Consider the following 57,671-nt stretch of genomic DNA (forward strand, 5'->3'; position numbering starts at 1 on the left):
GACATGCTGTTCCTCGGCTCGCAGGTCCAGGTGACCTACGACCTGCCGATGAACGAAGTGGTGCTGGACTTCTTCGATCGCCTGAAATCCACCAGCCGCGGCTATGCTTCGCTGGACTATCATTTCGATCGTTACCAATCGGCTAATCTGGTGAAACTGGATGTGCTGATCAACGGCGAAAAAGTCGATGCCCTGGCATTGATCGTGCACCGCGACAACGCGCACTACAAAGGTCGTGCGTTGACCGAGAAGATGAAGGAACTGATTCCGCGGCAGATGTTCGATGTGGCAATCCAGGCCGCCATTGGCGGGCAGATTGTGGCGCGTACAACCGTCAAGGCACTCAGAAAGAACGTATTGGCCAAATGCTACGGCGGCGACGTCAGCCGTAAGCGCAAGCTGTTGGAAAAGCAGAAGGCCGGTAAAAAACGCATGAAGCAGGTCGGCAACGTGGAAATTCCACAGGAAGCCTTCCTCGCGGTGCTCAGGTTGGATAGTTAGGTCCTATGTCGCTAAATTTCCCGCTGTTGCTGGTTATCGCCGTGTTTGTCTGCGGCCTGTTGGCGTTGCTTGATCTGTTGTTCCTGGCGCCTCGGCGCCGGGCCGCCATTGCCTCTTATCAGGGCAGTGTCAGCCAGCCTGACGGCGTGGTCATTGAAAAGCTCAACAAGGAACCGCTGCTTGTCGAGTACGGCAAGTCGTTCTTCCCGGTGCTGTTCATCGTGCTGGTGCTGCGCTCGTTCCTGGTGGAGCCGTTCCAGATTCCGTCCGGTTCGATGAAGCCCACCCTGGATGTGGGCGACTTCATCCTGGTGAACAAGTTTTCCTATGGGATCCGGCTGCCAGTGATCGACAAGAAGGTCATCGAGATCGGCGACCCGCAACGCGGCGACGTGATGGTGTTCCGCTTCCCAAGCGACCCGAACGTCAACTACATCAAGCGTGTGGTGGGTCTGCCGGGCGACAAGATCCGCTATACGGCGGACAAACGCTTGTTCGTCAATGGCGAACTGGTGGCCGAGCAGTTGATCGGTTCCGAACCGGGCACGCTGGGCAGTGCCGAGCTCTACAAGGAAAAACTTGGCGAGGCAGAACACCAGATCCGCAAGGAAATGAGCCGCTACCGCGCCACGCCGGACCATTCATGGACCGTGCCGGCCGGGCACTATTTCATGATGGGCGACAACCGCGACAACTCCAACGACAGTCGTTACTGGGATGATCCGAACATACCCAAGGACATGTTGGGCATGGTCCCCGACCGCAATATCGTCGGCAAGGCCTTTGCGGTCTGGATGAGCTGGCCGGAACCCAAACTCAGCCACCTGCCGAACTTCTCGCGGGTAGGGTTGATCAAGTAATCACACACGGCGCTGTTGAACACAGCGCCGAATGCATTTCTGGAGCCTGCACAAGGCTGCCCGAAGGCATGAAGCCAACGATAGTCAGGACGTCATTTTTGAACACAGCGTTAATTGTCCCAAGCCAACGGCGCCTTGCCGCCGTGGCGGTGGAATCCAGCCACGAACTCAGCGTGGGTAAACCGTGAGCGTTTCTCTAAGCCGCCTCGAGCGTCAGCTCGGCTACACCTTCAAGGATCAGGAGCTGATGCTCCTGGCCCTCACTCACCGCAGTTTTGCCGGGCGCAACAACGAGCGCCTGGAATTCCTCGGCGATGCCATCCTCAATTTCGTCGCCGGCGAGGCGTTGTTCGAACGCTTTCCCCTGGCTCGCGAAGGCCAGTTGTCGCGTTTGCGCGCAAGGCTCGTGAAAGGTGAGACCCTGGCCGTATTGGCGCGGGGTTTCGACTTGGGCGAGTACCTGCGCCTGGGTTCCGGCGAACTGAAAAGCGGTGGTTTCCGCCGCGAATCGATCCTCGCCGACGCCCTGGAGGCATTGATTGGCGCGATCTACCTGGACTCGGGCATGGAAATGGCGCGCGAGCGCGTGCTGGCCTGGCTGACTTCCGAGATCGACAGCCTGACGCTGGTGGACACCAACAAGGACCCCAAGACCCGCTTGCAGGAATTTTTGCAATCGCGCAGTTGCGAACTGCCACGCTACGAAGTGGTGGATATCCAGGGGGAACCGCATTGCCGAACCTTTTTCGTCGAATGCGAAGTGGTCTTATTGAATGAAAAAAGCCGTGGCCAGGGCGTGAGCCGTCGTATCGCCGAACAGGTAGCGGCCGCCGCAGCACTGATCGCCTTGGGCGTGGAGAATGGCAATGACTGATACAACCGTCACCCGATGCGGCTATGTCGCCATTGTCGGTCGGCCGAACGTGGGCAAGTCCACGTTGCTGAACCACATCCTGGGCCAGAAGCTGGCGATCACCTCGCGCAAGCCTCAGACCACGCGCCACAACATGCTGGGCATCAAGACCGAAGGCGATGTGCAGGCCATCTACGTCGATACTCCGGGAATGCACAAGGGCGGTGAGAAGGCCCTGAACCGCTACATGAACAAGACTGCCTCGGCAGCGTTGAAAGACGTTGACGTGGTGATCTTCGTGGTAGACCGCACCAAGTGGACCGAAGAAGACCAGATGGTCCTCGAGCGCGTCCAATACGTGACCGGTCCCTTGATCGTGGCGCTGAACAAGACCGACCGCATCGAAGACAAGGCAGAGCTGATGCCGCACCTGACCTGGTTGCAGGAACAGTTGCCGAACGCGCAAATCATCCCGATTTCCGCCCAACACGGTCACAACCTCGACGCGCTGGAACGGGTGATCGCCGAGCACCTGCCGGAAAACGATCATTTCTTTCCTGAAGACCAGATCACCGACCGCAGCAGCCGTTTCCTCGCCGCCGAGCTGGTGCGCGAGAAAATCATGCGCCAGATGGGCGCCGAGCTGCCGTACCAGATCACGGTGGAGATCGAGGAATTCAAGCAACAGGGCAAGACCCTGCACATCCATGCCTTGATCCTCGTCGAACGTGATGGCCAGAAGAAGATCATCATTGGCGACAAGGGCGAGCGCATCAAGCGCATCGGCACCGAGGCGCGCAAGGACATGGAGCTGCTGTTCGACTCCAAGATCATGCTCAACCTGTGGGTCAAGGTGAAAGGCGGCTGGTCCGATGACGAGCGCGCGTTGCGTTCGCTGGGTTACGGCGACCTGTAATCGTTAATGTGAGTACATGAATGCCACTGTGGGAGCGAGCTTCTGTGGCGAGGGAGCTTGCTCCCGCTGGGCTGCGAAGCAGCCCCCGGATCTGCGATCTCATCTAGCCAAACCCATCGTATGGCCTGGTTTCACGGCTGCTTCGCAGCCGAGCGGGAGCAAGCTCCCTCGCCACAGGATTTCTTCAACCATTGATGTCTTGTTGATATTCAGGCCCCCGATGTCCCCCAACCCACCCACCGCCCAACCCGCCTATGTCCTGCACAGCCGCGCCTACCGCGAAAGCAGCGCCCTGGTGGACTTCCTCACGCCCCAAGGGCGGCTGAGAGCGGTGTTGCGTGGGGCTCGGGGCAAGGCCGGGACGCTGGCGCGGCCGTTCGTCCCATTGGACGTCGAGTTTCGCGGCAGGGGCGAATTGAAGAATGTCGGGCGCATGGAAAGCAACGGCGTCGCGGCCTGGCTCAACGGCGAAGCGCTGTTCAGTGGTTTGTACCTCAATGAACTGCTGATCCGCCTGCTCCCCGCCGAGGATCCTCATCCTGAGGTCTTCGACCACTATGCCGCCACGCTGCTGGCCCTGGCCGAAGGTCGCCCTCTGGAGCCATTGCTGCGCTCTTTCGAATGGCGCCTGCTGGACGATCTGGGCTACGGTTTTTCCCTCGACACCGACCTGCACGGACAACCCATCGCGGCGGACGGCCTCTACCGCTTACAGGTGGACGCGGGCCTGGAGCAGGTCTACCAGTTGCAACCCGGGTTGTTCAATGGCGTTGAGCTTCTTGCCATGGCCGAGGCCGACTGGACCGCGCCCGGTGCATTGGCGGCGGCCAAGCGTTTGATGCGCCAAGCCCTGGCGGTTCATTTGGGCGGCCGGCCGCTGGTCAGTCGCGAGCTGTTTCGCAAGCCCTGATCTACCCGTATGCTGTGGGCCGAATCTCTGTCCATTCAGGAGCGCTTTTCGTGAGCACCAGCAATCGCATTCTTCTCGGCGTGAACATCGACCATGTCGCCACCCTGCGCCAGGCCCGAGGTACTCGCTACCCGGATCCGGTCAAGGCCGCACTGGATGCCGAAGAGGCGGGCGCCGATGGCATTACCGTGCACCTGCGCGAGGACCGTCGCCACATCCAGGAGCGCGATGTGCTGCTGCTCAAGGATGTGCTGCAAACCCGCATGAACTTCGAAATGGGCGTGACCGAAGAAATGATGGCCTTTGCCGAGCGCATCCGCCCTGCGCACATCTGCCTGGTCCCGGAAACCCGTCAGGAGCTGACCACCGAAGGCGGCCTGGACGTGGCGGGGCAGGAGGCGCGGATCAAGGCTGCGGTGGAGCGGCTGTCGAAGATGGGCGCCGAGGTGTCGCTGTTCATCGACGCCGACGAGCGGCAGATCGAAGCCTCCAAGCGGGTCGGCGCGCCGGCCATCGAGCTGCACACCGGGCGCTACGCCGATGCCCAGACCCCCACGGATGTGGCCGATGAGCTGCAACGGGTGGCAGACGGCGTCACCTTTGGCCTGGCCCAGGGCCTGATCGTCAACGCCGGCCACGGCCTGCATTATCACAACGTCGAAGCTGTCGCCGCCATCAAGGGCATCAACGAGCTGAACATCGGCCATGCGCTGGTGGCCCATGCGTTGTTTGTCGGGTTCAAGTCAGCTGTGTCGGAAATGAAGGCGCTGATCCTGGCGGCCGCCAGATCCTGACCCATCACCACACCCTGTGGGAGCGAGCCTGCTCGCGAAAGCGGAGTGTCAGTTAACAATCATGTCGACTGATGCACTGCTTTCGCGAGCAGGCTCGCTCCCACATTTAGAGTGTATGGCTGTCAGAGTTGCGGGGATTCCTGGCTCGGCTTGCTCTTGTCGACACCCGGCACGTGCAGGTTGCCCTCGGCCACCTGGTTGCCTTCGAGCTGTGGCTGCGTCACCCAGGTCAAGATGTCGTAGTAGCGACGGATGTTCGCCACGAAATGCACCGGCTCCCCGCCCCGGGCGTAGCCGTAGCGGGTCTTGCTGTACCACTGCTTCTGGGACAGGCGCGGCAGGATTTTTTTCACATCCAGCCACTTGTTCGGATTCAGCCCTTCCTTGGCGGCGAGCTTGCGCGCGTCGTCCAGATGACCACTGCCCACGTTATAGGCGGCGAGGGCGAACCAGGTGCGGTCCGGTTCCTCGATGCTTTCATCCAGTTGTTCCTTCATATAGGCCAGGTACTTGGCGCCGCCCATGATGCTCTGCTTCGGATCGAGGCGGTTGGATACACCCATGGCCTGGGCGGTGTTCTGGGTCAGCATCATCAGGCCGCGCACACCGGTCTTGGAGGTCACCGTCGGTTGCCAGAGCGATTCCTGATAGCCGATGGCAGCCAGCAACCGCCAATCGACTTTTTCCTTCTTGGCGTAGGTCTTGAAATGCTGTTCGTATTTGGGCAGCCGCTGCTGCAGGTGCTGGGCAAACGTCGTTGCGCCCATATAGCCGAGGACGTCAACGTGGCCGTAGTAGCGATCCTTCAATCGCTGCAACGTGCCATTCTTCTGCACCTTGTTCAGGTAGGCGTTGATTTCATTGAGCAGGCTGTTGTCTTCGCCGGGGCCCACTGCCCAGCTCTGGCTGCGGGTGTCGCCCAGGTCGAACGCCACGCGCACGTTGGGGAAGTAGACCTGGTTCATCGCCACTTCGTTGGAGTCCACCAGCGTCAGGTCGATCTGGCCCTCGTCGACCATGCGCAGCAGGTCGACGACTTCAACGGCGTCGGATTCTTCGTATTCGATCCCAGGATATTGCTGCTTCAGCTGTGCCAATTGTTCGGCATGGGAGCTGCCCTTGAGCACCATGATCTTCTTGCCGGCCAGGGCCGCCGCGTCGGTGGGGCGCGACTGACCGTTGCGATAGATGATCTGCGGGGTGACTTCCAGGTAAGGGCTGGAAAAGCGAACCTGTTTTTTGCGCTGTTCGCTGCTGACCAGGCCTGCCGCGGCCAGCACCGGGCCGTTGGGCTTGCCGATCTGGCTGAACAGGTCGTCGAGGTTGTCGGCGGTCTCGATTTTCAGCTCGACCCCCAAATCCTCGGCGAAACGCTTCACCAGCTCGTATTCGAAGCCGGTTTCACCACTGCGATCCTGAAAGTAGGTGGCGGGGCTGTTCCGGGTAACGACCCGCAGCACGCCATCCTCCTTTACGCGCTCCAGTGTGTTGGGTTTCTCAACACAGCCACTGAGCACCAGGAAGAGTCCGGTTGCGATCAGCCATCTGGCGTACCGCGGACGCAAAGCCGTTGGGGAAAACATCTGCGCAGTATACGCAAACGGCCTCGACCGCCATATATCGACAGCAAAAGGCCAGTCTGATAGAGGTTGCAAAACGTGTCCGCAAGCCAAGCGGGCCGGCGCGCGGCAGGGCCCCGCAGGGATAAAAAATATCTCTGTGGCGCGGGCCGGATGGCCGGGTAATCAAGCTATCCGCGCCACGACCGACGTTCGGCTCGCACCTGACGTAGCGTTTCGGGTGCCGTTGGCAGCGGTTTAGGCTAGAATGCACGGCCTCAAAGCACACCCCTTCCCGAGGCTGTCCCGAAGATGTTGATCCTGCGCGGCGCTCCTGCCCTTTCTGCCTTTCGCCACAGCAAACTTCTTGAGCAACTGAGCCAGAAAGTACCGGCTGTCAGTGGCTTGTATGCTGAATTCGCTCACTTCGCCGAAGTTACCGGCGGTTTGACTGGCGACGAACAGCAGGTGCTCGCGCGCCTCCTGAAGTACGGCCCAAGTGTTCCAGTCCAGGAGCCAACCGGCCGCCTGTTCCTGGTGTTGCCGCGTTTCGGCACCATTTCGCCGTGGTCGAGCAAGGCCAGTGACATTGCCCGCAACTGCGGCCTGTCGAAGATCCAGCGCCTGGAGCGCGGCATTGCCTTTTATGTCGCCGGTGAGTTCAGCGAGGCCGAGGCCCAACTGATCGCCGAAGGCCTGCATGACCGCATGACCCAGGTCGTACTGGGCAACCTGGAGCAGGCCGCCGGCCTGTTCAGCCACGCCGAACCCAAGCCGCTGACCGCCATCGACGTATTGGGCGGTGGCCGCGCCGCGCTGGAAAAAGCCAACGCCGAGCTGGGCCTGGCCCTGGCCGAAGACGAGATCGATTACCTGGTCAACGCCTTCCAGGGCTTGAAGCGCAACCCCCACGACATCGAACTGATGATGTTCGCCCAGGCCAACTCCGAGCATTGCCGCCACAAGATCTTCAACGCCAGTTGGGACATTGACGGCCAGAGCCAGGAAAAGAGCCTGTTCGGCATGATCAAGAACACCTACCAGATGCACAACGAAGGTGTGCTGTCGGCCTACAAGGACAACGCCGCGGTGATCGTCGGCAATGTTGCCGGTCGCTTCTACCCGAACCCCGAGACCCGCCAGTACGGTGCGGTCCAGGAGCCGGTGCACATCCTGATGAAAGTCGAGACCCACAACCACCCGACCGCCATTGCCCCGTTCCCGGGCGCGTCCACCGGTTCCGGTGGCGAGATCCGCGACGAAGGCGCCACCGGTCGTGGTGCCAAGCCCAAGGCCGGCCTGACCGGCTTCACCGTGTCGAACCTGCAGATTCCTGGCTTCGAACAGCCGTGGGAAAAGCCGTACGGCAAGCCTGAGCGCATCGTCAACGCCCTCGACATCATGATCGAAGGCCCACTGGGCGGCGCGGCGTTCAACAACGAATTCGGCCGTCCGGCCCTGACCGGTTATTTCCGTACCTTCGAACAGTCCATCACCACCCCTCGCGGTGAAGAGGTTCGCGGTTATCACAAGCCGATCATGCTCGCAGGCGGCATGGGCAACATCCGCGCCGAACACGTGCAGAAAGGCGAGATCGTGGTCGGCTCCAAGCTGATCGTCCTCGGTGGCCCGGCCATGCTGATCGGCCTGGGCGGCGGCGCGGCTTCGTCCATGGCCACCGGCACCAGCTCCGCCGACCTGGATTTCGCGTCGGTCCAGCGGGAAAACCCGGAGATGGAACGCCGTTGCCAGGAAGTCATCGACCGTTGCTGGCAGTTGGGTGAGAACAACCCCATCAGCTTCATCCACGACGTCGGCGCGGGCGGCCTGTCCAACGCCTTCCCGGAACTGGTCAACGACGGTGGCCGTGGTGGCCGCTTCGAATTGCGCAACATTCCGAACGACGAGCCGGGCATGGCCCCGCACGAAATCTGGAGCAACGAATCCCAGGAGCGTTACGTCCTGGCGGTCGGCCCGGCTGACTTCGAGCGCTTCCAGGCCATTTGCGAACGCGAGCGTTGCCCGTTTGCCGTGGTGGGTGAAGCCACCGCCGAGCCGCAACTGACCGTGACCGACAGCCACTTTGGCAACAGCCCGGTGGACATGCCGCTGGAAGTGCTGCTGGGCAAAGCCCCGCGCATGCACCGTTCGGCGGTTCGCGAAACCGAGCTGGGCGACGATTTCGATCCGTCCACCCTCGACATCGCCGATTCCATCGAGCGCGTGCTGCATCACCCGGCCGTGGCGAGCAAGAGCTTCCTGATCACCATCGGCGACCGCACCATCACCGGCCTCGTGGCACGTGATCAGATGGTCGGCCCATGGCAGGTGCCGGTGGCCGACGTGGCCGTGACCGCCACCAGCTTCGACGTCTACACTGGCGAAGCGATGGCCATGGGCGAGCGCACGCCGCTGGCGCTGCTGGACGCCCCGGCGTCGGGCCGCATGGCGATCGGTGAGACCCTGACCAACATCGCGGCCTCGCGCATCGGCAAGATTTCCGACATCAAGCTGTCGGCCAACTGGATGTCCGCCGCCGGTCACCCCGGTGAAGACGCGCGCTTGTTCGACACCGTCAAGGCCGTCGGCATGGAACTGTGCCCTGAACTGGGCATCACCATTCCGGTGGGCAAGGACTCCATGTCCATGGCCACGCGCTGGAACGACGAAGGCGTGGACAAGAGCGTGACCTCGCCACTGTCGCTGATCGTGACCGGTTTCGCCCCGGTCACCGACATCCGCCAGACCCTGACCCCGCAACTGCGCATGGACAAGGGCACCACCGATCTGATCCTGATCGACCTGGGCCGTGGCCAGAACCGCATGGGCGCCTCGATCCTGGCCCAGGTGCACGGCAAGCTCGGCTCGCAAGCACCGGACGTCGACGATGCCGAAGACCTGAAGGCGTTCTTCGCCGTGATCCAGGGCCTGAACGCCGACGGTCACCTGTTGGCCTACCACGACCGTTCCGATGGCGGCTTGCTGACCACCGTGATGGAAATGGCTTTCGCCGGTCACTGCGGCTTGAACCTGACCCTGGACAGCGTGGCCGAGTCGGCCAGTGAGATCCCGGCGATCCTGTTCAACGAAGAGTTGGGTGCGGTGATCCAGGTTCGCCAGGACGCCACCCCGGACATCCTCGCCCAGTTCAGCGCCGCCGGCCTGGCCGAGTGCGTCTCGGTCATCGGCCAGCCGATCAACAACGCCCACATCAATATCACCTTCAACGGCGACACCGTCTTCGAAGGCCAGCGTCGCTTGTTGCAGCGCCAGTGGGCCGAGACCAGCTACCAGATCCAGCGCCTGCGCGACAACGCCGAATGCGCCGAGCAGGAATTCGACGCGCTGCTGGAAGAAGACAACCCGGGCCTCAGCGCCAAGCTCAGCTTCGACGTCAACGAAAACGTGGCCGCGCCTTACATCAAGAAAGGCATTCGCCCGCAAGTGGCGGTCCTGCGCGAGCAGGGCGTCAACGGCCAGGTGGAGATGGCGGCGGCGTTCGACCGCGCCGGTTTCAGCGCGATCGACGTGCACATGAGTGACATCCTCGCCGGACGTGTCGACCTGAACGATTTCAAAGGCATGGTTGCCTGCGGCGGCTTCTCCTACGGCGACGTGCTGGGCGCCGGTGAAGGCTGGGCCAAGTCGGCGCTGTTCAACAGCCGCGCCCGCGATGCGTTCCAGGGCTTCTTCGAGCGCAACGACAGCTTCACCCTCGGTGTGTGCAACGGTTGCCAGATGATGTCCAACCTGCACGAGCTGATCCCGGGCAGCGAGTTCTGGCCGCACTTCGTGCGTAACCGTTCCGAGCAGTTCGAAGCCCGCGTCGCGATGGTCCAGGTGCAGGAGTCGAACTCGATCTTCCTGCAGGGCATGGCCGGTTCGCGCATGCCGATCGCCATCGCCCACGGTGAAGGCCATGCGGAGTTCCAGAGCGAGGAAGCGTTGCTTGAAGCCGACCTGTCCGGTTGTGTGTCGCTGCGTTTTGTCGACAACCACGGCAAGGTCACCGAAACCTACCCGGCCAACCCGAACGGCTCGCCGCGCGGGATCACCGGCCTGACCAGCCGCGACGGCCGCGTCACGATCATGATGCCGCACCCGGAGCGGGTGTTCCGCGCGGTGCAGAACTCGTGGCGTTCGGACGACTGGAACGAAGACGCGCCATGGATGCGCATGTTCCGCAACGCGCGCGTCTGGGTGAACTGAGGCGGTGTACAAGCTCTGCTTCTTCGTCCCGGCCAGCCACGTGGACGAGGTCAAAAGCGCCGTATTCGCTGCCGGTGGTGGGCGAATCGGCGACTATGACCACTGCGCCTGGCAAGTGCTGGGCCTGGGCCAGTTTCGCCCGTTGGACGGCAGCCAGCCGTTCATTGGCGAGGCGGGGCAGGTCGAGCAGGTCGAGGAATGGAAGGTTGAGCTTGTTGTCGCTGACGATCTGATTCGCCCCGTGGTGGAGGCATTGAGACAGAGCCATCCCTACGAGACACCGGCGTATGAGGTGTGGCGGTTGGAGGATTTCTGATCCTCCCCGTTTAAATGAAAAACCCGCTGATTGGATCAGCGGGTTTTTTATTGTGGCGAGGGGATTTATCCCCGCTGGGCTGCGCAGCAGCCCCAAATACTGATTCCCCGGTGTGTCAGGCAGATGGGGTTGCTGCTTAGGGGACTGCTGCGCAGCCCAGCGGGGATAAATCCCCTCGCCACAGGGGCCAGACAGTCGGCGAAGGCCTAGGCTTTGACACCCGCCTGACGACTCGGCACCACCGCCTCCAACGCCCGCCACAACCCCGGCGCTTTCTCCCCCAGCAGCAAATGCCACACGCCATCCTCCAGCGAACTCACCCCCTGGCAACCCAGCGTCTTGAGCTGGCTTTCCGACAACCCCTTGCCATCGGCCAACCGCACGCGCAAACGGCTCATCGCCACGCAATCGAGCTGCAACACATTCCTGCCACCGCCCAGGGCATCGAGCCATTGCTGTGCTTCGGCCTCCGGGACAATTGTCGTTAAGGCCGGCTCGACCACCGCGTTCGCGGGCGTACTGACGGCCTGATCGGAAGAGGGCAACGCCAAGCGAATCTCATCGGCAATGCTATCGGCCATCGGCCCCACCACCACCTGCAAGCTGCCGCCATTGCCGGGGCGGACCACCGCCATGGCGCCAAGGGCCTTGAGCTGGGCGTCGCAGGCCTTGTTGCGATCCACCATGTCCAGGCGCAAGCGCGTGGTGCAGGCGCCGACGGTAATCAAGTTGTCGGCGCCACCCAGGGCCTGAATGTAGGCGGCGGCACGTTGGTTTTCGGCGATGATCGGCTTTTCGCCCATCGCCACGTCTTCACGTCCCGGCGTCTTCAGGTCGAAGCGGCGGATGCAGAAGTCGAACACCAGGAAATAGATCGCCCCATAGACCAGGCCCACCGGTACGACCAGCCACCCGTTGGTGGATTTGCCCCAGCCCAGGACCATGTCGATGAAACCGCCCGAGAAGGTAAAGCCCAGGTGAATATCCAACAGATTGGTCACCGCCATCGACAGGCCGGTGAGCAACGCATGGACCAGATACAGCAGCGGCGCGAGGAACATGAAGGCGAATTCGATCGGCTCGGTGACGCCGGTCAGGAACGAGGTCAACGCCATGGACAACAGAATCCCGCCCATGACCTTGCGCCGCTGGGGCAGGGCATTGCGGTACATCGCCAGGCACGCAGCGGGTAGGCCGAAAAGCATCACCGGGAACATGCCGGTCATGAACTGGCCGCCCTTGGGGTCGCCGGCGAAATAACGGGTCAGGTCACCGGTAACCACGGCGCCGGTGGCGGGGTCAGTGAAGCTGCCGAAAATGAACCACGCCATGTTGTTGAGGATGTGGTGCAGGCCAGTGACGATCAGCAGTCGATTGAACACACCGAAGACGAACGCGCCGAAGCTGCCGCTGGCCATCAACAGCTCGCCGAAGCTGTTGATGCCGTGCTGGATCGGCGGCCAGATCAGGCCGAACATCACGCCAAGGCCCACCGCGCTGAAACCGGTGACAATCGGCACGAAGCGCCGGCCCCCAAAAAACGCCAGGTACTCCGGCAGCTTGATGTCCTTGAAGCGGTTGTACAGCCCGCCGGCCAACAACCCACTGACGATCCCGGCGAGCATGCCCATGTTGATCGTCGCGTCGAGCACCTTCAATGTCGCGACCATTACCAGGTAGCCGATGGCCCCGGCCAGTCCGGCCGTACCGTTATTGTCCCGGGCGAAGCCCACGGCGATGCCGATGGCGAAGATCAGCGCCAGGTTGGCGAAGATCGCCTGGCCGGCATCGTGGATGATCGCGATGTTCAACAGATCCGTGTCACCCAGGCGCAGCAGCAGGCCGGCAATCGGCAAAATCGCGATCGGCAGCATCAGCGCCCTGCCGAGGCGCTGCAGCCCTTCGATGAAATGCTGGTACATGGCGTCTCTCCTTTTATTGTTCTGCGACGGTCTCAGCCCAGGGGCCAATGTTGATGACAGGCCTGGCGCACGGCGGCGGCGCTGGGCAGGTTCAGCAAATCGGTACTGACGCGGCGGCACTGCGCTGTGTCGAGGCGGCGCACGCGGTCCTTGATTTCGCCTACCTGCGGCGGGCTGACCGACAGCTCCCGTACACCCAGCCCGATCAGCACCGGCGTCGCCAGGGGATCGGAGGCCAGGGCCCCGCACACGCCAGCCCAACGCCCATGGCGGGCGGCGCCGGCACAGGTCTGGGCGATCAGCCGCAACAGCGCGGGGTGCAAGGCGTCGACGCGGGCGGCGAGACCGGCGTGGTCGCGGTCCATGGCGAGGGTGTACTGGGAAAGGTCGTTGGTGCCGATGGACAGGAAGTCCGCATGCTCGGCCAGTTGCTCGGCGAGCAATGCGGCGGCTGGCACTTCGATCATCACGCCCACCTGCGGACGCTGCTCCAGGCCCATTTGCGCACCCAGGACGTCAATGCGCTGGCGAATGTGCAGCAGCTCGGCGACCTCGGTGACCATCGGCAACAGGATCCGGCAGCGATGCAACGGACGGATTTGCAACAGCGCGCGCAATTGTTGATCCAGCAGTTCCGGGCGCACCTGGCCCAGGCGAATGCCTCGCAGGCCGAGCACCGGATTGGCTTCGGCCGGAAGCGGCAGGTAGTCCAATTGCTTGTCGCCGCCGACGTCGATGGTGCGGATGATCACCGGCCTGTCGCCCATGGCATCGAGCACGGCTTGATAGGCCTGGCGCTGCTCTTGTTCGTTGGGGGCGGTGTGACGGTCGACGAAAAGGAATTCAGTGCGCAGCAGGCCAACGCCATCGGCGCCGTTGGCAAAGGCCTGGCCGGCTTCGGCGCTGGAGGCCACGTTGGCAGCGACTTCGACATCTACGCCATCGAGGGTTCGCGCCGGGGCGTGGGCGAGGGTTTGCTGCTGGGCCCGCAGCGCTGCGCGTTGGCTTTGTGCTTGCCGCACCTGGGCCAGGCGCTCGGCGCTTGGTGTGAGTTCGAGGCGGCCACCGTCGGCGTCCAGCACCACCGATTGACCGGGCAACTGCTCAAGCAGGGCATCGCCCAACGCAACCAGGCAGGGCAGGCCTTTGCCGCGAGCCAGGATCGCCACGTGGGACGTCGCGCCGCCCTCGGCCATGCATACGCCTGCCACGCCCTGGGCGCAGAGTTGCAACAGGTCCGACGGGGTCAGTTCCTGCGCGACGACAATGGCGCCCGCCGGCACCTCGAATTGCCAGGCTTCGCCCAGCAGTGCCCGCAGGACCCGCTGGCGCAGGTCATGCAAATCATTGGCGCGCTCGGCCAGCAGCATGCTTTGCAATTGCCGCAGCACTTGGCACTGTACGTCGATCGACCGGCTCCAGGCGTGGGCCGCCGCGCTCCCTTGCTCGATAGACAGGTACGCGGCATCCAACAGGGCCGGATCTTCCAGCAACGCCAAATGAGCGCTGAAGATCGCTTGCTCATCGACGTGGCGCCGGGCCTTGGCGTTTTCGAGTGTCAGCTGGATATCCTGACTGACTTGAGCCAGGGCATCGAGCAGTCGTTGGCGTTGTTCTTCGACATTGTGGCCGCCGGGATCTTTGGGTAATTGAATGCCATCCAATCGAACCAGCGGTCCGCTCGCCAGGCCGGGCGCGGCGCAGACGCCATGCAATACGCCTTCTTCGGCGGCGTGCCGGGTTGTCAGGACCTGCGGCGCCCTGCTGTGAGCCTCTTCGGCCAGAGCGGTGGACAAGCTCGCCAGCAGCGCTTGCAGCGCCGCTTCGGCATCGCTGCCGCGACAGCTGACATGCACTTCGGCCTGTTCGGTGATCGCCAGGCCCATCATGCCCATGACGCTGTCACAGGACGCCGACCGCCCCCCAAAGTGTAACTGCGAGCGGCTTTTGAATCCCCGTGCGGTCTGGCGAACCAAGGCCGCCGGCCGCGCATGCAAGCCGCCTCGATGGGCGATGCGAATCTGGCCGGACACTTCGATGCCGACTTCCAGGTCGTCAAGCTGTCCTGCACCGGGCGCCCTGGGGACGACGTGCAACAGAGGTTCGCCGACCTTGACTCCTTTAAGAGTGATGGGCCGTGCCTGGAAATGTTCGCCATTGGTGATGACCAACAGGCTGACCAGGCTTTTGCAGCGCTGGGCCACTTTGTCCAGGTCGTAGCGCAGCAGCGCTTGCCCGTTGCTGACGCGCGTGCCTTCCTTGACCAGCATGAAAAAGCCGTCGCCCTGCAACTCGACGGTGTCCAGCCCCAGGTGCAGCAGCAATTCGGCGCCGTTGTCGGCCCGCAGGGTCACGGCGTGGCCGGTGCGAGCGACGTGGATCACCTCGCCGTCGCAGGGGGCGTAGAGGGTGTCGTTCAGCGGGTCGATGGCGATCCCGTCGCCCATGGCGCCGCTGGCGAATACGGCGTCCGGAACGTTGGTGAGGGTGAGCACCGGGCCGCTGAGCGGGGCGCTGAGGGTCAGCTCTTTATTGTTGTTGGGCATGGGCTCGCTCTCTGTGTAATTTCATGGGCCTTGCATGGAAGAACGCCGTCGGGTCAGTGGGTCCGGGTGACCTTGCTCAAATGCCGTGGTTTGTCCGGATCCAGGCCCCGGGCAAGGGCCAGCCGGGCAGCCATGCCATAAAAGCTCTGGATCGCCAGGATCGGGTCCAGGGCCGGGTGATCGGCGCGGGACAAGGTCAAGTCGCGCTCGACGATGTCATCGGGAGCCGCCAGCAGCACCCGGGCGCCGCGCTGGCGCATATCGGCGGCCAGACCCAACACGCCGGCCTGCTCGGCACCGCGCGGGGCGAACACCAACAGCGGGTAGTTTTCATCGATCAGCGCCATCGGGCCGTGGCGGACCTCGGCGCTGCTGAAGGCCTCGGCCTGGATCGCCGAGGTTTCCTTGAATTTGAGCGCCGCTTCCTGGGCGATGGCGAACCCGGCGCCACGGCCGATCACCATGAGCCGCTGGCAATCACGGAGCGTTTCGACGGCGGCGCCCCAGTCCTGGCCTGCGGCCTCGCGCAAACCTTCTGGCAGCGCAGCGCCGGCGTCGAGCAACTCGGCGTCATCCTTCCAGTGCGCCACCAAACGCGCGCTGGCGCTGAGGGTCGCGATGAAACTCTTGGTGGCGGCAACGCTGCTTTCGACGCCGGCGCACAACGGCACGCTGAATTCACAGGCCGCCTCCAGCGGAGAATCCTCTGCGTTGACCATCGCAACGCTCAACGCGCCGCGTTTGCGCAACAGGCGCAGGCTGTTGACCAGGTCCGGGCTCTGCCCCGACTGGGAGAACGCGAAGGCCACCTGGCCACTGACCTTCAAAGGCGCCTGTTGCAGGGTCACCACCGACATCGGCAGCGACGCCACCGGCAAGCCCAATTGCTGCATGGTCAGGTAGGCGAAATAACTGGCGGCGTGGTCGGAACTGCCCCGAGCGATGGTCATCGCCACTTGCGGCGGTTGACGACGCAGGCGTCCGGCGATTTCCTCCAGCGTTGGGTCCAGCCGCTGCAGTTGGCGCTCGACGGCTTCGGCTGAGGCCTGGGCCTCTTCAAGCATTTTGCAAGTCAATGGCTTCTCCTTCGACCATCACGTCGATCAGGTTCAAGTTACGGTCGAGGCGCACACAGTCGGCCCAGGCGTCGGGTTGCAGGCGTCCGCGCTCGGGCAGGCCGAGGTAGTCGGCGGGAAATTGCGACAGGCGTCGGGAAGCTTCGTCGATGGGCAGGCCGATTTTCACCAGGTTGCGCAGGGCCTGGTCCATGGTCAGGGTGCTGCCGGCCAGGGTGCCATCGGCCAGGCGCACGCCGCCCAGGCATTTGGTCACGGTGTGGCTGCCCAGCTTGTATTCGCCGTCGGGCATGCCAGCGGCGGCGGTGGAATCGGTGACGCAATACAGGCACGGGATCGAACGCAACGCCACGCGCATCGCACCGGGGTGCACGTGAAGCAAATCCGGGATCAGTTCGGCGTATTGCGCATGGGCCAGCGCCGCACCGACGATGCCGGGCTCGCGGTGATGCAGTGGGCTCATGGCGTTATACAAATGGGTAAAACTGCTGGCCCCGGCCGCGAGTGCCGCGACGCCTTCTTCATAGCTGCCGAGGGTATGGCCGATCTGCATGCGCACGCCGCGAGCGCTGACGGCGCCAATCAAGGCATCGTGACCGGCGATTTCCGGCGCAATGGTGATCACGCGGATCGGCGCCAGGGCCAGGTACGTTTCCACCTCGGCCATCAAGGCGGTGTGGGCGAAATTCGGTTGAGCGCCGAGTTTGCCGGGGTTGATGTAAGGGCCTTCCAGGTGAACACCGAGCACCCGTGCGCTGCAGCTGGGCCGCTGTTCGCAGAATTCACCGAGGGCCTTGAGTACGCGGATGATTTCTTCGCTCGGCGCCGTCATCGTCGTGGCGAGCAACGCCGTTGTGCCGAATCGCACATGGGTGCGGGCAATGGTTTCGAACGCCGCCGCGCCTTCCATGATGTCCTTGCCACCACCGCCGTGCACATGCAGGTCGATGAAGCCGGGCAGCAGGTAGGGCAGGTCGTTGCTCGTCGGGTCGCAGGGCTGGCCTTCGATGGACACGACCCTGCCGCGTTCATGGATCAGGCGGCCGCGTATCCAGCCGTTGGCGGTGAGGATGTTGTTTTCGGACATGGGATTCTCGGGTCGTCTAGCGCCGCAACTCTGCGACGAAGTCGTAATAGTCGTTGCGGCAATAGGTGTCGGTGACTTCGATGGGCGTGTTGTCTTCCAGGTAGCCGACCCGCGTCATCAACAGCATCGCGGTGCCGGGGGCGATGCCCACCAGGGCGGCGAATTCGTCCGAGGCGTTGATGGCCTGGATGTGTTGCAGGGCGCGCACTACCGGTTTGCCGATGCTGTCGAGGAATTCATAAAGCGAATCGCCCACCGCCTGCGGCTTGGCAATGATCGATGCGGGCAGGGTGCTCATCTCGATGGCCATGACCGTGTCGTCGGCCTTGCGCAGCCGTTTGAGCCGGGCGACTTTGTCGGTGGGCGAGAGGCCCAGGCGTATCAATTCCTCATGGGTTGGCGGGGTGATCTCCCGCTCCAGCCATTGGGAGCCGGGCACAAAGCCTTTGAGCCGGAGCATCTCGCTGAAACCGCTAAGGCGTGAGAGCGGTTGTTCCAGGCGTGGGGTGATGAACGTACCCGAGCCTTGGTTGCGGCGGATCAGGCCTTGTTCGAACAGCACTTCCAGCGCCTTGCGCGCGGTGACCCGGGATATCCCCAATTGCTCGCTCAAGCTGCGCTCGGACGGCATCGCTTGTTCGGCTTTCCACTGGCCAGCGTGGATGGCGGCTTCCAGATTGCGGGCCAGTTGCAGGTAGAGCGGGGTAGGTTGGGTGTCGTCGGGGCGCAGGGTCTGGATATTCATTTGGGTGTCCGATGCGGTTTTTTGTGGGCGTTGTCGCTCGGTGGGTGGGGTGGAAGCTAATACCACTTGAATACCATGTCAACGCTGCTTTTCTAGGGCTGGCCTGTGTTTTCTGGGTATTCATTCGGGTGTTATTTAAGTGGTATTAGGGTGGTTTTTGTGGGGCGTGGAATTACAGCGTTGGGATGGGTTTTTTGTAGGTCAGTGGTATGCACGGAGGGCGGGTTGTGAAGTTTGATATTTATTTTTATGGCGACCGGTGGTAGTGCGTTTTGTGTGTATATCCGCCGGCACATCCAACATTCTCATTGACTGAGCCACCGCTATCGCGAGCAGGCTCGCTCCCACAGGGGAAACGCGAACACCCAGAACCAGGCCGCCTCGGGACGAGCCTTGATCTTCATCGCGAGCAAGCTCCCACAGTGGTTTCGTGTCGTTGACAAATATGCCAATCGACATCGAACCCTGTGGCGAGGGAGCTTGCTCCCGCTGGGCTGCGAAGCGGCCCTGAAACCTGACAGCGCGGTGTGTCAGGCAGATCGAGTTGACTACTTTGGGGTTGCTGCGCCCGAGGCGTCGGACCGTCCCAGCGGGAGCAAGCTCCCTCGCCACAAGAGCTCTTATCCACAGGAACTTCTTGCCGCAAGAAAATGGGCTACGGCCGAATCTCGATCATCGTCCCATCCGGCACAAGGTTCCACACCTCACGCATGTCCACATTGCGCATGGCGATGCAGCCGTCGGTCCAGTCCAGGGTGTGGAACAACTGCTCAGGGTTCTCCTCCGAGTCCGGCGTGCCATGAATCATGATCATGCCTCCCGGTTCCACGCCTTCGCGGCGGGCGCGGGCGGCGTCGCTGATGTTGGGGTAGGAGATGTGCATCGACAGGTAGAACCGGTCGCTGACCTTGCGCCAGTCGATCCAGTAAAAACCTTCGGGGGTGCGCTTGTCGCCCTCGATCAACTTGGGGCCTTTCTTGGCGCCCTTGCCCAAGGAGATGCGATAGGTCTTGAGGGGCTTGCCGTCGTTGATCAATTGCAATTGATGGGCGGACTTGAGCACCAGGACTTTTTCGATGACTTTGCCGTTGTAGGTTCCCACGGCGGCGGCCTGGGACAGGGCGGTGAACGACAAGCAGAACAGCACAAGCAACCAGCGCATTGAAACGATATCCCTAGAGGTGTCGCGGCTATATTGGATTTTCTAGGCTCTGTACGAAATGTATCCGCACTCGCCCATACTGCGTTGAAACGAGGCTCGGAATGCTCATGTACTCCAGTACACTGCGCTTCCTCGCCCCGTTTCGCCTTGTCTGGCCTTCGCGCGAACACATTTCGTACAGAGCCTACGTATTGGCAGGCTGAGTCAGCGGCGGAATCGACTCGGATCGCACCGGGTATTGCTCGGCCCGCCGGTCAGCGTAGAAGTATTCTAGGGTACGGCCCACGGTGCGGAAAGCCAGCTCGTTCCACGGGATGTCAGCTTCTTCGAACAGCTTCACTTCCAGGCTTTCGGGGCCCGCGGCGAAATCCTCGTCCACCAGCTCGGCGCGGAAGAACACATGCACCTGGCTGATGTGCGGAACGTCGATCAGCGTATAGATGCTAAGGTTTCGCACCCGGGCGCAGGCTTCCTCGGCGGTTTCGCGCACGGCGGCTTGCTCGACGGTTTCGCCGTTTTCCATGAAGCCCGCCGGCAAGGTCCAGTAACCACGCCGTGGCTCGATGGCGCGCCGGCACAACAGGACTTTACTGCCCCAGGTCGGTACACATCCGGCAACGATATTGGGGTTTTGGTAATGAATGGTGTGGCAGGTGTCGCAGACAAAACGCAGGCGCGAGTCGCCCTCGGGTATGCGCTGGGTCACCGGGTTACCGCACTGGCTGCAGAATTTCATGCTTGGATTCCTGAAGGCTGCGCCTATCTTGGCGTGTGCGGGCCGGTATCGGCAAGTTGTCGTTTCGCGACATGACGCGGTCCGGGGCTTGGGCCGCTTGCCTGATTGGTGCATGATGCTAGGCAGCGAATAAATCGAGAAGTCTCATGCTGGACGAGCTACTGCATCGAGTAAGCAACCATACGCCGCGCGATCTGGAGACCGATCGGCGTTTTCCTGAAGCGGCGGTGCTGGTGCCGATCACGCGCAGTGATGAACCGGAGCTGGTGCTGACCCTGCGCGCCAGCGGTCTCTCGACCCACGGCGGCGAAGTGGCGTTCCCCGGTGGACGTCGAGACCCGGAAGACCCCGACCTGATCTTCACCGCCCTGCGCGAAGCCGAAGAGGAAATTGGCCTGCCCCCCGGCCTGGTGGAGGTGATTGGTCCCCTCAGTCCACTGATCTCGTTGCACGGTATCAAGGTCACGCCTTACGTCGGCGTGATTCCGGATTACGTCGAATACCAGGCCAACGACGCCGAGATCGCCGCCGTGTTCAGCGTGCCGTTGGAATTTTTCCGCAAGGACCCGCGCGAGCACACCCACCGCATCGACTACCAGGGCCGCAGTTGGTACGTGCCCAGCTACCGTTTCGAGGGGTACAAGATCTGGGGGCTGACGGCGATCATGATCGTGGAGTTGGTCAACCTGCTGTACGACGCCGGCATCGACCTGCACACGCCGCCCAAGACTTTCATCAACACCTGATGCCCCGAGGATTCCCATGAAATACCGCTTGGGCGATGCCCGTGTCGAAACCCACCCACAGAGCTGGGTCGCGCCCAACGCCACGCTGGTGGGCAAGGTCCGCCTCGAAGAGGGCGCCAACGTCTGGTTCAACGCGGTGTTGCGTGGCGACAACGAATTGATCCTGATTGGCAAGGACAGCAACGTGCAGGACGGCACGGTGATGCACACCGACATGGGTTATCCGCTGACCATCGGCACTGGCGTGACCATCGGCCACAACGCCATGCTTCACGGCTGCACAGTCGGGGACTACAGCCTGATCGGCATCAACGCGGTAATCCTCAACGGCGCGAAAATAGGCAAGAACTGCATCATCGGCGCCAACTCGCTGATCGGCGAAGGCAAGGAAATACCCGATGGTTCGCTGGTCATGGGCTCGCCGGGCAAGGTCGTGCGAGAACTGACCGAGGCCCAGAAAAAAATGCTTGAAGCCAGTGCGGCGCACTACGTTCACAACTCGCAGCGCTACGCACGCGACCTGATCGAGCAGGAACAATGAACACACCTGAACGCCCGGTTCCGTCGCCCTGCGTAAACATCTGCTCGCTGGACGATGACGACGTCTGCACCGGTTGCCAGCGCACCGTCTCCGAGATCACTCAATGGCGCAAGATGAGCAACGATGAACGGCGCAGCGTCCTGGCGTTGTGTCATGAACGGGCCAAGGCCAATGGATTGGTGTGGATGCTGCCGGCGAGGCGTTGATGTCCACTTGAGAATACAAAATCCCTGTGGTGAGGGAGCAAGCTCCCTTTCCACAAGGGCGTCTCACAAGGCTTTAATCGATCGTCGTCCCAACCACCGATCCAACCCCACCACCCCCAGCGCAATCCCGACAAACCCGGCCAACACGCCCCCGGCATTGATGAACACCCGTGGATAACCCAGGCTCGTCACGTCGATGAAAGGGTAGGGATAGGCCGCCAGCAGATCACCCCGTAGCAGGATGTAGGCGAAGTACACCAGCGGGTAAATCATCCACAGCCCGACGTGGCCCAGGCGCAACGTGCCTTTGGGCACCCAGAGCCCCCAATAGATGATGAACAGCACCGGCATGATGTCGTGCAGCAGTTCGTCGGCGATAAATTGCCAGCCTTCCGGTTGCCAGAGATGGCGCAGCAATACGTTATAGGCCAGGCCGACCAAGGCGATGCTCACCGCGATGCCGCTGCGTACCGCTGGACGCAGGAACCAACGCCTCACCGCTGATTCACGGCGGGTCACTTCCCAGGTCAATACCACGGCGGCCAAGGTATTGGTCAATACGGTGAAGAAACTGAAGAAGTTGACCAGGCCGCCCAACAGGCTCGCGCCCAGTTCCCATCGGCCCAGCAGGATCAGGTAGAGCTGAATGCTCAATCCCACCCAGCCGAGCAATGCCAGCATCGACACGAAACCGGTTCGCACGTTCATGGTTCAGATAGGCCGCTTGGTGCGCATCAACTTGACGTACAAGCGCTCGACTTTCTCCCGTGCCCATGGCGTCTTGCGCAGGAAGGTCAGGCTCGACTTGATGCTCGGGTCGCTCTTGAAGCAACGGATGTCGATGCGTTCCGCCAGGCCTGACCATTCGTAGTGCTGCACCAGGGCATTGAGGATCTGCTCCAGGGTCACGCCGTGCAGTGGGTTGTTGTTCGGTTCGGTCATGGCAAGCCTTGCATGATGAGCTGTGAAGCCGCGCACCTTAGCCGAGGCGCTCTGCGGGGGGAAGTGCCGCCGTTATCAGGGCTTGTATCCCCGGCACACTGTTACCGAATTCGAGATGATCCATGTCAACAAAAGCGCTTTCGCTATTTGTAACAGGACATTATCCTTGCGCCGCTTGCTGAAACGCTTCTTCTGGCGTACCAGAGCCTCTGCGTCCAGCTACTCCTGTTGAAAGGTCTAAAGAATGCCGAATGTCGCGATCCTGAGAGACAGCGCTGTCTTGGTAAATTCCTGCGGGAACGAGCTTACTCACCATAGCGATTGCACATTCAACATCCGAGTCGACTGACACGCCTTGATCGCGAGCAAGTCCGTTCCTACAGCGACCGCGTCATCGAATTTGCCTTTTTCCAACTGAACCATGCCCCCTCAAGATCGTCATCTAAAGTGACTACTTGCGCGGGACTCTTTAAAACGTCACGGAGATACACACTATGAGCGCTGAGGGTGCTTTGAGTCGAAGCCGTCTGCTACCGAGCTTGCTCGGCATTCTGCTTCTATTGATGGGGCTGGCCTTGTTGGCTGGTGGGATCAAACTGAGCACGCTCGGCGGCTCGCTGTATTATCTGCTGGCGGGCATCGGCCTGGCGATTACTGGTGTACTGCTGATTCTGGCGCGCCGTGCAGCGCTGGGGATGTACGCGCTGGTTTTATTCGCCAGTACGGTGTGGGCGTTATGGGAAGTGGGCCTGGATTGGTGGCAATTGGTGCCGCGCCTGGCCATGCTGTTCGCCTTGGGCATCGTCATGCTGCTGCCGTGGTTCCGGCGCCCGTTGCTGACCGCCGATGCATCGCCGATGGGCACCCGAGCGCTGGGTGCGGCCGTTGTCATCGCGGGTATCGCCGCCCTCGCCAGCCAATTCACCAACCCTGGTGAGATCAAGGGCCAACTGGACCGCGACAGCGTACCGGGCGTGACCAACACCGCACCGGCCATGCCGGACGGGGATTGGAACTCCTACGGCCGCAGCGCCCATGGCGACCGTTATTCGCCACTGGCGCAGATCACCCCTGAAAACGTCAGCAAGCTGAAGGAAGCCTGGACGTTCCGCACCGGTGACCTGCCAGGGCCGAACGACCCAGGCGAGACCACCGCGGAAAATACCCCGCTGAAGGTCAACGGCATGCTTTATGTGTGCACGCCCCACAGCCAGGTCATCGCTCTGGAGCCAGAAACCGGCAAGGAAATCTGGCGCTTCGATCCGAAGCTTTCTACGCAGAACGCGGAAAACTTCAAGGGCTGGGCCCACATGACCTGCCGTGGCGTGAGCTATCACGATGACGCCGTCTACGCCTCGGCCGAGCAGAGCCCGACCGGCGCCGCGAGCACTACGCCGGCCAGCACCGTTTGCCCACGGCGGATCTTCCTGCCGACGGCCGACACCCGCCTGATCGCCCTCAACGCCGACACCGGCAAGATGTGCGAAGACTTCGGCGATAAAGGCCAGGTCGACTTGAGCGCCAACATCGGTGGTTTCACGGCCGGAGGTTACTACTCCACTTCGCCACCGGCGGTCACCCAGAATCTGGTCGTTATCGGCGGCCATGTCACCGATAACGTCTCCACCGACGAGCCAAGCGGCGTGATCCGCGCCTATGACGTGCACACCGGCAAGCTGGTGTGGAACTGGGACAGCGGCAACCCGGACGACACCACGCCGATTGCCGAAGGCCAGACCTACACCCGCAACTCGCCGAACATGTGGTCCATGTTCAGCGTCGATGAAAAACTCGGCATGCTTTACCTGCCGATGGGCAACCAGACCCCCGACCAGTTTGGTGGTTTCCGTACCCCTGAATCGGAAAAATACGCCGCTGGCCTGACCGCCCTGGACATCGCCACCGGCAAGGTGCGCTGGTACTTCCAGTTCACTCACCACGATCTGTGGGACATGGACGTTGGCGGTCAACCGACCCTGATGGACATGAAAACCGCCGATGGCGTGAAGCCGGCTGTGCTGGCATCGACCAAGCAGGGCAGCATCTACGTGCTGGACCGCAGTAACGGCCAGCCGATCGTGCCGATCAAGGAGGTCCCGGTGCCCCAAGGCGCGGTGGAAGGCGACTTCACCTCGCCGACCCAGCCGATGTCCGACCTGAACTTCGTGCCGCCGGTCCTCAAGGAGCGGGACATGTGGGGCGTCACGCCGTTCGACCAGATGCTGTGCCGGATCGACTTCAAGTCGCTGCGCTATGACGGTATGTTCACACCGCCTTCGTTGCAGGGCTCGATTGTTTATCCTGGCAACTTCGGTGTGTTCGACTGGGGCGGCATTTCTGTCGATCCGGTGCGCCAGATCGCCTTCGTCAACCCGAGCTACATGGCGTTCAAATCGAAGTTGGTACCGGCGGCGGAAGTGGCCGGTGGCCCGGGTCGCAAGAGCGAGACCGAAGGCGTGCAGCCAAACAAAGGCGCGCCATATGGCGTGATCCTCGAAGCGCTGCTCTCGCCCATGGGGCTGCCGTGCCAGGCGCCTGCGTGGGGTTATGTCGCGGCCGTGGACCTGACCAACAACAAGACCCTGTGGATGCACAAGAACGGCACGGTGCGCGACAGCTCGCCGGTTCCGATCCCGCTGAGCATGGGTGTTCCAAGCCTGGGCGGCACATTCACCACCGCCAGTGGCCTGGCATTCCTCAGCGGCACGCTTGACCAGTACCTGCGCGCTTATGACGTGAAGAACGGCAAGCAATTGTGGGAAGGCCGCCTGCCTGCTGGCGCTCAGACCACGCCGATGACCTACACCGGCAAGGACGGTAAGCAATACGTGCTGGTCGTTGCAGGGGGGCACGGTTCCCTGGGCACCAAGCAGGGTGACTATGTGATTGCCTACAAACTGCCGGATTAAGCCCTACCGGCGCTCATGAAAAAGGCGACACCCTTGCGGGTGTCGCCTTTTTTAATCCCTCGATTTCACGCTGGCTTTTGTGAACACGCCAAGCCTTGGCCTTTGTGAACACAACACGCTTTTGTGGCGAGGGGATTTATCCCCGCTGGGCTGCGCAGCAGCCCCAAAGCAGCAAACCCAATCTGCCTGACACCCCGAGTTGTTGGGTTTAGGGCTGCTGCGCAACCCAGCGGGGATAAATCCCCTCGCCACAGATAAATCCCTTCACCACAAGGACTGTGTTCAGCCCTGGGCTTTACAACTCGATCTTGACGGCCTGGGAAGCCCGGGTCGCCTTGGCGCGGGCGGCTTCGATGGATTCGTCGCGGGCCAGGGCCACGCCCAGGCGGCGCTGACCGTTGACTTCCGGCTTGCCGAATAGACGCAGCGCCGTGTCCGGCTCGCTCAGGGCGGCGCCGAGGTTGGCAAACGCGGTCTGGGTCGATTGGCCTTCCACGAGGATTACCGCCGAAGCCGATGGGCCGAACTGGCGGATCAACGGAATCGGCAGGCCGAGGATGGCCCGGGCGTGCAGGGCGAACTGAGACAGGTCCTGGGAGATCAGCGTGACCAGGCCGGTATCGTGGGGGCGCGGGGAGACTTCGCTGAACCACACTTGGTCGCCCTTGATGAACAGCTCGACGCCAAACAGGCCGCGGCCACCCAGGGCCTCGGTCACTGCCTTGGCTACGCGCTCGGATTCGGCCAGCGCCGCCGGGCTCATGGCCTGTGGTTGCCAGGATTCCTGGTAGTCGCCCTTTTCCTGACGGTGGCCGACCGGTGCGCAGAACGTGGTGCCGCCGACATGGCGCACGGTGAGTAGGGTGATTTCGTAATCGAAATCGATGAAGCCTTCGATGATCACCCGGCCCTTGCCAGCGCGGCCGCCTTCCTGAGCGTAGTCCCAGGCTTTCTGCACGTCTTCAACGCCGCGCAGCAGGCTCTGGCCCTTGCCCGAGGAACTCATCACCGGCTTGACCACGCAGGGGAAACCCAGGGTCTCGACGGCCTTGCGGTAGTCTTCCACGGTGTCGGCGAAGAAATACGGGGAAGTCGGAAGGCCCAGCTCTTCGGCGGCCAGGCGACGGATGCCTTCACGGTTCATGGTCAGTTGCGCGGCGCGGGCCGTAGGAATCACCGTGAAACCTTCGGCTTCCAGCTCCACCAGGGTGGCGGTGGCGATGGCTTCGATCTCCGGCACGATGTAGTGCGGCTTCTCGGCCTCGATCACCGCACGCAGGGCGGCGCCATCGAGCATGTTGATCACGTGGCTGCGATGGGCCACTTGCATCGCCGGCGCGTTGGCGTAGCGATCCACGGCAATCACTTCAACGCCCAGTCGCTGCAGTTCGATTACCACTTCCTTGCCCAGCTCACCGCTGCCACACAACAAAACGCGGGTCGCGGTGGGCGACAATGGAGTTCCGATACGGGTCATCTGAAGGTCCTCAAAACAGGAGCGGATCATCGGGGGCGCGCGCCGGGCGAGCTTCCCATGGGGAGAAAACGCGGCATTTTACATGAACCGCGTCAGCCGGCGACGGCCTGTTTGCGCAAACGCCAGGCCATGATCAGCCAGACGGCCGTGACCCCGGCGAATTTCGAGAGCAGCGCGGTGATTATCACGGCGGGCGTCAGGGCGTCGATCAGGCCGAAGAAAATGAATGTATCGAGAGGGATGCTCAGTGCCGAACTGATCCACAACCGGTCATGCAGCGGACGCTTGGTGACCGTGAACACCAGCCAGTCGATGCACTCGGAGACGGCAAACGCCGTGGCGCTGGCCAGGGCGATGGTTGGGTCGGAGGTGACGTAGGACAGCACCAGCGCCACCAGCATCGCCACGATGGCGCCATGGCCGAAGCGGGTCTGCACCATGTCCCGCAAGATAAACACCAGGCCCCCCCAGGCCGACCAGATGATGTCCAGGTGCGGCGCGGCTGAAAATGCGAAGTTGATCAGCACGACGCTGCCGATGTAGGCGATCAGGTAAAGCATGGGACCGGGTACCTGGTGGGGATGGAATGTCGGGTGAACCCTCAAGGACAACGAAGCCCCCTGTGGCGAGGGAGCTTGCTCCCGCTGGGCTGCGAAGCAGACCCAAAACCTGACAACTCGGTGGATCAGATAGATCGAGGTGACTGTTTTTTGGGGGGCTGCTGCGCAGCCAGCGGGAGCAAGCTCCCTCGCCACAAGGGCCATTAGTGTCAGAAGGTTACTTCAGCAGCAAGCCATCCCTCAATCTTCCTCACTGTCATCCAGCTTCCAATACCCCACGGCCTTCACAAAATCCTGGTCCAGGCCTTTCTCTTCCAGCAATACCTTACGGATCTGCCGGGACACCTTGCTCTCGGTCGCGACCCAGGCGTACAGCTTGCCGCCGGGCATTTCCAACTGCTGCACGGTGCGTAGCAGGCTGTCCTGGCGCCCCTCACGCAATACCCAGATCACATGCACCTGCGCGGGGCTGTGGAGCACCTGCTGTTCGGCGCCATTTTCCACTTCCACCACCACCAAGGCCTTCCGATTGGGGGCAAGGCCTTCGAGACGGCGAGCGATGGCGGGCAAGGCGGTTTCGTCGCCGATCAACAGGTAGCTGTCGAAGACGTCCGGCACAATCATCGACCCCCGTGGCCCGGCGATGTTGAGGTATTGGCCGGGCGCGGCCTGGGCCGCCCAGGTCGAAGCGGGGCCGTCGCCATGGAGCACGAAATCGATGTCCAGCTCCAGGGCGTCCAGGTCATAGCGGCGCGGGGTGTAGTCGCGCATTTCTGGCATCGGACCCTGCGCCTTGCCCGCACCGGGCGCGAAGTTTTCCAGGGCGGCGTGTTCCTCGGCGTTCTGGGGGAACAACAGTTTTATGTGATCGTCGGTGCCCAGGCTGACGAATCCGGCCAGTTCCGGCCCGCCGACGGTAATGCGGCGCATGCGCGGTGTCAGGTCGACCACGCGCAGCACTTGCAGGCGGCGGCGTTTGATCTCGTGGCTGACGCGGTGGATGGTGTTTGGATCAACTCCAGTCATGCTTTTACTCCGAAACGGTTGGACTGCCAGGGCCGTCGACAATGGCTTTGACGGTGTCGTTGAGCAGGTCGCGTACCCGCAGGATTTCATCAGGGCTCCAACGGCCATGGTGCGTTTGCAGGGCATGCCGCAGGTTATACACCGCTTCGCGGATTTCCGGGGGGCGGTCATGGCCGCGCAATGTGCGCTTGCTGATTTCGATGCGCGAGCGCACTTCATCCAGCGCTTGGGCCTGGTTCTCCAGTGATAGACGTCCGGCATCGGTCACGCTGTAGCTTTTTTTCCCATTTTCGACGCTGCAGCTGACCAAAGCGTTCATTTCCAGAAAGGTGAGGGTCGGGTAGACCACGCCCGGGCTGGGGCTGTAGGCGCCCTCGAACAGGTGCTCGATCCGGCGGATCAGGTCATAGCCGTGGCAAGGCTGTTCGGCAATCAGCGCCAGCAGCAACACTTTTAAATCACCCGAGGCGAAGACCCGTGGGGCCCGGTTGCCTCGCGAGGCGGTCGGGCGCGGTTCGAAACGGTCGTATTCTAGTTCGAAGGCGGGAGTGGGGTGAGAATAGAGGTTCTTCATATGCTGTCTCCGTTCTGCATATAAATAAAAAAGATATATCTCGGACAAAGATATATCTTTCGTCTTGTTAAGTTTCTGGAACTAAGATATATCTTGTCGGCGAGAAGGATAAGTTGTTCTCAGGAGCGGACCTTACAGCAATGCTCAATGCGCACGGGAGCGCTAATAGGCTTTTGCCATGACAAAAAGGGTGTAGGTCCGGATTGTGGTCTGTTTCTGACAGATGAACTTGTTTTTTATAGATTTTTGCGTTTTTTTCCCTGTTGCGTTTGCCGGATTTATTACAAGTTTGTGGGAAATGCCCTGCTTTTTTTTAGTTGAAGAGAGGCCATCATGCTCGGCGTTGGACAGGCAGGCAAAGTTGCTCTTTGTCTGCCGTTGCAACCATTCTCTTTATGCTAAGAACAGGTGTTAACAACATGCTTAAGCAATTCGTAACCGCTGCCTCCCTGACTGCCGCCGCGCTGAGTTCGTCGTTGGCATTCGCTGCTGATGATGCGCGCTCGGCCATCCATATCACTGCGGACATCCCGACCAATTCGTTCCACGTCCTGCCGCGCAACCCAAACTTCGGTAAGGACGAATACATGGGCTACAACCCGGCGAGCAGCACCTTGAATCCATTGCGACAGGTTTTCGACGTGAAGAACACCGATGGTTCGGTCCATGCCTACATCGACGGCGGTCCGCAGTCGCTCTCCAATGGCAGCAACGACATCGCCCTGACCACCACATTCAACGGTGTCACTTTGACCGCCACGCCTCAAGAAGTGGTGGACGACGCATCGTCGAACGGGGGTACCGCAGCTGACATGCTTATCTCCGCGGCCAAGCCCTTGGCCAACCAGACTGGCCGGTACGTCGCTGACATGACGGTCATCTTCGATGCGGTACCTCGCGCTCCGCGTTGATGCCACTCAGTGCCTGATGGAACTCATCCATTCCATGGCATGACCGCAGGCCGGCCGGTCCTCCCCAACCGACCGGCCTGTACCTGAAACGCCCTGATCACTCGTTGATTATGAGAGTCCGTTGATGTTTTCGATGACACCCATCGCGGGTGCGCTCGCGCTATTGTTGTGCGCGACCGCATTGGCCGCGCCGACTGCCCCCGGTACGACGCCGACAAGTCTGTTATCCCAGGCCAAGGGACTGCCGGCGGAGTTCGAATCGCATTTCTTTGACGTGCCCTTGGCGGTTCGTGTTGAACTCAATCAACACTATCTCGGTGAAGCCATGGTGGTCTTGACTCGGGATGATCGGGTCACCCTGCTCGAATTCACCGACACCCAGGACAGCCTGATAAAACCGGTCGAGCGTGATCAATGGGAGCAATTACTCAAGCAAGGGCAGCCGCTGGGCGCATGCGAAGCCAACTGCGCATCTGGGTTGCTCGCCGTGCATTACAGTCTTGAAAACTCCTTGGTCTCGATCCTCACCCGAGACGTGGAGCGAACCAGCGAAACCAAGCGTTATTACGATCAACCGCAAGACGGTAGCTTCGGGCTGATCTTAAATAACCAACTCAATATCAATGGCGGCCAGGAACAGGACACCGGTGGGCGTTATGGCCTCAACGCCAGTTCCAGTATCGGTAACTGGAGCCAATCGCTCGACCTCCAGCTGTCTCGTCTTGGTGGCCCGGACGACAAGCTGTACCACGCCGTCCACGAGCTTTATACCCAGCGAGAGCTGGAAGGCAGTTTTTTTCGCCTGGGTTATTTCACCCCCGGCTCCGATGGCTTAAATCGCCAGATTCGCGCGTTCGGCGCCAACCCCGACACCGCGCTGGGCGTGATGTATGGCAGCTCCGACAGCCTGGCCATCGACAATCCCAAGCCCAGTGTCTACCCCATTTACGTCACCGCCAGTCGTCAGGCATCGGTGGAGATCTATCGCAACGGCCTGTTGATCAACACCCAAGCGGTCGGCGCTGGCTTGCAGAGCCTCGACACCCGGTCCTTGCCCGGCGGGATTTATGAAGTGGAAGTCCGTCTGGTCGAGGACGGGCAAACCACCGCCACCAGCCAGGAGCTGGTCTACAAGCCCAACAACTGGACCAATGTCGAGGACCGCTGGCGCTACAACCTGTTCGCCGGACGCGAGACCCGGCTGTGGAGCAACTGGGAAGACCAGCCCTCGGGTTTCAACACCGCGGGGCTAGGGCTCAATTACTTGCTCCATCCCCGGGTGATCCTGGGCGCCTCCACGCGCCAGGTGCAGGATAAATTGCAAGTCGGCACGTCGGTGGACTGGACCCTGGGCAGTAGCACCAGCCTGTACGCCAATGTCTATCAGACCCAGCAGTACGGCACCGGAATGGATGTGCAGGGCTTGTACAGTTACGGCAATGGCAGCGTGGTCGCCAGCCACAACCGCAGTTGGCTGGATACCCGCAAAACCTACGAGACCTTGCCCGACGGCACCCGTATCCGCCAGCGCAATGTGTTCATCGGCCAGACCAGCAACTCTTCGTTGTCGGTCAATCATCGGCTGAGCAACAAGAGCTCGTTAAATGGCCGGATCGCTTACAGCGAAGGCAATGTCCAGGGTACGGGCCTTGACTTGGGCTGGACCCAGCGCGGCAAGCTGCGTGGCAGCGACGCCAACTGGCGTTTTTCGGTGTTTGACCGCCCCGGGACGTCGAGCACTGGCGACAAACGTAATCGTGGCATCGACCTAAGTGTCAGCGTTGCGCTGGGCGGGCGGGGCGAGTACTGGTCGGGCAGCGTGGGCACCCGCACTTCGCGCGACGGCGAGCGGGACAACAATGCCTCGCTGTCCTATCGGCGCAGCCTGGAGGACCACGTCTTGCAAAGTGTCTCCGGCACGGTGCTGGCTGACACCTATGGCGTGGGCCTGTCCGGTCTCGCCAGTTTCCAGACCGACTCTCTTTACGGCGACGGGTTCGTCCAGCGCTCGTCCTATAACGACAACCTGGCCGGTGGCTTGAACCTGAGCAGCACCGTGGCCGTCGGCGGCAGCAAGGCCGCATTCACCGGCGAGCCCCAGGGGCGCGGCGCGGGGATGATCGTCGACGTGGAAACCGACCTGGACCACGTTGTCCTGCGCGCCGATGACTTGACCGGTGGCAGCACCGTGTTGCATCCAGGCCGAAATTTTGTGCCGATCACCGCCTATCAGAACAGCATGGTGACCTTCGACTTCGACGGCGTGCATCCCCCGGCGGCGAACATCGCGCCGTCGCGCACCCGTTATCACCTGAACAAGGGCGGTGTGGATTATCGCCGGATCAGCGTGATGAGAACCGTGACCGTGCTCGGTCGCTTGCTCGACGAACAGGGGCAACCGCTCAAGGGCCACCACGTCATCAACCATGCCAGCCGCGGGGTGAGCGAGGTGGACGGGTTCTTCTCCATGGAAATGAATGCCGGCTCGCCGACGCTGGAAGTGCGCCACGGCAACCAGTTGCTCTGCCAGTTCCGTTTCGATCCGAACAACGCCAGCGACGAGGGGGATGTGCTGATGATCGGTGACTTGCGTTGTACGCCGGACACCTTGGCCGATACCACGATTACCGATGCCGGCGCGGCCAAACGGCCTTCATGAGCCGCTTGAATGCTGGGATTGCGCTGCTTTCCCGCGATGGCTCGCAACGATTCGCTTTGATGCATGAGGTTGTATAGATGAAGTTTTTAAGGAGACTGGCAAGCGGCGCGGTTGCGGTGGCCTGGTTGGCCGGCCTGCCGCTTGTTCATGCCGCCACGCTGGACATCACCGCGCAATTCAGGGCGGATAGCGGGAAGCCCAACGAGAATACATTCGTCAACACCACGCGAAACAGCGGGTATTGCGCGCAACTTCCCGCTTACTGCGAGTCGGCGGGTATCTTCAGCCTGGGGTGGGCCGGTGTGGCTTCAGGCGGGCCTATTCAAGCCAACCATCAAAATCCCCGGCAAGGTCCGATGGTTAAAGCACCGGCCATCTGGCGTACGGTGCAGGTCACCCACGCCGGTACAGGCCATACAGAGAACCTTCAATTCCGCGTGGTCGGATTAGGCGCAGGCGTTGGGCTCACTCCCCGGGCGAGCGAGATAGTGGGTGGCGGCGTTGACGAGTCTACCGCCGTCCAGATGATTTTTGGCTCTACTTGGCGGGACGCACCTTCGCCCTGCATCACGCCGAACGGGAGCGGGTTCCATCCGTCCCCCTTGTGGTTCTTCTGGAAAACCCCGACAGAAGCCACATGTGCCAAACCGGCCCGATATTCGATTAATCGGTTCGAGTTCGCGGCTTTAAGTCTTGCCTATGAGCTGCGTACCCCCAACCCCATCGGAATGGCCGGCGGCCGTTACCAGGGCTCGCTTACGTTAACCCTGGGGCCGGGGCAGGATTTCGATTTCGGTGATGTGGTGATCCCCAATGATCCGGTGCTGACCGTCAATTTCACACTGGATGTCGAGCATGTTCTCAAGATTGAAGTGCCACCGGGCGGAAACCGGGTTGTGCTGGAACCACGGCAGGGCTGGCAAGCCTGGCTGGACAGCGGAGTCAAGCCGACCGAATTGTTTCGAGACCAGACATTCCTTATCTCGGCGTCTTCACCTTTCACGGTGAATCTTGAGTGCCAGTACAACATGAACGGTGATTGCGGGATAGACCGCCCAGGCATTTCTACTGTCCCGGTGTATATCTATATGACGCTACCTGACGGTTTTACCAATAGCACCGGCCAACCGATCAACCGTATACGTCTGTTTTCGGGGACGAATAATCAAAAAATTTCCGTGGATAGGTTTGTCGATCGTAAACCCGGAACTCTGCACTTTGTTATCAACAGCGCCAACTTCGCGAACATGATCGATCGGGGCCCTGGTACGTATGCCGGCACCGTCACGGTGATATGGAATTCAGAAATTTAAATAGCCCGACTACCGGCAGTATTCGGTGAGTTGCGTTTAATACATGAGGTTAAGAAGTAATGAAGCATTTATTGGCATGGGTCGGGCTCTCGATGTTTTGCAGCGTGGCCGTGGCTGGGCCGCAGATCAGTGTCGGCGTGGTCTATGACTATCTTCAGGGCGACAAGAGCACCTACATGAAACGGGTGTTCAACGGCGGGACGTCTACTGCATTCGTCAAGGTCAGTGTCCTGGAAATTATTTACAACGACGACGGCAGCTATCAAGAAGTGCCCGTTGAGAACCAGGCCGGTGTCATCGCCCGTGATGGCCTGATGGCGAGCCCGGCGCGCCTGATCGTGCCGGCCAATGGCGTGCAGGGCACCCGCTTGTTGTTCATGGGCGATCGGAGCGAGGAACGCTACTTCCGGCTGCGTTTCGTGCCGGTGGTGCCCGAGGCCGAGGATGAGTTCGCCATCAGCGCCGAGGAGCGCGAGGAATATAAACAAGAACGCATGGCGGCCGGCGTCAAGGTCCTGGCCGGCTACGGCACGGTGTTTTTCGTTCGCCCCAAGGACACCCTTTTCGAGACCGTCATCGATCACACCGGCAGTCGCTATTCGTTGCGCAATAACGGCAACAGCGTGGTGGTGATCGACGAGTTCAAGGACTGTTCGGTCCAAAAAACGAACGACTGCGAGCCGACCCTCAAGCATCACGTCATGGCCGGGAAGACATTCTCCATCGACAAGCAGCCAGGGCGTGAATACCGCTTCACCCTGATCGAGGGTGATCAACAGAAAGAAATCGAGATCAAGGGCTGATGGCTCGCCGCCGTTCGCCACAGGTAATCATTATGTCCGAGACATTGGCACGTACGCTCCTTTCCATTTTTTTGATGGTCTCAAGTTTTACGGCTTGGGGAGCGGTTGAACGGGAAACCTTTGAGGTTTCCGTCGTCATCCCGACGCGTAGCTTCTATGTGCATCCGGTTCAGACGGGCTGGATCCACTTGGAACAGAGGCTGCCCTACAATTCCATCACCGGAGAGCTAGGAGCGCTGTCGAAGCATTATCGAGTAAAGAACACTAACGGCGCCGTTGGCGCCCGCCTTGCGGAGCCGGCATACCTGTCCAACGGTCACGAGCGCATTGACCTGCGTGTGATGTTCCATAACGTGCAGTTGAATCTTCAGACCCAACAGGTGGCGACAGCCTCCGAAGCGGGCGGTTGGTTGCAAGTGGACCTGGACATCACCGCCATCAAGCCGGACGGTGGTTATAGGCCTGGCCAGTACCACGGCACTGTCAATATTGTGTTCGAGGCCCTTGCGCCGTAGCGCAGCTCAATGACGGGGACACCGTGTGGTATGGCGTCCTGGCCTAACGGCTCGTCACCAACGGCTGGCACTGGGTATGCGTGCCCGGTTGCAAGTACGGCGAGAGAAACGGCGCCATGCCTTTGAGCACCTGGACCGGCAAGGCGGAGGTGAACTTGAAGTTCTGCGCCGACACGCCGGGTACGTAAGCGGTGAGCGTGCCGAAATGGCTGTCACCGATGTAGAACACGAACGTCGCGGTGCGGTTGATGGATTTGGAGCTGATGACCCGTCCACCGGAGCCGACGGCTTCGATACGGTTGTCGCCGGTGCCCGTCTTGCCGCCCATGGCCAGTGGCGTGCCATCGGCCAGTTTGAAGCTTCCAGCCACCCGTTTCGCGGTGCCGGCATCCACCACTTGGGATAATGCACCGCGCAACGCACGGGCCACTTCGACCGGCATCACGCGCTTGCCGTTGTCCGGGTCGCTGACCACTCGCGTTTCATAGGGCGTGTCGACGGCGAACTGCAGGCTGTCGACCCGCAGCGCAGGCTGGCGGACGCCGTCGTTGAGAATCGTCCCCACCAGCTCCGCAAGCGCGGCGGGGCGATCCCCAGAGCTGCCGATCGCGGTGGCAAGGGACGGCACGAGATGGTCGAACGGGTAGCCGACCTTCTGCCAGCGTTGGTGAATATCCAGGAACGCTTCGATTTCGAGCATGGTGCGGATACGGCTGTCCCGGGCGCTCTTGTGCCGGCTTTTGAATAACCAGCTATAGACTTCCTGGCGCTCGAACCGGCTGGCCTTGACGATCTGGCTGAACTTAGCGTCGGGGTTGTTCAACAGATAGCCCATCAGCCACAGGTCCAGCGGATGGACCTTGGCGATGAAGCCTTGGTCCGGCAAGTCATAGGCGCCGGGGCCGTAGCTCTGGTAGAGCCGTTCCAGGCGTTCATCGGTGAGTTTTTCAGCACTCTTGGCCGACTTCAAATGAGCGCGCACGAAGCGGTTGAAGCTTTCCTGGCTGTCGCTGGGAAAGAAATAGCGGTGTACGGCGGCCAGGCGGATGGCGGTGGGGCGCATGCCGTCGAGGAAGGTCTCGAGGCGCTGGCCGGTGTCCTTTTTCTGGTACTTCTTCCAGAACCTGAGCAGGAACGAAGTGCCTTCACGATCAGCAAACTGGGCCAGGTATTCCTGGCGACGCGGGTCTTTGTCGTCCTTGAGCAGTTCGGAACTGTTATTCGGGCCGGCGTAGGTGGCGTAGCGCACCAGGTCGCGCATCAGGCGAATGAAAGGCAGGTTGATGGATTCGCGCAAGGCGTCGCGCAGCGTGGGGTTGCGACCGTCGTCCTCCTTGCGAAAGTTATGAAAAGTGTGCAGCCCGCCGCCGGTGAAAAACGCCTCGCCGGGGCTGGCTGAATACGTGCGGTCCAGCGCCGCTTCGAGCATTTTCGGCAGGCTGCGGTCGGTGTTTTCGATCAGGTAGTCCACGGCCCAGCGGGACAGGCGGTCCTGGTCGGTGATCTCGGTTTTCTTCAGGATAGCCGGGGCCTGTTGCGCATAACGCTCGTGGAGTTCGGCGATGATCTGCAAGTACGTGGTCAGCACCCGCAACTTGGCGGTGGAGCCCAGTTCCAGTTTGCTGCCCTCATTGATGTCGAAGGGTTGGTCGGTGCTGTCGGTCTGGATCCGCACTCGCGAGCCGTCCGGGGTCAGTTCCAGCAAGGTGAAGCTGTAGCGCACCTGCGTGGTGCTGGTGGGGGTCAACAGGCGTTCTCCCATCAGGCCGATCTCGGCGGCGAATGCCGGGTCGGCCAATCGCTTGAGGTACTCGGTGGCCTGGGCCTGCAAATCGCTTTGCAACGTGCTGGTGGCGGAGAGGTCGAGGCGATCGAGGTCGTACAGCGGACGATTGAGCAGCGCGGCGATGCGACTGCGGGCGGCACTGATGCCCTTGTTGGTTTCGATAGGCTGGACGGTCGGGTCCTGGACCCAATCGCGGTAGCTGACCTTACTGGCCAGTGCGGCATCTGCCAGCGCGGCATCGATCACGCCGTTCTGGGCCAGCAGCCGGATGTGGCTGTCGGTGAGATGGGCGAGCTCGTCGTGCCCCTTCGAGAGATAGTGCGACGGGCGCCGCTGGGCAATCATCAACGACAACATTTCCCGCAGGGCCAGGCCTTTTTCCGCAAGGCTCTTGGGGTCGGTGGCGGTGCTGGACAATCGTTCGTTGGCCCGTCTGAAATCCGCGCCATACCAGACCCTCAGCCCTTCCGCCATGCCGTGGACCTCGCCATGCCCCGGCACGGCGGAAAGCGGCACGCTGTTGAGGTAGTCACGAATGACCCGTTGGCGGGCCTCGAGGGTTTGCGGGCCGGCCTGATAGGCGCGCACGCTGGCGGAAATCATCTGACGGATCTTCTCCGCGCCCGACACGGTCAGGCCCTCGGGGGAATGCCGGTATTTCTCCAACTGCGTCGCGAGCGTGCTGCCGCCGGCGGATTGCCCTGGCAGGCTCAACAATTTGGCGACCTGGGACCACGCCGCCATGCCGAAGCGTGGCCAGTCCACCGCGGGGTTGGCCAATGGTTGCTTGGGGTCGAGCAGGAAGCGGTTCTCGATGAACAAAAGGCTTTGCACCACGACCGGAGGAATGTCATCGAAACTGGCGTAAAGCTGTTGCGGATACTTGAACTGATAGACCGGCGCGGCGCGGCAATCGGTAATGGTCAAGCCAGCCTGGATCTTTTCCGCGTAGGGCACGAACAGGCCTTTGTCGACATAGTCCATCAAGGCCGGAGAAAAACGCGCCTGGGCCTCGATCACGTAGTCACGCTTGAGCAAACGAGGCAGGAATTCCCCCAGAGAGCTGTAGCCCAATCGCTGATCGAACGGGCCCGCACCGGGGTAGACGATGGCGTCGCTGGGGCCGGGTTGCACCGCATAGGTCAGGGACGCCGCGTATTTGCTGAGCTCCTGGGCCTGGAACCGGGACGTGCGCATCTCCTTGGCCACGGCCAGGCCGACCACCACCACGATAATCAGCAACAACAACCAGAACGCCCGCCAGCCATGCCGGGCGCGGCGAGTTTTTTTGGGTAAAGGCGCTTCTTCCATACGTTCAGTCGGGACCACAGGTTTATTCGAATCGGTTTGCCACAAAGCGCCCATAGTCGACTGATCCATTCACGCAGATTGATCGGACTTGCTTGAAGCTTAGACGGTGGTTGGCGTGGGGGGAGGGGAAATTGTGGACACCGAAATCATGAGCGCTGAGGTTCCTGTGGCGAGGGAGCTTGCTCCCTCGCCACAAAAGCACTCAGAGCCAAATGACATCCCAGAGCGGGTAATCGCCAATGCGATCTACCAGGCCAGCGCGAAGGGGGTTGGCGATAATGTAGCGAGCGCAGGGCTGCAAATCCTGATTGTCGCGGATTGCCCTGTCGTGGAACCCGTTTTGCCAGATGGCGCCCGTCCGGCCCATGGCTCGATTGATCGCAAGGGTGCTGCGAGACTTGACCCCTTGCATCACTTCAGACAGTCGAGGTTGTTCCAGCTGCACCAACCAATGAAGGTGGTCCGGCATCACAACCCAGGCAAGCGAATTGACCTGATATCGCTCATGAGCCAGACGCATTTCTGCAACCAGCAAACGGCCTAGCTGAAAATCTTTGAAGATAGGTACGCGTCGGTGGATTACCGTGGTGACAAGATAACCTCGCCCCGGTTCTGATGAACGTCCATGACGTAGCCGGTGAGAGTTTGGACGTAGAGGATGCATTCCGTGCTTCCTTTGGCTGAGTTAACCGTAACGGTAGCCGTGCTTGTTCCGACCCGGCGCGTTGATGGTTGAACGACTTTTCCGAAAACAACGTAGTCATCGTGGCGAGGGAGCTTGCTCCCGCTCGGTCGCGCAGCGGCCGCCTGCAGTTGAAAGCTGAAAAGCGAGGGCGGCTTCGCCCTCCAGCGGGAGCAAGCTCCCTCGCCACGGGCTGGTTGGGTCTGAAAGCCTTGAACCAGAGCCATCGACCCATGCCAGCGCATGACGCTGTACCATCACTGTGCAATACTCGGCGCAGCTTCTCAAAGATCGTCAGCTCAGATAATGCCTCTCCAGAAAGTCATTTTCGGCTGAGGAACTACCTGAATTAACCTGCTTTTATAGTGAAACTTTCTGATCCGAGCTTTTTATACTGCACGACCCGCTGATCTTGAGGAATTTTCCTACAGGACGGTCTGCCCATAAGGCAGGCCCGGTTTCGGCAATGCCCGCAGGCCCATCCGCCCGCGGCTTTGGAGACTCGGTGGTCAATCCAATAACAAGACGAGGTTGTATCCCTATGCCAGTCGGCAATCCTCTGCCCCATGGCGAGACCGCGCAGGGTGGTCCGCTCAAACGTGAGCTCGGCGAGCGGCATATCCGCTTGATGGCGCTTGGCGCCTGCATCGGTGTCGGGCTGTTCCTAGGTTCGGCCAAGGCGATCGAGATGGCCGGGCCGGCGATCATGCTGTCCTACATCATCGGTGGCCTGGCGATTCTGGTGATCATGCGCGCCCTCGGCGAAATGGCCGTGCACAACCCGGTGGCCGGTTCGTTCAGCCGCTACGCCCAGGATTACCTCGGCCCGCTCGCCGGTTTCCTGACCGGTTGGAACTACTGGTTCCTGTGGCTGGTGACCTGCGTGGCCGAGATCACCGCGGTGGCGGTGTACATGGGCATCTGGTTCCCCGACGTGCCCCGCTGGATCTGGGCCCTGGCCGCATTGGTCAGCATGGGCTCGATCAACCTGATCGCGGTCAAGGCCTTCGGTGAATTCGAATTCTGGTTCGCCCTGATCAAGATCGTGACCATCATCGCCATGGTCATCGGCGGCGTCGGCATCATCGCCTTCGGTTTCGGCAACGACGGCGTGGCACTGGGTATTTCCAATCTGTGGACCCACGGCGGTTTCATGCCCAACGGCGTGTCCGGCGTGTTGATGTCCCTGCAAATGGTCATGTTCGCCTACCTGGGCGTGGAAATGATCGGCCTGACCGCCGGTGAAGCACGCAACCCACAGAAAACCATCCCCAACGCCATCGGCTCGGTGTTCTGGCGGATCCTGCTGTTCTACGTCGGCGCGTTGTTCGTGATCCTGTCGATCTATCCGTGGAACGAAATCGGCACCCAGGGCAGCCCGTTCGTGATGACCTTCGAGCGCCTGGGCATCAAGACCGCCGCCGGCATCATCAACTTCGTGGTGATCACCGCCGCGCTGTCGTCCTGCAATGGTGGAATCTTCAGCACGGGTCGCATGCTCTACAGCCTGGCGCAAAATGGCCAGGCCCCGGCCGGCTTCGCCAAGACCTCAAGCAACGGCGTACCACGCCGCGCACTGCTGCTGTCCATCGCCGCCTTGCTGCTGGGGGTGCTGCTCAACTACCTGGTGCCGGAAAAAGTCTTCGTCTGGGTGACCTCCATCGCCACTTTCGGCGCGATCTGGACCTGGGTCATGATCCTGCTGGCCCAGCTCAAGTTCCGCAAAGGCCTGAGCGCTTCCGAGCGTGCCACGCTGAAATATCGCATGTGGCTGTACCCGGTCAGCTCCTATCTTGCGCTGGCATTCCTGGTGCTGGTGGTGGGCCTGATGGCGTACTTCCCCGATACGCGCGTGGCGTTGTATATCGGCCCGGCGTTCCTGGTGTTGCTGACGGTGCTGTTCTACACCTTCAAGTTGCAGCCGACCGGGGATGTGCGGGGTTCGGTGCGTTCGGTTTCGTAAGATAAATCGCGATGTGAAATAAAGCCCCGGTCAGATGACTGCAATGCTGTTTACTTAAGGCAATCGGCAAACCCGTGGCGAGGGAGCTTGCTCCCGCTGGGCCGCGAAGCGGCCCCAAAACCTGCCAAGTGCGGCGTATCAGACACACCGCACCCGCCGGTTTACGACTGCTTCGCAGCCGAGCGGGAGCAAGCTCCCTCGCCACAGGGTCATCATTTTTCTTAAGTGAATGGCATTGCGGTCAGATGGCTGGGGCTTTTTCGTAGATATGGGGCGTGACCGTCCGTCGGATTCGGTGCCCGACCTGTAAGATCTGACAGTAGACCGCCGTAGGCCCGTCGCCTAGCGTGGAAGCCCGCCAACTGGCAAATGGCAAGGCTGCACAATGAACGGTTTTTCTGCGTTGATGGTTATCGCACTGGTCAATGGACTGATCCATGGCCAGGTTTTTTTTCTTTTGTATGGCGCCGTCGGACTGGCACAGGCGACCAGTAACTTCGCAGCGTTTTGCTTCGCTGCGGCGTTTTCGTTTTATGTGAATGCGCTATACATCTTCAAGCCCGGAGAGTCATGGCGCGGCTATCTGCTGTGCAATGGTCTGATGGGGATTTTGAGTTACGCGGTCGGCTCGATGGGCGACGCGCTGGATTCGCCTGGATGGGTAACGGTGGTTTTGTATTGCCTGTTGAACCTGGCGATGGGGTACAGCTTGTTCCGGTTCAAATCGCTTCATGACTTTCAGCAGCCATGAACGAATCCCGAAACGCGAGGTGGAGCACTTTCTTTACGTACTCGCTGGTCGGCCTCGCCAATACGCTGCTCCATTGGCAGGTATTTTTTGTGCTGTGCGTAGCGGTCGGTCTCGATCAGTCGATCAGTAATCTGGCTGCGTTTTGCGTGGCCGCTTCGTTCTCCTATTACCTCAATGCGCTCTATACCTTCGAGGCCAAACTCTCGGTAACGGGGTATGTGATTTTCCTGTGTGTCATGGGAGCGCTCAGTTATGCCGTGGGTTATCTGGGAGACCGCTGGCGGCTCCATGGGTTGTTGACGGTGGGGGTATTTTCGCTGCTGAGTCTGGTGTTCGGATTTCTGCTCTCCCGGTTCGTGGTGTTTCGTGGGCAACGTCCATGAAGATCTCGCTGATTGTTCCGGTGTTCAATGAAGAGCAGACCCTGGGACTGTTCTACAAAAGTGTCCGTCAGCACCCGGCGTTGGCCGGTTACAGCGTAGAGATCATCTTCATCAACGATGGCAGCGCTGACCAGACGGATGCGCTTGCACGTGACATCGCGCTGGTCGATAACCTGGTCGTGTTGATTAATTTTTCCCGAAACTTCGGCAAGGAGCCCGCCTTGTTTGCCGGAATCGAACACGCCGACGGGGACGTGGTCATTCCCATGGACGTAGACCTGCAAGACCCCATCGAGGTGATTCCCAAGCTTGTTGCCGAATGGGAAAAGGGCGCCGAAGTGGTGCTGGCCAAGCGTCGTGATCGTTCATCCGACAGTTACCTGAAGCGCGGATGCGCTGCGCTGTTCTATCGCTTGCTCGATCAAATCGCCTATCCCCATATCGAGCGAAACGTCGGCGATTTTCGGCTGATGGACCGCAAGGTCGTGGACGTCATCAAGACCCTTCCCGAATACCAACTGTTCATGAAAGGCGTGTTGTCGTGGGCGGGGTTTACCACCGTTATCGTCGAATACGACCGCGCCGGTCGCGCCGCTGGCAGCAGCAAATTCAATGGATGGAAGTTATGGAATCTGGCGCTCGAAGGCATCACGTCGTTCAGCACTGTGCCGTTGCGGTTGTGGACTTACCTCGGCGGTTTCATTTCATTGGTTTCGCTGGCGTATGCCGGGTACATGGTGCTGGACAAGTTGATCTTTGGAAACGATCTGCCCGGCTATCCATCGCTGATGACTGCAATCCTATTCTTGGGCGGGGTGCAACTGATCGGCATCGGTGTGTTGGGCGAGTACATCGGGCGGATCTACTTAGAGACAAAGCACCGGCCTCGGTATGTCATCAAGGAGATGGTCTGCGGCGGGCAACCCAACGTGCGGAATGAATCATGATGCGGAGAATGAACAGTCTTTGGGAGCGTGAGCTCGATTGTCATCAGGTTGTGATTTTTTTCTTACTGGCAACTTCGGCTTATGTGCTGCCGTTAATTCTCGCTGACTTTCGCTATATCGACGATAACTGGCGGACGCTGGGGGCTGGAACTGCTTGGGCTGGACAAGGTCGTTGGTTTCTTGAGTTGTTCTATCAAGCGCTGTCGTTTACCAGTGCTGCGCCTAATATATTTCCGCTGCCTTTGTTGTTCGCCGTATTGGCTATGACTTCAGCTTTGACCCGTCTAACGTATCACTACTTTTCTGAGCCGACGCTAGCTTGCTGCTTGGTGCCGTTACCTCTTTGGTATAACCCTTTTTTATTGCAGGGATTGTCGTATCAATATGATGGGGTTGGTATTGCTTTAAGCCTGGTGCCAGTTATTTATGCTGTGGTTTTCAAGAGTGCGTCGAGAGTGCGTCAATTGTTGGTGCCTGCGGCGTTGTTGGTGCTTGCGTTCGGGCTCTATCAAGTTAGTGTGAATGTGTTTTTGGGGTTGTGTTGCGTGGAGCTGCTTAGATCTGCATACACGTGCGAGCCATATCCACAGTGGCTAAAAATGCTGGGTTGGAAGCTTGCTCAGCTTGGATTGGCCATGCTGATTTATCTCACAATGACCGGTTTGTTCATGGGCGCGGAGAGAACCGCATTATTGAACTGGGAAGCCAATCCGTTTTTACAGGTCAGCATCAATGTTGGCAGGGTGCTGGAGAAAACCGCGCTTTTGTTTCATGGCGGATACACGTGGACAATAACCGTGCTCACCCTGTTTGCGTTGGTCGGCTTAGCTCAACTGGGTCGTCGGGTGTTGGCACGTGAAGAGCAGCGTTGGAAAACGGGCCTGATGACCCTGGGATGTTTTCTGACGCTGCCCTTACTAGCTCTGCTGGTGCCCGGTATTACTCTGTTTTTTCGGGATTTTAATGGAGGTGCCCGGACACTGATGGGCTTTGGTGTGCTGTTAACGGTTGTGTTCTATCTTGCGTTTTTGGCCCTCTCACCGATTCATCGCCGATTGCCCTTGCTGCTAGCTATTCCGCTTCTGGCAACACTTTCACTGTCCTTTGCTTATGGCAGGGTGCTAACGCTTCAAAAGGACTTTGGCAACGGTGCGCTTTATAGCTTGGGACATGACATCACTTCCCGTCGGGAGCTGTACGAAGCCAAGCGGATCTACATGTCGGTTAATTATTCTGGGGCATGGCTGATAAGTGCTTGCGGCTCGTTCAAACACCTGCCGGTTCTGCATTACCTGCTTAATGTTGACTACTATATGCTTTCGGAAAACTTGCAGTTCATGGGGATCACTAATGTGACGACCGAGAGTGAGCGGCGCAATGCTACCCATGTCGGTTATCAAAGATACATCCCAATCGTGGAAAGTCAGTATTACCGAATTTTTCTGCTCGGCGATTATGGCTTTATCGTTATGAAGGAGCCGGTCCGAGATGATCGCAAGACAAATATTTGCCGAGACTTTGGGTCAGTCGGGGTTTGGTAGTTGATCTGCTGGATTCAAGTTACGAGCAAACCGGGCGCTGGACCGGGTGGATCCGCGTTAGCAGACGCACCGTAAAGCCCCGTGGCGAGGGAGCTTGCTCCCGTTCGGCTGCGTAGCAGTCGCAAACGGGTCGGCGTGGTTTGGCTGACACTCCGTGTTCGGCAATTGGGGCTGCTTCGCAACCCAGCGGGAGCAAGCTCCCTCGCCACAAAAGCTGGTGCGTATCAGTAACTATGCGGCGCTTAAGCCGCCGCAATTTCCCGCGGCTCAAAACTGTCCGCCCGCGCCATCTGCCACATCCGTGAATAAAACGCTCCATTAACCTCGCCCGTGAGCAATTCCCCCGGCTTCAAAAACACATGCAACTGAGAAAACAACTTCACCTCGGTCGCCGACATGCGCCGCACCAGATGCTTGGGCTGCAATTGCGAAGGATGCTCAAGCCCCGCGGCGGCAAGCATTTCGGCGAGGGCCTTGAGGGTGTTGCGGTGGAAGTTGTAGACCCGCTGGGCCTTGTCCGGGACGACCAGGGCGCGTTGGCGCAGGGTGTCCTGGGTGGCGACGCCGGTGGGGCATTTGTTGGTGTGGCAGCTTTGGGACTGAATGCAACCGATGGCGAACATGAAGCCGCGCGCGGCGTTGGCCCAGTCGGCGCCGATGGCCAGGACGCTGGCGATGTCGAAGGCGCTGACGATCTTGCCGCTGGCGCCGAGCTTGATCTTGTCCCGCAGGTTCAGCCCCACCAGGGTGTTGTGCACGAACAACAGGCCTTCGCGCAGCGGCACGCCGATGTGATCGGTGAACTCAACCGGTGCCGCGCCGGTGCCGCCTTCCTTGCCGTCCACTACGATGAAGTCGGGCAGGATGCCGGTTTCCAGCATGGCCTTGGCGATGCCCATGAATTCCCACGGATGCCCCAGGCAGAACTTGAAGCCCACCGGCTTGCCGCCGGACAGTTCGCGCAATTGCTGGACGAACTGCATCAGCTCGATTGGCGTGGAGAACGCGCTGTGGCGGGACGGCGAAACACAGTCCTCGCCCATGAGGATGCCACGGGTCTCGGCGATTTCCCGGGTGACCTTGTGCTTGGGCAGGATCCCGCCGTGCCCGGGCTTGGCGCCTTGGCTCATTTTGATTTCGATCATCCGCACCTGCGGGTTCCGGGCCTGGGTGGCGAAGCGCTCGGGGTCGAAGCGCCCGTCACTGCTGCGGCAACCGAAATAGCCGCTGCCCAATTCCCAGGTCAGGTCTCCGCCGTGTTCGCGGTGGTAGGGGCTGATGCTGCCTTCGCCGGTGTCATGGGCGAAGTTGCCGAGCTTGGCGCCCTGGTTCAAGGCCCGGATGGCGTTCGCACTCAGGGAGCCGAAGCTCATGGCCGAGATGTTGAACACCGAGGCCGAATAGGGCTGGGTGCATTGCGGGCCGCCGACCGTGACGCGAAAGCCGCTGGGGTCGCTCAACGGCGCCGGGCGCATGGAGTGGCCGATGAATTCGAAGCCGGCCTGGTAGACGTCGATCAAGGTGCCGAACGGTTTGTCGGCGCTTTCGTTCTTGGCCCGTGAATACACCAGCGAGCGCTGGGCACGGGAGAAGGGCAGGGCATCGCTATCGGATTCGAGCAGGTACTGGCGGATCTCCGGGCGGATGCCTTCGACCAGGTAACGGATATTGCCCAGGATCGGATAGTTGCGGCGCACGGCATGGCGGGTTTGCAGCAGGTCGAACAACCCCAGCAGGCTCAGCAGCCCCGTCACCAGCGCTATCGGCCAGAGCCAGTCATGTTGCAGGAACGGCAAGCTGGCGAGGGTGAAGATCACGCAGCCAGCGAAGAAGGCGTAGCGGCTCAGCAAAGACAGGCTCATGCGGGTTCCTTGGGGGCGAGCGATGGGTGGGGCGAAGCAGAGATTCTGCGCTTGCTGTGAAACGGCAGGCAACAAGAACCCTGTGGCGAGGGGATTTATCCCCGCTGGGGCGCGAAGCGGCCCTGAAATTCTTGGGGCCGCTGCGCAGCCCAGCGGGGCGGTGCGACGTTTCGCTAAATCCCCTCGCCACGGAGCCCTCTCGCTGAAATTGGAAACTGCGGTCGCTCACCCCGCCAATTTCATCTGCCGCACCGGCAACTCCACCCGAAAGGTCGTTCCCACCCCCACTTCACTGCTCACCGTGATGTCGCCGTTGTGTTTTTTCACGATGCCGTAGGACAGCGACAATCCAAGTCCCGTGCCTTGGCCGATGGGCTTGGTGGTGAAAAACGGGTCGAAGATTTTCTGCAGGGTTTCCGGCGGGATGCCGGAGCCGTTGTCGGCGACTTCGATCCAGACGTTGTCGCCTTCCACCCCGTTGCGCAGGGTGATGGTGCCGCGTTCCGGGCCGATGGCCTGGGCGGCATTGACGATCAGGTTCATGATCACCTGGTTGATTTGCGACGGCAGGCACTCGACCTCCGGCAACGGGCTGTATTGCTTGACCACGTCGGCCTTGTACTTGATCTCGTTGGCGACGATGTTCAAGGTCGAGTCCATGCCTTGCTGCAAATTGGCCATCTGCCATTCCTGGCTGGAGTCGACGCGGGAAAAGTCCTTGAGGTCCTTGACGATCTGCCCGACGCGGGCGATGCCGTCCTTGGATTCCTTGATCAGCACCGGGATGTCTTCCACCAGGAAGTCCAGTTCCACCTGCTCGCGCAGGCTTTTCAAATTCAGCACCAACTCCGGCGAGGCGATGGCTTGCTCGGCACTGCCGTAGGCCTGGAGCATTTCCTCCAGTTTGCTGAAGTAGCCGCCGAGGGCGCCGAGGTTGGAGGAAATGAAGCCGATCGGGTTGTTGATCTCGTGGGCCACGCCGGCGGCCAGTTGGCCCAGGGAGGCGAGTTTTTCCGATTGCACCAGCTGGCTCTCGAGCATCTTGCGTTCGTCGATTTCCATCTGTAGCAACTCGCTGGCCTGTTTGAACGCCAGGGTGCGTTGTTCCACCAGGTCTTCGAGCTTGTTCATTTTCAAACGGGCGCGGGAGGTCATTTCCCATTTGGTGGTCAAGGTGTTGGCCATCTGCTGAACTTCGATGTTGTCGAAGGGCTTTTTCAGAATCAGCAGACGATCGTGGCCGTTGAGACGGTCGAGCAGCTCATCCCAGGAATAATCCGAGTACGCGGTGCAGACCACCACTTGCAGTTGCGGATCGACTTTCCACAGTTCCTCGATGGTCTTGGCGCCGTCCCAGCCTTCGGGCATACGCATGTCGACGAAGGCCAGGGCATAGGGATGCTCCTTGGCCAGCGCCTGCTGCAATTTGGCCAGGCCTTCCTGGCCACCGTAGGCGGAGTCAAGTTCGAAAACGGTGGCGGCCACTTTCGGCGCTTCGCCGAACAGCGCGCTTTCCATGTCCTGTAGATCAGCGTTGCTCTCGTCCTCGGGCGTCAGGATCTTTCGGAAGTCGTCATGGATGGCTGGCGTATCGTCGATCAAGAGGATGCGCCGGTTACTCAGGCTATTCATGGCTCACCTTCTGCGAGTTTCAAGGGCAGTTGCAATACGAATGTCGCCCCGGTCCCTGGCCCCTCGCTGTGCGCGGTGAGGTGGCCGTTCATTTCAATCGCCGCCAGTGCGCAACTGTGCAGGCCGAACCCGTGACCGTCCTTACGGGTGGTAAAACCGTGGGCGAAGATGCGCGTCATGTTTTCCTCCGGGATTCCTTCGCCTTCGTCCTTCACGCTGATTTGCAGTTCTTGATCTACGACCCTGGCTTTGAGCGTCATGTTCCGCGCATGGTTGGAAACCCCCGCCATGGCGTATTTGGCATTGCTGATCAGGTTGATCAGGATCAGCAGCATGCGGTGTTTGTCGCCCATGATCCGTGGCACCTCGCCGTACTCCTTGATCACCGTCACATGGTGGCGGGTCAGGGCCCCTGAGTTCATGCGCAGGGCGTCCTCGAGCAGTTCGCTGACCACCAGCGGTTCCATCAGGCTATTGGCGCCGGCGTAGGACTGCTGCGTGGAAACGATGTCCTTGATGTGGTCGACGCTCTTGCTCAGTTGCGCAAGCTCGTCGGTCAGGCTTTGTTGTTCCGTCGCGATGGCTTCCACCAATTGGTTGAGATAACCGGGTAGTAGCTTGCCTTTTTCGTCCTCGGTGAGGAAGTGCCCCAGGTCGTGGCTGTGCTCGTTGATGAGGTTCATCGCCTTGCCCAGGCCCAGGGCCTTGCTGCTGCGCAGTTTTCGGCTGACCAGGTCGGCGGAAATGTTCACGCTGTTGAGCACGTTGCCGACGTTGTGCAGCACGTTGGTGGCGATCTCCGCCATGCCGGCCTGGCGGGCAGTGTCCATCAGTTCACTCTGGGTGTCCTTGAGCTGGCGGGTGCGTTCCTCGACCCGTTGTTCGAGCTCGTCGTTGGCGGTTTGCAGGGCGCTGTTGACCCGCTTGATCTCGCCGAAACTGCGCACCAGCCGAACCGCCAGCCAAATCAATATCAACGTCAGGAAGGTGGCGAACAAGAGCAAGAGAATGTGGTTGCGCTGATGTTTGGCAGCCGCTTTTTCCTGATCTTTTTCCAGCAGGCTGGTGATGGTGTCCAGGCGTGCGGCCAGGGGGACCGCCTCGAAGTCATGCAACAGCTGATTGACCAACGGTTGCTCGCGCAAGATCAACGCGATGTGCCTGCCCAGGATGTCGACGGAGCTGACGATCCCCGCCGGCAGCCGCTCTTTATTGACGTCCAGCTGATTGAGGCCCAGCAAGACTTCGGCGGCCTGCTCGCGGGTGGTGATCTGGGCGAACTCCATCGTGCTGAGCAGCAGGTCGTAGGTGTCGATGGCAACGTTTTGCAGTTCCAGTTTTTCACCGTCGGACAGTTGGGTGAACTGGCGCTGGATGTCGTCCTCGGCGGTGGGCAGGAATGCCAGGGAGTTGCGCAGTACCGCGTTATGGGACTTGAACTGTTCCACCAGGCGGGTTTTTTCCTTGATCGCCTTCAGGTATTCGTCGCGCTGGGACGACCAGAGCGTAGGCGCGTGGCGGCCGGGCTCCGACTCAATGGCATCGAGACGCTGCCACAGGCGCGTCATTTCACTCAATGGCGAGACCAGCGGGTCATAATTGTGGCTCAGGGCGATCCGGGACTTGAGCACTTCGTTGTCCCAGATACCGTCCTGCTGCTTGAGCAGGCGGATCAGGTCCCGGGATTCAATGTGCGAGGCGGCTTGCTGGGCACCCGATTGGATGTACATGAACAGGAGGATCGAGGCCAGCAATACACCAATGAAAACCAGGCCGAGGCGGCGTGCGAGAGTCATAGCGGCTTGCCCTCCCATTCGCCGGTGAGGGTCTTGAGGAATTCGACGATCAGTTCAGTATCGTTCTTCAGGGGTTCGCGGCCCAGTTGATACTTGAACATCACTTTCACTGCCTGCTCCAGAGTCTGTGCCGATCCTCCATGGAAATACGGCGCGGTGACGGCCACGTTGCGCAGGCTCGGCACCTTGAAGACCTGGCGGTCGGCTTCGTCGCCGGTGACGTTGAAGCGTCCTTCGTCGGCTCGGGTCGGATTGCCCCGGTCCTGGATGTAGTCGCCCATCACGCCGAATTTCTGGAACATATTGCCGCCGATGTTCACGCCTTGATGGCAAGCAATGCAGCCGTACTCCTTGAAGCGCTGGTAGCCGAACTTTTCCCGAGGCGTGAGGATGTCGGTATCGCCCAGCAGGTATTTATCGAAGCGCGAGTTGGGTGTCCGCAGGGTGCGCTCGTAGTCGGCAAGCGCCCCCTGGATATTGGGTTGGGTCACGCCGTCTGGGTACGCGTCGGCAAAATCCCTGGCATAGCCCGTATCGCCCGCGATGCGCTTGACCACCGTTTCCCAGTTACTGCCCATTTCACCGGGGCTGGTGACGACGATATGCACCTGTTCTTCCAGGGTGTCGACGCGACCGTCCCAGAACTGGTGGAAATTCAGGCTGGCATTGAACACCGTGGGCGTATTGACCTCCACTGGCTTGCCGTCGAAACCCAGGGATAAGGCTTTGTCGTCGGCGCCGCCCTTGTCCAGGCGATGGCAACTGGCGCAGGACAGGGTGTTGTTGACCGACAGCCGTGGGTCATTGAACAGCCGCTGGCCCAACTGGACTCGCTTGGGGTCCAGGGCGGGAGCGGGAGGCAGGGGTTTGAGCGGTTCGTCCAATGGCTCGGCGCGAGCGGTCACGCTCAGTCCCACCAGCAGGCCGAGAGCCAGAATCAGTCCGTGTGACGCCATGGGGTGCTTTCCTTTGAAATGCTGTCCCTTGAAACAAGGGGGTTATGACGCTGGCGCTCACGAAAACGGGTTCGGGCGTTGTTCCCATTCAGCCATCCATTGGCTGAAGGCTTGCGGTGCCACGGCCTTGCTGAAGTAGTAGCCCTGGGCTTCCTCGCACTGGTGGATCTTGAGGAATTCCAGCTGCTCCCGGGTTTCCACGCCTTCGGCAATGATGTGCAGGTTCAAACTCTTGCCCAGGCTGATGATGGTGCTCACCAGTTTCGCGTCGTTGCTGTCGATGCTCAGGTCACCGACGAACGACTGGTCGATCTTCAACACATCCACCGGAAATTTCTGCAGGTAGCTCAGGCTCGAATAGCCGGTGCCGAAGTCATCGATGGCCAGCCGTATGCCCAGATGCTTGATGGCATTGAGCGTGGCGACGGTGGTGTCGATGTTCTGCATGAGCACGCTTTCAGTGATCTCCAGTTCTAACTGTGTCGGGTCCAGACCGGTTTCCTTTAGGGTGCGCGCGATGCCGTCGACGAAACCGCGCTGGCGGAAATCGATCGCCGAGACGTTGACCGACAGGTACAGCGGCCGCATGCCCTCGGCCTGCCAGCGACAGGCCTGCTGGCAGGCCTCTTGGAGCACCCACTGGCTCAGCGGGACGATCAGGCCGCTGTCCTCGGCCACGGGGATGAAATCCGACGGATAGACGAGCCCCTGATCGGGGCGATTCCAGCGCACCAACGCCTCGGCACCGACCACTTTACCGCTCGTCAGGTCGAGCTTGGGCTGGTAATGCAGCACGAACTCCTTACGCTGCAAGGCCAGGCGCAAGCCAGATTCGATGGTCTGCTGCTGACGGGCGCGGCGATTCATGTCCTCGGTGAAAAAACGGAAATCGTTGGGGCCGTTTTCCTTGACGTTGCGCATTGCCGTCTCGGCCTTTTTGATCAGCGCCACGGCATCGAAACCATCGGCCGGATACACGCTGATGCCCAGGCTCGCTGTCACCGTCAGGTCGTGACCGTCGATGGGGTGCGGGGAGTTGATAGCCCCCAGCAGCTTTTCCGCCACGCCCTTGGTCAATTGTGGGTCGGCGATGTCGCCGAGGATCACCACGAACTCATCGGAGCCGTAGCGAAACACCGAGTCGGACTCGCGCACCACGGCCGCCAACGCCCGCGCCACGCGCTTGAGCATCTCGTCGCCCACCGGGTGCCCCAGCGCATTGTTGATGCGCTTGAAGCGGTCCAGGCCGATGAACATCACCGCCAACTGTCGGTCATGCCGGCGGCACTGGGCCAAGGCCTGGGTCAGGCGGTCGCCGAGCAGCATGCTGTTGGGCAGCTCGGTGAGCACGTCATATTGCAGCAGGTGGGAGACCTTGAGCAGCTCCTGGACCCGCTCTTCGATGGTGCGTTCCAGGCTGCGCATCTTGCGTGCGGCGTCCTGGGCCAATTGCCATTTCCAGGTCATGGCGCTGGCCATCTGGCGGATTTCCAGGGTGTCGAACGGCTTCTTGAGAATCAACAACTGATCGTCGAATTCGATGCGTTCCGACATGGTCTCCCAGGAGTAATCCGAATGCGCGGTGCACAGGGCGATCTGCAGGCGCGGGTCGGCTTTCCACAGTTGTTCGATGGTCTGCAGGCCGTCCCAGCCGGGCGGCATGCGCATGTCGGCGAACACCAGGGCATAGGGCTGGCCTTCGGCCTGGGCGCGCTTGACCAGTTCCAGCGCTTCCTCGCCCTGGTAGGCCGAGTCGATCTGGAATTGCACCCGGTTCACCTGCGGCGTGCCGAACAACAGGCTCTCGGTGTCGTCCAGCGAGTCATCGTTGCCTGCGCTGGGGCTGAGGATCTTTCGAAAGTCGTGGTGAATGGCGGGCGTGTCGTCCACCACCAGGATGCGCCTGTTTGCCGGTACGGACATGGGGTTCATGGGCTGCTCTCCGATAGCTGGCTCGCCGGCCGGGTCCAGTGGTCCGCCACCGGAACGATGGCGCCCGCCTTGAGCAGGGCGGCGGCCTGCTCACTGTCCACCACAGTGCTGAAATAGTGCCCCTGGGCTTGTATCGACCCGCCGCTGGACATCAGCGTCGTGCGTTGCTCCTGGGTCTCGACCCCTTCGGCGATGATGCCGATGCCCACGTCCCGGGCGAAGTTGATGATGGCCCGCAGGGTCGTGGCGTTCTCCGGATCGGCGTTGGCGCTGTCGAGGAAGCGTTGGGCGAGCTTGAGGTGGTTCACGCGGTAAGTCTTGAGGTAATCGAAGGATGAGTACTCGGTGCCGAAATCGTCGATGGCGACCTGCACGCCCAACTCGCACAGGCGTGGCAGCACGTCGTTATGGGTCCATTTGGTCTGGGCCAGGGTCGCTTCGGTGACGTCGAAACGCAGGTCCCAGGGCGCCAGCTCCCAGCGCGCGGTGGTACGCAGCACGTCGTAGATCAGTTCCGGGCCGGTCTTGAGCTGGGTCAGGGACAGGTCGATGGCGATCACGGGTGGCGACATGCCCTGGTCTCGCCATTGGCGCATCTGCTGGCAGGCCTGGTCCAGGACCCAATGGCCCAGGCCGATGATGATTCCGGTTTTTTCCGCGGCCGGCATGAAGGCGGCCGGTTCCAGCCAGCCGCGCGCGGGATGGTTCCAGCGCACCTGCACGCCCATGCCGAGAATCCGGCCGGTGCCAAGGTCGACTTCCGGCAGGTAGTGCAAGTGCAACTCGTTGTTTTCGATGGCCAGGCGCAGGTCATTGGCGAGGGCGACCCGATCCGTGACCTCCTGGTTAATTTCCTCGTTGTGGAAGTGATACTGGTTGCGGCCCTTTTCCTTGGAGCGGTACAGGGCCATGTCGGATTGGGCCATCAGGCTGTCGGCGCTTGGGCTCTGCGAGGAGTACAGGCTGATGCCGATGCTCACGGAAATGCGTACGTCGTTGCCATCCAGGGAATAGGGCGCCACCAGCGTGTCGCGAATCTTGGCCGCCAGCGCGGCGCAGTGGGTCGCTTCGTGGACGTCCAGTTGCAGGATGGCGAATTCGTCGCCACCCAGGCGCGCCACCACGTCGTTTTCCCGGGTGCAGCCCTTGAGCCGCGCTGCGACTTGTTGCAATAGCAGGTCACCGATGGGGTGCCCGAGGGTGTCGTTGATCCGCTTGAAGTGGTCCAGGTCCAGGTAAAACATTGCGAAGGGCGCCGCCCCCCTACGGGCGGCCGCAAAGGCCTGGTGCAGCCGCTCGATCATGGTGGCGCGGTTGGCGAGCCCGGTCAGGCCATCGGTGCGGGCCAGCAAGGCGATCTTTTCCTCGGCCAGCTTGCGCTCGGTGATGTCGAGGATGATGCCTTCGACTTCCAGCAGCAGGCCTTGCTCGTTGCGCACCGGGATGTAGCGGTTCTCTACCCAGCGGAACGTGTCGTCGCCAGTGCGCATGCGAAATTCGATGGAGGCGCCCGCGGTGTCGCGGTCCAGGACGCGCACCATGGCTTCGTCGACCTTGGCCTGGTCGTCGGGGTGGATCAAGGTTTGCGCCCAGTCCGGCGAGCTGATCAGGCGCGCCGCGACATGGCCGAACTTGGTGATGTTGTGGGAGATGTACATCAATGGGAACGGCGGCTCGCCGCGCAGGCGATAAAGGATGGTCGGGCTGTTCTGCACGATGATGTTGGCGTCGGCCAGCTCCCGGGTGCGTTCTTCCACTGCCCGTTCGAGCATGTCCATTTTCAACGCGGCGTCTTCGGTCATCTGCCATTTGACGGTCAAGGTGCTCGCCATCTGGCGAATCTCGATCGCATCGAAAGGTTTCTTCAGGATCAGCAGGCGGTCGCCCAGTTCGAGACGGTCGGCGATGTCCTCCCAGGAATAATCCGAGTAGGCCGTGCACAACGCCACTTGCAACTTGGGGTCGGCGCGCCACAGCCGCTCGATGGTTTCCAGGCCGTCCCAACCCGGCGGCATGCGCATGTCGATGAAAGCCATGGCGAACGGTTTGCCCTGGGCAAGGGCGGTTTCGACCTTGTTCAGGGCTTCCATGCCCTGGAACGCCGATTCGAGCTCGAAGCTCTGGGCGCAAACCACCACGGGGGCGCCGAACAAGGCTTCTTCAGCATTGCTCAGGCTGTCTTCGGGCGCTGCGTGGGGGCTGAGAATCTTTCGAAAATCCTCATGGATTGTCGGCGTGTCATCAACGATCAGTATCCGCCGATTGGATCTTTCCATCGGCAGGCTCATGGCCGTGCACCGTCGAGATGCTGACTACGGAACCGTGGGTACATCTGATATCCCTTTCGCTGGCATGAGTATTCGGCCTGTACTTGGCCCTTCATGGGGTACAGCATAGTCGGCTCGTCGGAAGCGCGAGGTGAGTGATGGCGAATTGTGTCTAAATTTTCGCAATCTACTAGCCTGTTTTTTGGGGCTAAGGTAGAACGGTTGTCGATGACAGGAGGGGGTTCCAATGGAAGATCAAGCGCCGGGCGTTCCGGCAACAAAGCCGACGGTGTTGTTGGTAGATGACGAAGAATCGATCCTCAACAGCCTGCGTCGGCTGTTGCGCAGCCAGCCGTACGAAATCCTGGTGGCCGACAGTGGCGCCAAGGCCCTGGAAATTCTCAAGGAGCGGCCGGTCGATCTGGTGATGACCGATGCGCGCATGCCCAACATGGACGGCGCCACGCTGCTGGCGGAAATTCGCAAGCTTTATCCTTCGACATTGCGCATCCTGCTCACCGGTTATGCCGACGTGGACATGATGACCAAGGCTATCAATGAGGGGCAGCTCTACCGCTACCTCAGCAAGCCCTGGAATGACGAGGAGTTGGTGCAGGCCCTGCGCCAAGCCCTGGCCCACCAGCATTCGGAGAGCGAGCGTCAGCGCCTCGAAGCCCTGAATCGTGAGCAGAACCAGCAACTCAAGACCCTCAACGCCACCCTGGAAAAACGCGTGGCGTCGCGGACCGCCGAGTTGCAGCAGACCGCCGACATGCTCGACCTGGCCTATGAAGAGCTCAAGCGCAGCTACGTGACCGGCACCGAGGTGTTCTCGCTGATCGCCAACCTGCGCCTGCCCAAGGCCAAGCAGACCAACCGGCAGATCATCGAACTCATCCGGGTCTATAGCCGGCTCAATTTCCTCGACGAGTCCACCGACCGCGACCTGACCATGGCCGCCGCGCTCTACAACATCGGCAAGCTGAGCTGGACCGATAACATGATGGTCACGCCGGCGGACATGCTGCATCACAGCGAACTGGAGCTGTACCGCGCCTATCCGAAGCAGAGCGAATCGCTGCTGATGACCCTGGACCCGATGAAGGACGCGGCGCGGATCATCCTTCATCACCAGGAACGTTGGGACGGCAGCGGATTCCCCGATCACTTGAAGGGCGAGGCGATTCCGTTCGGCTCGCGCCTGTTGAAACTGGCGGTGGATTTCATCGAGTTGCAGCGCGGGTTGATCCTGGAGCGGCAGATGAACAGCGACGAAGCGCTGGTCTACATCCGCAAATACGGTGGCAAGCTGTACGACCCGAACATGGTCGAAGACTTCATCAAGGCCTGTGGCGAATACCTGGAAGACGTGACGCTGTCCGACCCGACCGTGAAAGTCACCAGCACTCGTGAACTGGAGGCAGGCATGGTTCTGGCGCGCAACCTCAATGCCGACAATGGCATGCTGCTACTCAACGCCGGAAAGGTCATGAGCGGCCCGCTGATCGAAAAGCTCATCGCCTTCGAAGCAATGGAAGGGGCGCGGTACAGCGTGTTCGTCAAGATCCCAGAGGAGGAGGCGGATCCTTCGACGCCGAAGCCTATCTTGGGGTGATTATGCGGCTTCAATGAGCACGGTGATTACCTGTGGGAGCGAGCCTGCTCCGGGCGGCGATCCGACGAAGGCGGCCTACCAGTTGGAATGATTTGACTGACACACCGCTTTCGCGAGCAGGCTCGCTCCCACAGGGGCTGCGGTGGGTTGTCAGATGGCGCCAGGCTTTGCTCCCGCCGCTTTGATCTGTAACCTGCCCGGCATTTTCCGCCCGAGGCCCTTGTACATGACCACCCCTCTGATCCGCATCGCCGCCGCCCTGCTCATCGGCCCGGACGGCCGGACCCTGCTGGTGCGCAAGCGCGGCACCCAGGCCTTCATGCAACCCGGCGGCAAGATCGAAGCCCATGAGCAACCGATCCAGGCCCTGGCTCGGGAATTGGACGAGGAGCTCGGGCTCAGGATCGATCCGGCCCAGGCCCGTCATCTGGGGCAATTCAGCGCGCCGGCCTCCAATGAGCCGGGATTTATCGTGCAGGCCGAGGTGTTTTTGCTGGAGACCGATGCAGCGGTTTCCCCGGCTGCCGAAATTGAAGAAGTGCATTGGATCGACCCGTCCCGCGACAGCGGTTTACTGCTGGCGCCGTTGACAGGCGAAGTGATCCTGCCGTTTTATCGAACCCACTGCCTCTCGACCTGCTGATTCAAGGAGCGACGCCTTCATGATCCCCTTGCCGGACCTGCTGATTTTCGCCGCCGCCGCGTTGCTGATGGTGCTCACGCCCGGCCCGAACATGATCTACCTGATTTCCCGCTCGATCTGTCAGGGGCGCAAGGCCGGCGTCACTTCTTTGTTGGGCGTGGTGGCGGGGTTCTTCGTGCACATGTTCGCGGCGGCGGCGGGGCTGACGGCGGTGTTCCTCGCGGTGCCCA

The 57,671-nt window shown here is 60.9% G+C and carries 47 protein-coding genes and 1 pseudogene (2 of these 48 running past the window's edge); 25 read left to right on the forward strand and 23 right to left on the reverse strand.

Annotation, left to right across the window (positions count from 1 at the left end; genetic code table 11):
- From lepA to pdxJ, 6 genes are all read left to right on the forward strand, one after another.
- Positions 1–501: the 3' end of a translation elongation factor 4 gene (gene lepA / locus J3P76_RS05380; protein ID WP_245142437.1), read on the forward strand. 1,299 nt of this gene lie to the left of the window's left edge; 501 of the gene's 1,800 nt are visible here — the last part of the coding sequence; the start codon falls outside the window, past its left edge; it ends in the stop codon at positions 499–501.
- Between the two features lie 5 nt (positions 502–506).
- Positions 507–1,361, forward strand: a complete 855-nt coding sequence (gene lepB / locus J3P76_RS05385) for a signal peptidase I (RefSeq protein ID WP_420765361.1) — start codon at positions 507–509, stop codon at positions 1,359–1,361.
- 184 nt (positions 1,362–1,545) lie between these two features.
- Positions 1,546–2,235 (forward strand): ribonuclease III, encoded by a 690-nt coding sequence (rnc, locus tag J3P76_RS05390; protein WP_245142433.1) that lies wholly within the window; start codon positions 1,546–1,548, stop codon positions 2,233–2,235.
- Positions 2,228–3,130: a GTPase Era gene (era, locus tag J3P76_RS05395; protein ID WP_039591481.1), complete on the forward strand. Its 903-nt coding sequence runs from the start codon at positions 2,228–2,230 to the stop codon at positions 3,128–3,130. Before rnc ends, era begins: the two co-directional genes overlap by 8 nt.
- 220 nt (positions 3,131–3,350) lie before the next feature.
- Positions 3,351–4,040 carry a DNA repair protein RecO gene (gene recO / locus J3P76_RS05400; protein ID WP_420765360.1) on the forward strand — a complete coding sequence of 230 codons (690 nt, stop codon included), beginning with the start codon at positions 3,351–3,353 and terminating at the stop codon, positions 4,038–4,040.
- A 50-nt stretch (positions 4,041–4,090) separates the two neighbouring features.
- The gene (gene pdxJ / locus J3P76_RS05405; protein ID WP_434560439.1) at positions 4,091–4,834 is read left to right on the forward strand and encodes a pyridoxine 5'-phosphate synthase; all 744 of its coding nucleotides are present in this window, start codon (positions 4,091–4,093) and stop codon (positions 4,832–4,834) included.
- A gap of 122 nt (positions 4,835–4,956) precedes the next feature.
- Here the strand turns inward: pdxJ and mltF are convergent, their stop codons facing one another.
- Entirely contained in the window at positions 4,957–6,417 is a 1,461-nt protein-coding gene (gene mltF, locus J3P76_RS05410; protein WP_420765358.1) for a membrane-bound lytic murein transglycosylase MltF, read from the reverse strand.
- A gap of 288 nt (positions 6,418–6,705) precedes the next feature.
- Between mltF and purL the strand changes: the two genes are divergently transcribed.
- Together purL and J3P76_RS05420 are read left to right on the forward strand one after the other, a co-directional pair.
- Positions 6,706–10,602, forward strand: a complete 3,897-nt coding sequence (purL, locus tag J3P76_RS05415) for a phosphoribosylformylglycinamidine synthase (RefSeq protein ID WP_434701625.1) — start codon at positions 6,706–6,708, stop codon at positions 10,600–10,602.
- 4 nt (positions 10,603–10,606) lie between these two features.
- Entirely contained in the window at positions 10,607–10,918 is a 312-nt protein-coding gene (locus J3P76_RS05420) for an NGG1p interacting factor NIF3 (protein WP_434560437.1), read from the forward strand.
- A gap of 206 nt (positions 10,919–11,124) precedes the next feature.
- Here J3P76_RS05420 and nagE read toward each other — a convergent pair whose 3' ends face one another.
- From nagE to J3P76_RS05455, 7 genes are all read right to left on the reverse strand, one after another.
- Positions 11,125–12,840 (reverse strand): N-acetylglucosamine-specific PTS transporter subunit IIBC, encoded by a 1,716-nt coding sequence (gene nagE, locus J3P76_RS05425; RefSeq protein WP_434701626.1) that lies wholly within the window; start codon positions 12,838–12,840, stop codon positions 11,125–11,127.
- Between the two features lie 32 nt (positions 12,841–12,872).
- Complete coding sequence (ptsP, locus tag J3P76_RS05430; protein ID WP_434701627.1) at positions 12,873–15,386, reverse strand: phosphoenolpyruvate--protein phosphotransferase; 2,514 nt, start codon at positions 15,384–15,386, stop codon at positions 12,873–12,875.
- Positions 15,387–15,439: 53 nt separating this feature from the next.
- Positions 15,440–16,462 carry an SIS domain-containing protein gene (locus tag J3P76_RS05435; RefSeq protein WP_420765353.1) on the reverse strand — a complete coding sequence of 341 codons (1,023 nt, stop codon included), beginning with the start codon at positions 16,460–16,462 and terminating at the stop codon, positions 15,440–15,442.
- Positions 16,443–17,549, reverse strand: coding sequence for an N-acetylglucosamine-6-phosphate deacetylase (nagA, locus tag J3P76_RS05440; RefSeq protein ID WP_434701628.1), 1,107 nt, complete (start codon positions 17,547–17,549; stop codon positions 16,443–16,445). The genes J3P76_RS05435 and nagA overlap by 20 nt, the downstream gene beginning before the upstream one ends.
- 16 nt (positions 17,550–17,565) lie before the next feature.
- Positions 17,566–18,294 (reverse strand): GntR family transcriptional regulator, encoded by a 729-nt coding sequence (locus J3P76_RS05445; RefSeq protein ID WP_420765351.1) that lies wholly within the window; start codon positions 18,292–18,294, stop codon positions 17,566–17,568.
- Between the two features lie 655 nt (positions 18,295–18,949).
- The gene (locus J3P76_RS05450; RefSeq protein ID WP_420765350.1) at positions 18,950–19,456 is read right to left on the reverse strand and encodes a L,D-transpeptidase family protein; all 507 of its coding nucleotides are present in this window, start codon (positions 19,454–19,456) and stop codon (positions 18,950–18,952) included.
- Positions 19,457–19,640: 184 nt separating this feature from the next.
- Positions 19,641–20,192: an NUDIX hydrolase gene (locus J3P76_RS05455; protein WP_434607565.1), complete on the reverse strand. Its 552-nt coding sequence runs from the start codon at positions 20,190–20,192 to the stop codon at positions 19,641–19,643.
- 146 nt (positions 20,193–20,338) lie between these two features.
- Here J3P76_RS05455 and J3P76_RS05460 point away from each other — a divergent pair, with 146 nt between their 5' ends.
- Genes J3P76_RS05460 through J3P76_RS05470 form a run of 3 tightly spaced genes read left to right on the forward strand, consistent with a single transcriptional unit; the run spans position 20,339 to position 21,685 of the window.
- Positions 20,339–20,938 (forward strand): CoA pyrophosphatase, encoded by a 600-nt coding sequence (locus J3P76_RS05460; RefSeq protein WP_420765348.1) that lies wholly within the window; start codon positions 20,339–20,341, stop codon positions 20,936–20,938.
- A gap of 16 nt (positions 20,939–20,954) precedes the next feature.
- The gene (locus J3P76_RS05465; protein ID WP_420765347.1) at positions 20,955–21,479 is read left to right on the forward strand and encodes a gamma carbonic anhydrase family protein; all 525 of its coding nucleotides are present in this window, start codon (positions 20,955–20,957) and stop codon (positions 21,477–21,479) included.
- Positions 21,476–21,685, forward strand: a complete 210-nt coding sequence (locus J3P76_RS05470) for a DUF1289 domain-containing protein (RefSeq protein WP_434701629.1) — start codon at positions 21,476–21,478, stop codon at positions 21,683–21,685. The genes J3P76_RS05465 and J3P76_RS05470 overlap by 4 nt, the downstream gene beginning before the upstream one ends.
- Positions 21,686–21,748: 63 nt before the next feature.
- Here J3P76_RS05470 and J3P76_RS05475 read toward each other — a convergent pair whose 3' ends face one another.
- Together J3P76_RS05475 and J3P76_RS05480 are read right to left on the reverse strand one after the other, a co-directional pair.
- Positions 21,749–22,393, reverse strand: coding sequence for a Pr6Pr family membrane protein (locus J3P76_RS05475; RefSeq protein ID WP_434701630.1), 645 nt, complete (start codon positions 22,391–22,393; stop codon positions 21,749–21,751).
- Positions 22,394–22,396: 3 nt separating this feature from the next.
- Positions 22,397–22,627 (reverse strand): VF530 family DNA-binding protein, encoded by a 231-nt coding sequence (locus tag J3P76_RS05480; protein ID WP_420765344.1) that lies wholly within the window; start codon positions 22,625–22,627, stop codon positions 22,397–22,399.
- 494 nt (positions 22,628–23,121) lie between these two features.
- Here J3P76_RS05480 and J3P76_RS05485 point away from each other — a divergent pair, with 494 nt between their 5' ends.
- The gene (locus J3P76_RS05485) at positions 23,122–25,536 is read left to right on the forward strand and encodes a glucose/quinate/shikimate family membrane-bound PQQ-dependent dehydrogenase (protein ID WP_434560423.1); all 2,415 of its coding nucleotides are present in this window, start codon (positions 23,122–23,124) and stop codon (positions 25,534–25,536) included.
- 295 nt (positions 25,537–25,831) lie between these two features.
- Here J3P76_RS05485 and purT read toward each other — a convergent pair whose 3' ends face one another.
- From purT to J3P76_RS05505, 4 genes are all read right to left on the reverse strand, one after another.
- Complete coding sequence (purT, locus tag J3P76_RS05490; RefSeq protein ID WP_434560421.1) at positions 25,832–27,013, reverse strand: formate-dependent phosphoribosylglycinamide formyltransferase; 1,182 nt, start codon at positions 27,011–27,013, stop codon at positions 25,832–25,834.
- A 92-nt stretch (positions 27,014–27,105) separates the two neighbouring features.
- Positions 27,106–27,573: a preQ0 transporter gene (locus J3P76_RS05495; RefSeq protein WP_434701631.1), complete on the reverse strand. Its 468-nt coding sequence runs from the start codon at positions 27,571–27,573 to the stop codon at positions 27,106–27,108.
- Between the two features lie 240 nt (positions 27,574–27,813).
- Positions 27,814–28,599 carry a siderophore-interacting protein gene (locus J3P76_RS05500; protein WP_434560419.1) on the reverse strand — a complete coding sequence of 262 codons (786 nt, stop codon included), beginning with the start codon at positions 28,597–28,599 and terminating at the stop codon, positions 27,814–27,816.
- Between the two features lie 4 nt (positions 28,600–28,603).
- Complete coding sequence (locus J3P76_RS05505) at positions 28,604–29,173, reverse strand: helix-turn-helix transcriptional regulator (protein WP_434701633.1); 570 nt, start codon at positions 29,171–29,173, stop codon at positions 28,604–28,606.
- 419 nt (positions 29,174–29,592) lie between these two features.
- Here J3P76_RS05505 and J3P76_RS05510 point away from each other — a divergent pair, with 419 nt between their 5' ends.
- The 5 genes from J3P76_RS05510 to J3P76_RS05530 all read left to right on the forward strand — a co-directional run bounded on the left by J3P76_RS05510 (position 29,593) and on the right by J3P76_RS05530 (position 35,374).
- Positions 29,593–30,084: a CS1 type fimbrial major subunit gene (locus J3P76_RS05510; RefSeq protein ID WP_434607554.1), complete on the forward strand. Its 492-nt coding sequence runs from the start codon at positions 29,593–29,595 to the stop codon at positions 30,082–30,084.
- A 124-nt stretch (positions 30,085–30,208) separates the two neighbouring features.
- Positions 30,209–32,743, forward strand: coding sequence for a CS1-pili formation C-terminal domain-containing protein (locus J3P76_RS05515; RefSeq protein WP_434607552.1), 2,535 nt, complete (start codon positions 30,209–30,211; stop codon positions 32,741–32,743).
- 77 nt (positions 32,744–32,820) lie between these two features.
- Positions 32,821–34,056, forward strand: coding sequence for a hypothetical protein (locus J3P76_RS05520; RefSeq protein ID WP_434701634.1), 1,236 nt, complete (start codon positions 32,821–32,823; stop codon positions 34,054–34,056).
- A gap of 59 nt (positions 34,057–34,115) precedes the next feature.
- Complete coding sequence (locus tag J3P76_RS05525; RefSeq protein ID WP_434701635.1) at positions 34,116–34,859, forward strand: molecular chaperone; 744 nt, start codon at positions 34,116–34,118, stop codon at positions 34,857–34,859.
- 32 nt (positions 34,860–34,891) lie between these two features.
- Complete coding sequence (locus tag J3P76_RS05530; protein WP_434701636.1) at positions 34,892–35,374, forward strand: CS1 type fimbrial major subunit; 483 nt, start codon at positions 34,892–34,894, stop codon at positions 35,372–35,374.
- Positions 35,375–35,417: 43 nt separating this feature from the next.
- On the opposite strand, the gene J3P76_RS05535 is transcribed toward J3P76_RS05530, so the two are convergent.
- Both J3P76_RS05535 and J3P76_RS05540 read right to left on the reverse strand, forming a co-directional pair.
- Positions 35,418–38,525, reverse strand: a complete 3,108-nt coding sequence (locus tag J3P76_RS05535) for a transglycosylase domain-containing protein (protein WP_434701637.1) — start codon at positions 38,523–38,525, stop codon at positions 35,418–35,420.
- Between the two features lie 148 nt (positions 38,526–38,673).
- A complete protein-coding gene (locus J3P76_RS05540; protein WP_420765337.1) occupies positions 38,674–39,135 on the reverse strand; it encodes an REP-associated tyrosine transposase in 462 nt (153 codons plus the stop codon).
- A gap of 559 nt (positions 39,136–39,694) precedes the next feature.
- Between J3P76_RS05540 and J3P76_RS05545 the strand changes: the two genes are divergently transcribed.
- From J3P76_RS05545 to J3P76_RS05565, 5 genes are all read left to right on the forward strand, one after another.
- Complete coding sequence (locus J3P76_RS05545; protein ID WP_434701638.1) at positions 39,695–41,116, forward strand: amino acid permease; 1,422 nt, start codon at positions 39,695–39,697, stop codon at positions 41,114–41,116.
- A 385-nt stretch (positions 41,117–41,501) separates the two neighbouring features.
- Positions 41,502–41,867 (forward strand): GtrA family protein, encoded by a 366-nt coding sequence (locus J3P76_RS05550; protein WP_434701639.1) that lies wholly within the window; start codon positions 41,502–41,504, stop codon positions 41,865–41,867.
- Positions 41,864–42,250 carry a GtrA family protein gene (locus tag J3P76_RS05555; protein ID WP_434701640.1) on the forward strand — a complete coding sequence of 129 codons (387 nt, stop codon included), beginning with the start codon at positions 41,864–41,866 and terminating at the stop codon, positions 42,248–42,250. The genes J3P76_RS05550 and J3P76_RS05555 overlap by 4 nt, the downstream gene beginning before the upstream one ends.
- A complete protein-coding gene (locus J3P76_RS05560) occupies positions 42,247–43,197 on the forward strand; it encodes a glycosyltransferase family 2 protein (RefSeq protein WP_434701641.1) in 951 nt (316 codons plus the stop codon). The genes J3P76_RS05555 and J3P76_RS05560 overlap by 4 nt, the downstream gene beginning before the upstream one ends.
- The gene (locus J3P76_RS05565; RefSeq protein WP_434702021.1) at positions 43,197–44,738 is read left to right on the forward strand and encodes a glucosyltransferase domain-containing protein; all 1,542 of its coding nucleotides are present in this window, start codon (positions 43,197–43,199) and stop codon (positions 44,736–44,738) included. Before J3P76_RS05560 ends, J3P76_RS05565 begins: the two co-directional genes overlap by 1 nt.
- Before the next feature lie 242 nt (positions 44,739–44,980).
- Here the strand turns inward: J3P76_RS05565 and J3P76_RS05570 are convergent, their stop codons facing one another.
- The 7 genes and pseudogenes from J3P76_RS05570 to J3P76_RS05600 form a co-directional block, all read right to left on the reverse strand.
- Entirely contained in the window at positions 44,981–46,600 is a 1,620-nt protein-coding gene (locus J3P76_RS05570; RefSeq protein WP_434701642.1) for an FMN-binding glutamate synthase family protein, read from the reverse strand.
- Positions 46,601–46,825: 225 nt separating this feature from the next.
- A complete protein-coding gene (locus J3P76_RS05575) occupies positions 46,826–47,494 on the reverse strand; it encodes an ATP-binding protein (protein WP_434702022.1) in 669 nt (222 codons plus the stop codon).
- 57 nt (positions 47,495–47,551) lie between these two features.
- Positions 47,552–47,638: pseudogene (locus J3P76_RS05580) on the reverse strand (hypothetical protein); the annotation flags it as partial.
- Positions 47,639–48,228: 590 nt separating this feature from the next.
- Entirely contained in the window at positions 48,229–50,028 is a 1,800-nt protein-coding gene (locus tag J3P76_RS05585) for a DAHL domain-containing protein (RefSeq protein WP_420765328.1), read from the reverse strand.
- A complete protein-coding gene (locus J3P76_RS05590; protein ID WP_434560403.1) occupies positions 50,025–50,984 on the reverse strand; it encodes a cytochrome-c peroxidase in 960 nt (319 codons plus the stop codon). Before J3P76_RS05590 ends, J3P76_RS05585 begins: the two co-directional genes overlap by 4 nt.
- Positions 50,985–51,041: 57 nt before the next feature.
- Complete coding sequence (locus J3P76_RS05595) at positions 51,042–52,916, reverse strand: EAL domain-containing protein (protein ID WP_420765326.1); 1,875 nt, start codon at positions 52,914–52,916, stop codon at positions 51,042–51,044.
- Complete coding sequence (locus J3P76_RS05600; RefSeq protein WP_434701643.1) at positions 52,913–55,204, reverse strand: GGDEF/EAL domain-containing response regulator; 2,292 nt, start codon at positions 55,202–55,204, stop codon at positions 52,913–52,915. The genes J3P76_RS05595 and J3P76_RS05600 overlap by 4 nt, the downstream gene beginning before the upstream one ends.
- Positions 55,205–55,430: 226 nt before the next feature.
- Between J3P76_RS05600 and J3P76_RS05605 the strand changes: the two genes are divergently transcribed.
- The 3 genes from J3P76_RS05605 to J3P76_RS05615 all read left to right on the forward strand — a co-directional run.
- Entirely contained in the window at positions 55,431–56,798 is a 1,368-nt protein-coding gene (locus J3P76_RS05605) for an HD domain-containing phosphohydrolase (RefSeq protein WP_434701644.1), read from the forward strand.
- Between the two features lie 226 nt (positions 56,799–57,024).
- Positions 57,025–57,441: an NUDIX hydrolase gene (locus J3P76_RS05610; protein ID WP_434701645.1), complete on the forward strand. Its 417-nt coding sequence runs from the start codon at positions 57,025–57,027 to the stop codon at positions 57,439–57,441.
- Positions 57,442–57,460: 19 nt separating this feature from the next.
- Positions 57,461–57,671: the 5' portion of a LysE family translocator gene (locus J3P76_RS05615; RefSeq protein ID WP_047230397.1), read on the forward strand. 428 nt of this gene lie beyond the right edge of the window; the window shows 211 of its 639 coding nt (coding positions 1–211); it begins with the start codon at positions 57,461–57,463; its stop codon lies beyond the right edge, outside the window.

This window comes from Pseudomonas sp. D1-36, from assembly GCF_051132205.1.
Taxonomy (GTDB): Bacteria; Pseudomonadota; Gammaproteobacteria; order Pseudomonadales; family Pseudomonadaceae; genus Aquipseudomonas.

Excerpts from the sequence above, each read along its gene's own strand:
- lepB (WP_420765361.1), top strand. The coding sequence starts at position 507 with ATGTCGCTAAATTTCCCGCTGTTGCTGGTTATCGCCGTGTTTGTCTGC.
- era (WP_039591481.1), top strand. The coding sequence starts at position 2,228 with ATGACTGATACAACCGTCACCCGATGCGGCTATGTCGCCATTGTCGGT.
- recO (WP_420765360.1), top strand. The coding sequence starts at position 3,351 with ATGTCCCCCAACCCACCCACCGCCCAACCCGCCTATGTCCTGCACAGC.
- mltF (WP_420765358.1), bottom strand. The coding sequence starts at position 6,417 with ATGTTTTCCCCAACGGCTTTGCGTCCGCGGTACGCCAGATGGCTGATC.
- purL (WP_434701625.1), top strand. The coding sequence starts at position 6,706 with ATGTTGATCCTGCGCGGCGCTCCTGCCCTTTCTGCCTTTCGCCACAGC.
- nagE (WP_434701626.1), bottom strand. The coding sequence starts at position 12,840 with ATGTACCAGCATTTCATCGAAGGGCTGCAGCGCCTCGGCAGGGCGCTG.
- ptsP (WP_434701627.1), bottom strand. The coding sequence starts at position 15,386 with ATGCCCAACAACAATAAAGAGCTGACCCTCAGCGCCCCGCTCAGCGGC.
- nagA (WP_434701628.1), bottom strand. The coding sequence starts at position 17,549 with ATGTCCGAAAACAACATCCTCACCGCCAACGGCTGGATACGCGGCCGC.
- J3P76_RS05445 (WP_420765351.1), bottom strand. The coding sequence starts at position 18,294 with ATGAATATCCAGACCCTGCGCCCCGACGACACCCAACCTACCCCGCTC.
- J3P76_RS05450 (WP_420765350.1), bottom strand. The coding sequence starts at position 19,456 with ATGCGCTGGTTGCTTGTGCTGTTCTGCTTGTCGTTCACCGCCCTGTCC.
- J3P76_RS05455 (WP_434607565.1), bottom strand. The coding sequence starts at position 20,192 with ATGAAATTCTGCAGCCAGTGCGGTAACCCGGTGACCCAGCGCATACCC.
- J3P76_RS05460 (WP_420765348.1), top strand. The coding sequence starts at position 20,339 with ATGCTGGACGAGCTACTGCATCGAGTAAGCAACCATACGCCGCGCGAT.
- J3P76_RS05465 (WP_420765347.1), top strand. The coding sequence starts at position 20,955 with ATGAAATACCGCTTGGGCGATGCCCGTGTCGAAACCCACCCACAGAGC.
- J3P76_RS05470 (WP_434701629.1), top strand. The coding sequence starts at position 21,476 with ATGAACACACCTGAACGCCCGGTTCCGTCGCCCTGCGTAAACATCTGC.
- J3P76_RS05475 (WP_434701630.1), bottom strand. The coding sequence starts at position 22,393 with ATGAACGTGCGAACCGGTTTCGTGTCGATGCTGGCATTGCTCGGCTGG.
- J3P76_RS05480 (WP_420765344.1), bottom strand. The coding sequence starts at position 22,627 with ATGACCGAACCGAACAACAACCCACTGCACGGCGTGACCCTGGAGCAG.
- J3P76_RS05485 (WP_434560423.1), top strand. The coding sequence starts at position 23,122 with ATGAGCGCTGAGGGTGCTTTGAGTCGAAGCCGTCTGCTACCGAGCTTG.
- purT (WP_434560421.1), bottom strand. The coding sequence starts at position 27,013 with ATGACCCGTATCGGAACTCCATTGTCGCCCACCGCGACCCGCGTTTTG.
- J3P76_RS05495 (WP_434701631.1), bottom strand. The coding sequence starts at position 27,573 with ATGCTTTACCTGATCGCCTACATCGGCAGCGTCGTGCTGATCAACTTC.
- J3P76_RS05500 (WP_434560419.1), bottom strand. The coding sequence starts at position 28,599 with ATGACTGGAGTTGATCCAAACACCATCCACCGCGTCAGCCACGAGATC.
- J3P76_RS05505 (WP_434701633.1), bottom strand. The coding sequence starts at position 29,173 with ATGAAGAACCTCTATTCTCACCCCACTCCCGCCTTCGAACTAGAATAC.
- J3P76_RS05510 (WP_434607554.1), top strand. The coding sequence starts at position 29,593 with ATGCTTAAGCAATTCGTAACCGCTGCCTCCCTGACTGCCGCCGCGCTG.
- J3P76_RS05515 (WP_434607552.1), top strand. The coding sequence starts at position 30,209 with ATGTTTTCGATGACACCCATCGCGGGTGCGCTCGCGCTATTGTTGTGC.
- J3P76_RS05520 (WP_434701634.1), top strand. The coding sequence starts at position 32,821 with ATGAAGTTTTTAAGGAGACTGGCAAGCGGCGCGGTTGCGGTGGCCTGG.
- J3P76_RS05525 (WP_434701635.1), top strand. The coding sequence starts at position 34,116 with ATGAAGCATTTATTGGCATGGGTCGGGCTCTCGATGTTTTGCAGCGTG.
- J3P76_RS05530 (WP_434701636.1), top strand. The coding sequence starts at position 34,892 with ATGTCCGAGACATTGGCACGTACGCTCCTTTCCATTTTTTTGATGGTC.
- J3P76_RS05535 (WP_434701637.1), bottom strand. The coding sequence starts at position 38,525 with ATGGGCGCTTTGTGGCAAACCGATTCGAATAAACCTGTGGTCCCGACT.
- J3P76_RS05540 (WP_420765337.1), bottom strand. The coding sequence starts at position 39,135 with ATGCATCCTCTACGTCCAAACTCTCACCGGCTACGTCATGGACGTTCA.
- J3P76_RS05545 (WP_434701638.1), top strand. The coding sequence starts at position 39,695 with ATGCCAGTCGGCAATCCTCTGCCCCATGGCGAGACCGCGCAGGGTGGT.
- J3P76_RS05550 (WP_434701639.1), top strand. The coding sequence starts at position 41,502 with ATGAACGGTTTTTCTGCGTTGATGGTTATCGCACTGGTCAATGGACTG.
- J3P76_RS05555 (WP_434701640.1), top strand. The coding sequence starts at position 41,864 with ATGAACGAATCCCGAAACGCGAGGTGGAGCACTTTCTTTACGTACTCG.
- J3P76_RS05560 (WP_434701641.1), top strand. The coding sequence starts at position 42,247 with ATGAAGATCTCGCTGATTGTTCCGGTGTTCAATGAAGAGCAGACCCTG.
- J3P76_RS05565 (WP_434702021.1), top strand. The coding sequence starts at position 43,197 with ATGCGGAGAATGAACAGTCTTTGGGAGCGTGAGCTCGATTGTCATCAG.
- J3P76_RS05570 (WP_434701642.1), bottom strand. The coding sequence starts at position 46,600 with ATGAGCCTGTCTTTGCTGAGCCGCTACGCCTTCTTCGCTGGCTGCGTG.
- J3P76_RS05575 (WP_434702022.1), bottom strand. The coding sequence starts at position 47,494 with ATGCTCCAGGCCTACGGCAGTGCCGAGCAAGCCATCGCCTCGCCGGAG.
- J3P76_RS05585 (WP_420765328.1), bottom strand. The coding sequence starts at position 50,028 with ATGACTCTCGCACGCCGCCTCGGCCTGGTTTTCATTGGTGTATTGCTG.
- J3P76_RS05590 (WP_434560403.1), bottom strand. The coding sequence starts at position 50,984 with ATGGCGTCACACGGACTGATTCTGGCTCTCGGCCTGCTGGTGGGACTG.
- J3P76_RS05595 (WP_420765326.1), bottom strand. The coding sequence starts at position 52,916 with ATGAACCCCATGTCCGTACCGGCAAACAGGCGCATCCTGGTGGTGGAC.
- J3P76_RS05600 (WP_434701643.1), bottom strand. The coding sequence starts at position 55,204 with ATGAGCCTGCCGATGGAAAGATCCAATCGGCGGATACTGATCGTTGAT.
- J3P76_RS05605 (WP_434701644.1), top strand. The coding sequence starts at position 55,431 with ATGGAAGATCAAGCGCCGGGCGTTCCGGCAACAAAGCCGACGGTGTTG.
- J3P76_RS05610 (WP_434701645.1), top strand. The coding sequence starts at position 57,025 with ATGACCACCCCTCTGATCCGCATCGCCGCCGCCCTGCTCATCGGCCCG.